This is a genomic window from Anaerostipes butyraticus (assembly GCF_016586355.1).
GTDB classification, from domain to species: Bacteria; Bacillota; Clostridia; order Lachnospirales; family Lachnospiraceae; genus Anaerostipes; species Anaerostipes butyraticus.
Genome location: NZ_BLYI01000043.1, coordinates 1 through 57671, shown reverse-complemented (window position 1 = coordinate 57671; position 57671 = coordinate 1). Strand labels below are relative to the sequence as shown.

The window sequence follows — 57671 nt, the reverse complement described above, 5'->3', positions numbered from 1 at the left end:
ATTTGAGAGGGATTGATTTTATTCAGATTCCAACGACTCTGCTGGCTCAGGTGGACAGCAGCATCGGAGGAAAAACCGGTGTGGATTTCCTTCAGTATAAGAATATGGTGGGGGCATTTCATCAGCCAAAACTGGTTTATATCAATACGGCGGCGCTTAAATCCCTGCCGGAGAGGGAATATTTTTCCGGCATGGGCGAGGTCATTAAACATGGACTGATCAAAGACAGCGGCTATTATCAGTGGATCAAAGACCACAAAAAGGAGATCAAAGACAGAGATGAACAGATCCTGCGGGAAATGATCTATCGAAGCTGTCTGATCAAAGGCGGTGTTGTGGAAAGAGATCCGAAAGAACAGGGAGAGAGAGCGCTTTTGAATTTTGGACATACTCTCGGACATGCGATTGAGAAGCTGAAAGAGTTTCAGTGGCTCCATGGAGAATGTGTCGGAGTCGGATGCCAGCTCGCGGCCATGATCTCTGCCGGCAGAGGAGAAATATCACAGGATGATGTAAAAGACATCAAAGATACATTTAAGGAATTTGATCTGTGGAAGCCGGTCGGCGAGATCGATCCGGAGGAAGTGGTGCAGACAACAAAATCCGATAAGAAAATGGAAGGAAATCATGTGAAATTTATTCTGCTTCATCAGATCGGAGAAGCTTTTATCGACCGGAGTGTAACGGAGGAAGAGATGCGGCATGCCTTGGAACAATGGAACTAGAAAGAAAAAAAGATATCTGACAGTGCTGATCTGGATTGTGATTTTAACGATTTTTGACCAGTTGTCCAAGATTGCGGCAGATCAGTTTCTGAAATTTCAGGAGCCGTTCGTGCTGATCAGAAATGTATTTCAGCTGGAATATCTGGAAAACAGGGGGGCGGCTTTTGGAATCCTTCAGAACCGGCAGGAAATCTTCTGCCTGATTACGATTCTTGCTTTGCTGGGGCTGACATTTCTCTTTGTCAGGATGCCGGCTTCTCCACGGTATCGTCCGATGAGCATATGTTATGTTTTATTTATGGCAGGAGCCCTGGGGAATTTTATTGACAGAACCCTGCAGGGATATGTGATTGATTTCTTTTATTTTAAGTGGATCAATTTTCCGATTTTTAATGTAGCGGATATTTATGTGACCACGGCAGTCATCCTGCTGCTGGTCCTGGTCCTGTTTTATTATAAAGAGGAGGAACTGGATTTCATTGGAAGAAAGAAATGAGATGGAACGAGAGATAGAGTTTTTAGTGCCGGAAGAAGAAGCAGGGAAACGTCTGGATCTTGTCCTGGCCGGAAAATGCCCGGATTATACGAGAAGTTATCTCCAGAAGCTGTGCAAAGAGCAGAGAGTCAGGGCGAATGAAAAGATTGTAAAAAGCAATTACAAATGCAGGGCAGGAGATCATATTGTTCTGATGGTGCCTGCTCCAAAAGAGCTGGAAGTAAAACCGGAAGAGATGGATCTGGATGTTGTCTATGAAGATCAGGATGTGATCTTAGTCAATAAACCGAAAGGGATGGTCGTTCATCCGGCGGCGGGACACGATACCGGAACACTGGTCAACGGCCTGCTTGCCCGGTGCAGAGGAGAATTGTCCGGTATTAACGGTGTGCTGAGACCAGGGATCGTTCACCGGATCGATAAAGATACGACCGGAATCCTGGTTGTCTGCAAGAATGATGCGGCGCATCAGAAAATCGCAGAGCAGCTTCAGGAGCACTCGATTACCAGAGTGTATCATGCGATTGTCTATGGCATTTTGAAAAAGGATGAGGGAACCATAGATGCTCCGATCGGACGCAGTCCAAAAGACAGGAAGAAGATGGCGGTCGTGCCGGGAGGACGCCGTGCGGTCACTCATTATAAAGTTATAAAACGTCTGAAAAAAGGATTTACTTATATTGAATGCAGACTGGAAACGGGACGGACCCACCAGATCCGGGTACATATGGCATCCATCGGACATCCATTGCTGGGGGATGATGTATACGGTCCTAAGAAACAGAAATATTCTCTGGAAGGACAGTGCCTTCATGCAAAGGTTTTGGGATTTGTCCATCCGGGAACTTCAGAATATATGGAATTTGAAACATCTTTGCCGCAGTATTTTAAGGAATTGCTGGTAAAACTGGATCATTGACAGGAGGAGAGAACGATATGGAATTAGGATTTATTGGATGTGGAAATATGGCACAGGCTATGATAGCAGGGATTTTGGATCACAATGTTATGCCAAAGGAGGCGCTGGCCGCTTCCGGACCGACGCCGTCAAAGATGGAAAAGGCAAAAGAAAAGTTTGGAATTATGACGACGACAAACAACCGGGAAGCTGCAAAGGCTGAGATTGTGGTTCTTTCTGTAAAACCGCAGATGTATCATGAAGTCATCCATGAGATTCGGGATGATATCAGCAAATCACAGCTGATCGTTACGATCGCTGCAGGGGTTACCATGGCACAGGTGGAACGGCAGTTTGGAAAAGAAGTCAAGATCATCCGGGTTATGCCGAATACTCCGGCGCTTGTAGGAGAAGGCATGTCCGGAATGTGCTGTAACGAATATGTGGAAGAAGAAGAACTGGAAAGGGTTCGGAGAATCTTTGAAAGTTTTGGAAAAGTGGAGATCGTGACAGAAGATCTGATTGATGCGGTCGTTGGTGTCAGCGGAAGTTCTCCGGCATATGTCTATATGTTTATTGAGGCCCTGGCAGATGCGGCGGTCATGCAGGGAATCCCGAGAAACAAAGCGTATACCTTTGCGGCTCAGTCTGTTCTGGGAAGCGCGAAAATGGTGCTTGAGACAGGTGAACATCCGGGGGCTTTAAAAGATGCGGTATGCTCTCCGGCCGGAACGACCATCGAAGCAGTCAGAGTCCTGGAGGAAAAAGGCATGCGCAGTGCTGTGATCGAAGCAGTTGCCGCTGCAAGTGAAAAAAGCAGGGATATGGGAAAATAATCCTTTACAAACAGGGGAATCCTGTGATAGAATACAACAGTTAGCTGACCGATACTCAGATTTGGGCACTCCAACCCTTTCCTGGTATCTGGCGTCAAGAAAGATTTAAGGAGGAAGAAAGATGATTTCATCAGAAAAGAAACAGGAAATTGTAGCAGAATTTGGAAAAGATGCGAAGGATACAGGTTCACCGGAAGTTCAGGTTGCGATCCTGACAGCAAGAATCCAGGAACTCCAGGAGCATTTTAACAAACATCCAAAAGACCATCATTCAAGAAGAGGACTTCTTAAGATGGTTGGTAAGAGACGTAATCTGCTTGCTTACTTAAAGAGCAAAGATGTTGAGAGATATCGTGTACTGATTGAAAAATTAGGTTTAAGAAAATAATAAATCAGAATCAGACACCTTTTGTCGTGAAAATACGGCAAAAGGTGTTTTATATTTTCCGTTTTATAGAAAACTGCGTTTTGCAGTTTGTCAGATTGGAAAAGTCTGAATGCTTGTTTTATGACAAAGGAGATGGTAATGTGGACAGCAGGAATATACTTTTTCATTTTTCCGGCGCGTACAGGCAGCAGGATTTTTACAAAGGAGAGGACATAGAGGAGATTGACTGTGAGCATCTGCAGGGGACCAGCTGCTGTCTGGATAGGAAAACCAGAGAATGGCTGGAAGAGAGGATCGAAGCCGAAGGAACCGGAGGAATCCATTTTCTGGATTCCGGAAATTATCACTATATGACGAGGCTTTGGATCGAACAGATCACACAGCCATTTGATCTTTTGGTTTTGGATCATCACACAGATATGGATGTTCCGATGCTGAAGGAACTTCTGACCTGCGGAAGCTGGCTCAGGGATGCCGTAGAAGGACAGGAAAACCTGAAGGAAGTTTATCTGATCGGGCCGGAGCAGAAAGATGTGGACAGGATCGAAGACTGTCATGAAGAAAGAATGCATATTATAACCCAGGAACAGATGCATCAGGAAAGCAGAAGAAAAAAGGCAGAGGGCGGACGTCCCATCTATATTTCCATTGACAAGGACGTTATGGGAGAACAATGGGCCAGGACAGCCTGGACACAGGGAGATATGACCCTTGAGGAAATGTGCGGTATTCTGGATGATTTCATAAAAAAAAGAGAGGTTTTAGGAGTTGATATCTGCGGAGAAGCTCCCAGGAGCGGAAATGTTGCAAAAGAGTCACTTTGGCGTAATATCAATGAAAAAACCAACGATCTTCTTTTTGAATTTCTGGAAGACTATAAAAAGGCTGGTTTTTTTGAAAAGAGTATGATACAATAACATGGTTATTGAGGCGTTTCCCGAGACTACTGAAAAGCCGGCTTGCCGGAAGAAGGAAGAACAGCCGGTTTTTCAGTTGTTTCGGCGCCTTATAATCAAAACAGGATAAAAGGAGACGAAATTATGACAAAACAGTTTAGTATGGAACTTGCGGGCCGTACGCTGATGGTAGAGATCGGACGCGTAGCAGCCCAGGCAAATGGAGCCGCGTTTATGCACTATGGAGATACCGTTGTGCTGTCAACAGCGACTGCATCTGAAAAACCAAGAGAAGGAATCGACTTTTTCCCTCTGAGTGTAGAATATGAAGAAAAGTTATATGCGGTAGGAAAGATTCCGGGAGGTTATTTAAAGAGAGAGGGGAAACCTTCTGAGAACGCGATTCTGACAGACAGGGTAATTGACCGTCCAATGAGACCGCTGTTCCCGAAAGATTACCGCAATGATGTAACTTTAGACAATCTGGTTATGTCAGTAGATCCGGACTGCAGCCCGGAATTGACTGCAATGCTGGGATCCGCGATCGCAACCGCAATTTCTGATATCCCATTTGACGGGCCTACCGCATCTACGATGGTTGGTCTGGTCGATGGTGAATTTGTGATCAACCCGACTGCGGAACAGAAAAAAGTATCCGATCTGGCGCTTACGGTTGCTTCCACAAGAGAAAAAGTCATCATGATCGAAGCCGGCGCCAATGAAGTGCCGGAAGACGTTATGCTGGAAGCTATTTTCAAGGCTCATGAAGTCAATCAGGAAATCATCCGATTTATTGATGGAATCGTAGCGGAATGTGGAAAAGAAAAGCACGAATATGAACATCACACGGTAGATCCGGAGATGTATGAAGATATGGTTTCCTTTATTACGCCGGAAGCTATGGAAGAGGCAGTCTTTACGGATGACAAGCAGACAAGAGAAGCGAATATCCGTGAGATTGAGGAAAAACTGGAAGAGCGTTATGCAGAAAACGAAGAATGGCTGGATCAGGTGTCAGAAGCTGTTTATAATTTCCAGAAAAAGACAGTCCGCAAGATGATCTTAAAAGACAAGAAACGTCCGGACGGCCGTGATGTGAAACAGATTCGTCCGCTTCACGCAGAAATTGACTGTCTGCCGCGTGTTCATGGTTCTGCCATGTTCCAGAGAGGACAGACTCAGGTTATGACCGTTACGACGCTGGGATCCCTGTCAGAAGCACAGAGACTGGATGGAATCGATGTAAATGAAACAGAAAAGAGATATATGCATCACTACAATTTCCCATCTTACTCTGTTGGAGAGACAAGACCGAGCAGAGGACCGGGACGCCGGGAGATCGGACACGGAGCTCTGGCAGAGCGTGCGCTTGTTCCGGTACTGCCTGCGGTAGAAGAATTCCCTTATGCGATCCGTACAGTATCCGAAATCATGGAATCCAATGGTTCCACATCTCAGGGAAGTATCTGTGCATCTTCTCTGTCATTGATGGCTTCTGGTGTGCCGATCAAGGCGCCGGTTGCCGGAATTTCTGTCGGACTGGTAACAGGCGAGACGGACGATGATTATATTATCCTGACAGATATCCAGGGATTAGAGGACTTCTTTGGCGACATGGACTTTAAGGTTGCAGGTACTGACAAAGGAATTACAGCGATCCAGATGGATATTAAGATTCACGGACTGACAGAGCAGATCATCCGGGAAGCGATCGCAAGAACGAAAGAAGCAAGAACTTATATCCTTCATGAGGTAATGAACCCTGTGATCGGTCAGGCAAGAGATCATGTTGGAAAATATGCTCCTAAGATTTCCCAGTATACGATCGATCCGGAGAAGATTTCAGAAGTTATTGGAAAACAGGGTAAGACGATCAATGGAATCATCGATGAGACCGGAGTTAAGATTGATATTGATGAGAGCGGAAGAGTGGATATCTTAAGCGAAGATCAGGCGATGATCGATAAAGCCATCAGCATTATCAAATCCATTGTGGAACCTTTGAATGTGGGTGACATTTACGAAGGAGAAGTTGTGCGCATTATGCCGTTTGGCGCTTTCGTTCAGCTTTCTCCAAATAAGGATGGAATGATCCATATTTCCAAACTGGCAAAAGAAAGAGTCAATAAGGTAGAGGATGTTGTCAATATTGGCGATAAAGTTGCTGTTAAGGTATTGGAAATCGATAAGATGGGAAGAATTAACCTGAAGCTGGAAGAGAAAATAGAAGATTAGACATAGAAAATAAAAACCGGACATATCCTCTGTGTCCGGTTTTTGCATAGGAGATAAAAATGAAGCATATGATACTGGCATCTGCCTCTCCAAGGCGGAAAGAAATTTTTGAACTGGCAGGACTGTCATTTGATGTGGTGCCAAGCCATGTTCAGGAAGTGATTACAAAAGAGCGTCCTGAGGAAGCGGTCATGGAATTATCCGGCCAGAAAGCGTGGGATATCTGGAAGAAAACGCAGGGAGACGAGATTGTCGTAGGAGCGGACACTGTGGTTGTGTCAGAAGGAAAAATTCTTGGAAAGCCGAAGAATGAAGATGATGCGGCAGAAATGCTTTCCATGTTAAGCGGCAGCGTCCATCAGGTATATACAGGGGTGACTGTGATCTGCGAAGGAAAAGAGACCTCTTTTTATGAAGAAACCAAGGTGCGCTTTTATGAAATGGAGGATCAGGAAATCCGGGATTATATCCGCACCGGTGAGCCGATGGATAAGGCAGGAGCCTATGGAATCCAGGGGAAGGCAGCGGTGTTTATCCGGTCCATTGAAGGAGACTATTATAATGTGGTGGGATTTCCGATTGCAAGATTTATGCATGAGATGAAAAAAATCTTATCGCAGACAAAGAAAGGGATTTGATATGGAAAAGATAGCGATTGTAACGGACAGCAACAGTGGAATCACCCAGCAGGAAGGAAAAGAGCTGGGGATTTTTGTGCTCCCTATGCCGTTTTACATTGATGAGACACTGTACTTTGAAGAGATTACACTGACTCAGGAAGAATTCTATGAGAAACTTAAAAATGATCAGGATATTAAAACATCACAGCCTGCGCCGGGAGATGTGACGGATCTCTGGGATAAACTTCTGAAAGATTACGATCAGATTGTTCATATTCCTATGTCCAGCGGTCTGAGCAGCTCCTGTGCCACAGCGGCAATGCTTGCAGAAGATTATGAAGGAAAGGTGCAGGTCGTGGATAACCAGAGAATTTCTGTTACCCAGCGGCAGTCTGTTCTTGATGCTCTGCGGCTTGGAAAAGAGGGCAGAAGCGCCGGGGAGATTAAAGAAATCCTGGAAAAAGAGAAATTTGACAGTGGGATCTATATTATGGTGGATACTTTAAAATATCTGAAAAAGGGCGGACGGGTAACGCCTGCTGCTGCGGCCATAGGAACAGTGCTGAATATTAAGCCGGTACTTCAGATCCATGGAGAAAAACTGGACGCATATGCAAAAACACGAGGAGTTAAGACTGCCAGGAAGAAAATGATCGCTGCGATCCAAAAAGAGATGGAAGAGAGGTTCCCGGATGGTGATTATAAGAAACATGCGTATCTGCAGGCTGCTTATACAGGAAACCGGGAAGATGCCGATGAATGGGCAAGGGAATTGAAAGAAGCGTTCCCGGGAATGGAATTTCATATGGATCCGCTTTCTCTGAGTGTTGCCTGCCATATCGGATATGGCGCGTTGGCTGCCGCATGGACCCGGAAACATTTTGAGTGTTAAATTTTAGTAAAATCCTTATACTTTCTATGGTATAAGGATTTTTTTATGCTAGAATAAATGCGATTACGCAGTTGAGGAGAATGCATATGGAAATGAAACAGGTATTAGTAACGGCAGTAGACATTGGAGCCTGCCTGCTCGTATCCGGAGGAGGGGTCTCCAGGGTGGAAGATACGATCAACAGAATCTGCAGGGCATATGGAGCAAAAGAAACCGATGTATTTTCGATTACTTCAAGCATCGTTGCTTCTGTCCGGGATGACAGCGGAGAAGTATACACAAGAACGAAACGAATCAAAGAATATCACACAGATTTTACAAAACTGGATCAGTTAAATCGGCTGTCCAGATATATCTGTGAGAATCAGCCGGATCTTCAGGAGGTCAGAAAACGCCTGAAGAAGATCGAACAGGGAGACGGGCAGAGTCTTGAGAAGCGGACCCTGGTATCAGCCGTGATCGCTGCGTCTTTTACGGTGTTTTTCGGCGGCGGATGGCAGGAATCTCTGGCGGCTTTTGTGATCGGCGGTCTGGTCATGCTGTTTCGGGAGTATATGAAGAAATTTCTGATCAATCGTATGTTTCTGGATTTTTTATCTGCCTTTCTTGTGGCATCGGCAGCCTACGGAATTTCAAAGACAGGATCAGCGCCGGGATACGGGGAGGTAATCATCGGAAATATCATGCTTTTAGTGCCGGGAGTTGCTTTTGTCAATGGTCTGAGAGATATGATCAGCGGAGATACGATGTCGGGAATCCTGACAGTATGTGAATCAGTGATTCTGGCAGTGTTTCTGGCAGGCGGTTCTTTTGCCGCAATTGTATTGTGGGGAGGTGTTATATAAAATGGAAGGAATCATACAGATTGCAGCAAGTTTTGCGGGAAGCACAGGGTTTGCGGCATTATATCATCTTCACGGAAAAAAGCTGTGGATTTCCGGACTGGGAGGAATGGTATGCTGGGCTTCCTATCTTGGATTTCAAAATGTGATAGAAAACGCGTTCCTGACCAATCTGTTTGCCACGATAGCCGCAACGGCGTATGCGGAACTGATGGCAAGAACACAGAAAACGCCGGTAACGGTTTATCTTATCAGCGCCATTATCCCCATGGTTCCGGGAGGTACGCTGTATTATACGATGAACTATGCCATTGCGAAGGAATGGAGTTTATTTTCAGAGTACGGACAAAGAACCGTTATGATTGCCGCGGCAATGGCAGGAGGGATTATGATCGCGTCTTCATTTTTCAAAATGTACAGCCAGATCCGCTGTTATTACACAAAGAAGAAATAAAAGAATTATTTTTGATCGTTTGATCCAAAAAGCTTCTCTCTGCTGCATAGGAGAGGAGTTTTTTGAATATATCAGATAAAAAGGAAAAAATTATGGCTGAAGATGAGAAGCTGGAAAATGAATTAAATCTGGCGCTGGAGATGACTCCTCAGGAGAGGGAAAAATCCCTGGATCTTGATGCAGGTTATGATAAGGAGGAAGACCGCTGGGAGATTTTGTTTCAATATGCGGGGGAGCTTCGGCCGGAAGAATTTCCGGAAGGAATCCAGGTAGAATTTTTAAGTCAGGGATATGGAATTGCTTATCTGCCGGAAAAGGACCTTTTAGCATTTGCTGACCTGCCACAGATCATTTACGTGGAAAAACCGAAAAATCTTCTTCTGGAACGGGAAGAAGGGATCGCGGCATCCTGTATGATATCAGTGAAAGCACCTCCGGATGATTTGTCTGGAGAAGGTGTTTATGTGGCTGTTCTGGATACCGGGATTGATATTTTTCATCCGGATTTTATCGATGAAGAGGGAAATACGCGGATCGCCGTGCTGTGGGATCAGACGATTCCCGGCAGTCCTCCGGCTCCTTTTCAACAGGGAAGCATATACACAAAAGAAGAAATCAACCAGGCTCTCCACGAGCCGGGCGGCAGATCGCTTGTTCCATCTACAGACGGGACAGGACATGGCACTCATGTGGCGTCTATTGCTGCCGGGAGAAGAGGGGTTGCGCCCAGGGCGGAACTCATCGTTGTCAAACTGGGAAATGCTGATGGAAGGGGTTTTCCAAGGACAACACAGCTGATGTCAGCTCTGGAATACGCAATAAAATTTGCCCAGGATCACGGGCGCCCGGTGGCAGTTAATATAAGCTATGGAAACAATTACGGGGACCACAGAGGAAATTCCCTGCTGGAGACATTTGTGACCAGTATTTCAGGAAGCTGGAAAAGTACGATCTGTATCGGAACAGGCAATGAAGGGGATACAGGACGGCATAAACATGGGCGGATAAGGCAGGATGCGGAACGAATTTTGTTTGATATTGCTCCATTTGAACCGAATATAAATCTGCAGCTTTGGAAACATTTTACAGATGATTTTCAAATGGAACTGACTGCTCCTTCCGGAGACAGACATCTGATCCGGCGGCAGCAGGGAAAGGCCGTATACCGCTATGGAGATACCGGGGTCTACGTGTATTACGGAGAACCGACCCCATACAATGAGCTTCAGGAAATTTATTTTGCTTTCCTTCCGGAAAAGGGGGACAGCATTGAAAGCGGACAGTGGGAACTGAGACTGATTCCAGAACGGATAATAAATGGAAGATATGACCTGTGGCTTCCGGTTTCATCCGGAAGCAACGCCCAGACCAGATTTCTGGAGCCATCGCTTACGTTAACACTTACAATTCCGTCCACAGCCCGTAAGATTATAGCAGCAGGTGCATACAATGTACGGCTGAATGCCTATGCGGGATTTTCCGGGCGGGGAGATGAAGAAGTATGTATGGAAAAACCAGATCTTGCAGCGCCGGGGACCGGGATTCTTGGGGCGGCGCCGGGAGGGGGAGAATCGGTCATGTCCGGAACCTCCATGGCAGCGCCCTTTGTTTCCGGTGCCTGTGCACTTATGATGGAATGGGGAATTGTAAAAGGAAATGATCCATATCTGTATGGAGAAAAAGTAAGAGCCTGTCTTCAGCGTGGTGCAAGAAAAATGAATGGATTTACAGAATATCCAAATTCTCAGGTAGGATATGGACGGCTTTGTGTGAGGGAAAGCCTGCCGGAGAAAGGGAGAGAATTGTGAAATTTGTATAGATTTAAATGAAATTCTCGACATTGTATAGAAAAAGTGATACAATAGTACAGTTATTTAAAGCACTAAAGTGAAAAAGAAGGAAAAAACACTATGAAGATTATTGTATGCATGAAACAGGTGCCGGCAGGAACAAATGTTGAGATCGATCCTGAAACCGGTGCAATGAAGCGTATGTCCGGAGAGACAAGGACGAATCCATATGATTTGTTTGCCCTGGAAACGGCGCTTCTGCTTAAGGAAAAGATGGGAGGAACAGTAACCGTGCTGACCATGGGTCCGGCACAGGCCGAAGAAATGATGAGAGATGCCTATACGATGGGTGCGGATGAAGCAGTCATCCTGTCAGACAGAAAGTTTGCCGGGGCAGATGTCCTGGCAACTTCGTATGCTCTGAAACAGGGGATTGAAGTCATCGGAGGAGCAGATCTCATTTTATGCGGCAGACAGACGACAGATGGAGATACGGCGCAGGTAGGACCTGCAATCGCAGAGCATATGGGGATCCCGCATGCCGCCTGGGTATCAGAAATTGTAAATGTCAGGGAAGACGCCATCTGTGTGAAGCAGGATCTTGCCAGCGTAACCCAGGTTTCAGAACTTCCATTTCCATGTCTGATCACAGTAGATAAGGATATCTGTGTTCCAAGACTTCCGTCCTACCGGCTGATGAGGGAGACGGAAGAACGGCCGGTCAGAATTTTAAGTTTCAAGGATATGCCGGATCAGGATCTGAGCCGGTATGGGCTGATCGGATCACCGACAGCCGTTGAGCGGATGTTTGCACCACCGGAGACACAAAAACAGGTGTATCTGGAAGGGAACGCAGACGAGAAAACAGAGCAGCTGTTTTCAGTTCTGACAGAAGAGAAAATTATCTAGAGGAGAATCAAATATGGATTTTTTAAAATTTAATGCGCAAAAATGCAGTTTATGTGGAATCTGCGTTGAAAAATGTCCGTTTGGCGCTTTGACAATGGAAGATGATGGGATCAAAGTGTCAGAAAACTGCCGCATGTGCGGGATTTGTGTACGGCAGTGTCCGGAAGAAGCAATCAAATTCGAACAAAGAGCGAAGGAATTTGATAAAAGCCAGTGGAAAGATTTCCTGATTTATGTGGAACAGGAACAGGGAGATATCCATCCGGTAACTTATGAACTGATCGGAGAGGCCAGAAAAATGGCGGAAAAAGCCGGATACAAGGTAAACTGTGTGATCGTTGGAGGAGAAGGAACCCGTAAAAATGCTCAAAAGCTTCTTCCTTACGGAACAGACAAGGTCTATGTCTATGAACATCCGGGATTTGAGGGATTAAAGGCAGACTGCTATACAGATGCTGTGGCAGACTGTATTGCGGCGACAAAACCAAGTTCCGTGCTGATCGGAGCAACGGCTTTTGGACGTTCCATGGCTCCGAGACTGGCAACCAGATTTCATACTGGCCTGACAGCAGACTGCACGACGCTTGATATTAAGCCAAATACGGATATGGTGCAGATTCGGCCTGCGTTTGGCGGCAATATCATGGCTCAGATCGGAATCACCAAATCAAGACCTCAGTTTGCAACGGTCAGGTACCGGGTTATGGACCGTGCCAAAAAGGTAGAACATCCTGCCGGAAAAATTATAGAATGTCCGGTGAGCGATGCCATGGCATATTCCAAGATTAAGATTCTGTCTTCTGAAGTTATCCAGAAGCAGAAGAGTCTGGAAGAGGAGGAGATTATTGTAGTTGCCGGAAGAGGTGCCCGCAATGAAAATGGAGTCAGACTCTGTCAGGAACTGGCAGATGTCCTGGGGGGACAGCTTGCGTTTACCCGGCCGATGGTAGAAGATGGATTTGGAGATACAGCACATCAGATCGGATTGTCCGGACGGACGGTACGGCCAAAACTGATCATTACCTGTGGTGTATCCGGCGCAATCCAGTTTACTTCCTGTATGAATGGATCTGAGTATATTGTGGCGGTCAATACGGACCCTGACGCTCAGATCTTTAAGACAGCCAATTACTGCCTGGTGGATGATCTGTTTCAGATCGTTCCAAAACTGACAGAAATGTTGAAAAAGCGAAAGGAGGATGACGAAGATGGCGTATCCTTATAAGAAAATGCAGGAAGAAGATTTTGACTATATACGTTCGGTTACCGCAGAAGACCGTGTCTGGACTGGTGACGAGATTGCCAGAGAATATTATCATGATGAAATGCCGGAATATGGAGAATATCCGCCGGAACTTTATGTAGAAGTGGAGAATACAGAGGAAATTTCCAAGATTATGGCATATGCTTATCAGGAAAATATCCCGGTAGTATGCAGAGGGGCAGGAACCGGTCTTGCCGGAGGAGCAACCTGCAAATACGGCGGTATTATGCTTTCTATTATGCGTATGAACCGGATTTTCCCGGTGGACCATAAAAACCAGACCATTACAGCTGAGCCGGGAGCCCTCCTGATTGATATCCAGGCGGCGGCAGCGGCAGAAGGATTGTTTTACCCTCCGGATCCGGGAGAAAAGACGGCATCCATAGGAGGAAATGTTATTACCAATGCCGGCGGAATGAAAGCGGTTCGTTACGGGCTTACGAGAGATTTTGTAAGGTGTATGGAAGTGGTGCTTCCGGATGGTTCGATTATGAACTTTTCATCAAACGTAGTAAAAAATACAACAGGATATGACTTAAAAGACTTGGTGATCGGTTCAGAGGGAACTCTCTGTATTCTGACACAGGTTACGTTAAAACTTCTGCCGGCTCCGACCTGCTCCTGCACTCTGGTCATGCCATTTGCCAGTCTGGAAGAGTGTGCGGATATGGTGCCGAAAGTACTGGAACTCCCATTTGTGCCGACGGCCATTGAGTTTCTGGAAAGAGAACTGATTGATATCGTAGAGCGGCGTCTTCATAAGTTCTTCCCGGTGAAAGAAGGAGAAGCAGTCCTGATCGTTATGTATGACGCATCCAGCAGGCAGGAATTAGACAGCGCGGTACGGGCAGCTTCAGAAGCAGCACTGGCCAATGGCGCTTTTGACTGCTGTATTGCGGCAACGCCGGAGAGAGCCGGCTCTGTTTGGGATGTACGAGGTGCGATTCTGGAAGGAATGAAGGCGGACTCTGTGTCTCAGGAAGAATGTGATGTGGTTGTTCCGAGATCAAGAATCGCGGAATATGTAAAGAAGGCCAAAAAAATCGCGCTTTCCCATGGAATACGGGTAGAACCCTGCGGTCATTGTGGAGACGGAAATATCCATACAGAGATGCTGCGGGGGCCGGAGATGAGCGATGAAGAATGGAAGAGCGCAACTCATGCAAGTCTGACAGAATTATATGCTTTGTCAAAAGAATTAGGAGGACAGCTGTCCGGAGAACATGGAATAGGAAACGGAAGATTAAAATTCCTGGAGGAATTTGTAGGGCCGAGAATGATCCAGCTCTATAAATCTGTAAAGCTGGCCTTTGACGATAAGCTGATACTGAATCCGGGCAAAGTGGTAGAGTTCCAGGAAGACCGGATGTAGGAACCATGAAAGGAAGAGGAAATGAGCGGAAAGAGCAAAATATTAATTGATAAGAGCAGAATGCCTCTGGCCATGGGAGTGGCCTTTGTGGCATTTACGACCCAGTTTGGAGGAGGATTCGCCTCAGGAGCACAGATTTATCAGTATTTTATTAATTATGGGATCTGGTGTCTGGTGCTTCCAATCGTAACACAGGGATTATACGCCCTGTTTTTCTGGTATGGCATGCGCTATGCTTATAAGCATAAAACATATGACTATCGAAGCTTTTCAGATAAGTTTTATGGAAAAACAAGATTTGTGATGTCGAATCTCTATGAAATCTGTTATCTGATCATGATTGGAACAGCTTCTGCAGCGGCTTTTGCCACTGGAGGATCTACGATCGCGGCATTGTTTGATATTCCATACTGGCTGTGTACGGTTATCATCGGAGCATTTATCTTTGTCATTGCCCTGTTTGGAACCAATGTGGTTCGAAAATGTGCGTCAACACTGAGTGTACTGATCATTATCGGTCTTGTCTTAGTGCTGGTTCCAAATATCATTGCCCAGTGGGGAACGATCGTTGAATCTGCTTCCCGTATGATGTCAGGAGAAATGGCGGTCATTTCCAAAGAAAGCGGAAATTTTGGACCGGCTCTCTGGTCTGCGGTTCTCTATTTCTTTTTCCAGCTGGCCTCTGTATCTGTTATGTATCAGCATATGGAAGATATCACAGACGTAAGGCAGATTAACCGGGCAGCAGTTGGAATGTTCATCTGCAACTTTCTGGCAATGGAGTTATCTATTATCGGACTGCTGGCAGTTAGTTTCGCTTCCCAGCTTGTGACGGCAGAGGTGCCGATGCTGGTTCTGGTACAGCAGGGCGTAGGATCTGGAATTCTGACTCCGATCATCTCCATCCTGATCATTCTTGGAGCAATTTCAACGGCCGTGAATATGATTTCAGGAATCGTCACCAGGTGTGTGAATGCGGTAGAAAAAAGAATCCGGGATTCAAGACGGAAAAGCCAGGGTCATCTTGCGAGAAATGCAGTTTTTACGCTGCTGTTTACATTTCTTGCCTTTGCCATTGCTCAGTTTGGACTGATGACAGTTGTCAGCAAAGGATACGCTTATCTTGGATATGCGGCGCTGATTACATTGTTTATCCCGTTTGTACTTCATGCGGCTGTCACAAGAGGAAGAGAGATCTGACGAAAAAAGGAAAAAGAAAGATTTTAAGCTGTTCTGTCACGCGTCCGTCAAAAAAAGAGGTGAAACCGGAAGGGTTTTGTGTTATACTCAACATCGTACCGAAACTTTTATAAGACAGGAGAATAACTATGGATCGTAAGATAAAAAGGATCGTTATCATTGTTCTGGCGGTGATCCTTGTCCTGCTTGTTTTTTCAGGATATGGTTATGTTGCACAGAAGATGACGGCGAATGACGGAATAGAATATCTCAATAACAAGGAGTACCAGAAGGCCTATGAGAAATTTCATAAGGCAGCCGGCAAATTTACATTATTTTGGACAAAACAGAAAACAGATGTGCTGCTGTATGAAGGAGAGGCTCTGTATCAGCTGGAACGATATGATGACGCAATTGAGGTCTATGACCGGCTGATCGATAAGGGAGAGAGCCGGGGATATTCTTTTAAAGCATTCTGTTATGCAGGAAAGGGAAATGAATCCAAGGCAATCGAGGTCTGCAATGAGGGCATAAAAGAGATGCCGGAAGCAGGAAACATTTACTGTACCAAATATGGAATTCTTGCGAAACAGGAAAAGTATGAGGAAGGAATCAAAGTACTGGAAACCGCTCTGGATCAGGATAATTTAGAAGACAGAAAAGAAGTCCTGTTTACACGGATCGGAGCTTACGAGTCAACTTTTGATTTTGACAAGGCGTATGAATATGCCAAGGAGGTTGTCAAAGAATATCCAAACGATAAAGACGGGAAGAAAGAACTGACATTTTTGGAAACAAGATAATCGGAATTTGATCTATTTGAGGAAATCGAAAGATTTCCTCTTTTTTTTATGCAGCGAAATATAATTACGGCAAAAAGAAAAATAAAATTTCGCAAAATAGATATTGACAAAATTATATTTCGTAAATATAATGTAATTACAAAATAAAATTTCGCGCGAAACAAATATACAAAATATTATTTTTCAAAGAAGGAGAATCATAATGCACTTGATTTTAGCGGGGCATGGGAAGCTGGCACAGGAGATTGTGAATTCCGCCAATATGGTGTTTGGACAGATGGATCAGCTGGATGTGGTAACTTTTCTGCCTGGTGAAAACACAGAAACATTAAAAAGGAAATATCAGGAAATCATAGATCAATGTCCGGAAGACGAGGAAATTCTCTTTCTGGTGGATTTGTTCGGCGGAAGTCCTTATAATGCGGCTTTTGAGATCGTCATGGGTCAAAAAAGGATGGATGTGATCACCGGACTGAGCCTTCCGATGCTGATTGATGCGGCAGGTATTCGTATGATGAAAGAAGGAATCAAAGCATCTGAAGTGTATGATGAACTTGGAACAGATTCCTATGTCCGTTCCTGTCAGGCAATGCTGGAAAAAACGTCAGAAGAAAAAAATGAGGAGGATGACGAACTATGAAAATTAATTTAGTAAGAATCGATGACCGTCTGATCCATGGACAGGTTGCAACGGTGTGGGCCAAAGAAGCAAATGCAGAAAGAATCATTATCTGCAGCGATGAAGTAGCAAAAGATGAAATCCGTAAAACTCTTCTGCTTCAGGTCGGACCTCCGGGAGTTAAGGTAAGCGTGGTAAGTGTGGCAAAAGCGGTTCGTGTATATAACAATCCAAAATATGAAAATGATACAGTATTCTTCCTCTACACCTGTCCGCAGGATGTGCTGCGCATGGCAGAGGCAGGAGTGCCGATCAAGAGTGTAAATGTTGGAGGAATGGCATTTAAGACCGGAAAACGCCAGATTACAAAAGCTGTATCTGTGGATGATGACGATGTGGCAGCGTTTAAAAAACTTCATGAGATGGGAATTGAACTGGAAATTCGTCCGGTTGCAACGGATAAGAAAATCGATCTGATGAGTAAGATCGAAGAATAAGAACAGACAGGAGGATTGAAGAAATGGGATTATCAACGATACAGATTATATTGTTAGTTATCTTTGGATGTATTGCCGGAATGGGAAGTGTCCTGGATTCTTTCCAGACCCACCGGCCGCTGATTGCGTGTACGATCGTAGGCGCAATCCTGGGAGATCTTCAGACAGGAATCATCCTGGGAGGAACTTTGGAAATGATCGCCCTTGGATGGATGAACATTGGAGCGGCTCAGTCACCGGATTCCGCATTGGCCAGTATTATTTCCACGATTCTTGTAATCGTAGGAAAGCAGTCTATTTCCGCAGGAATCGCGATTGCTCTTCCTGTGGCAGTGGCAGGTCAGGTATTAACAGTATTTGCGAGAACCGTAACCATTTTCTTCCAGCATGCGGCAGATAAATATGCGGAAGATGCGAACTTCCGTATGATTGATGTCTGTCACGTAACTGCGCTGGTGGTACAGGCTCTGCGTGTGGCTGTACCAACCTTCCTGGTTGCTGCGGTAGTCAGCCCAAGCGGTGTTCAGTCTCTGTTAAACAGCATTCCGGAAGTGATCACAGGCGGTCTGACAGTGGCAGGCGGAATGATCGTAGTTGTTGGTTATGCGATGGTACTTAACATGATGGGTGCCCAGTATCTGATGCCGTTTTTCTTCCTTGGCTTCGTGATTGCGGCCTTTACGGATTTCAATCTGGTTGCCTTCGGAATTATGGGTGCTGTTTTCGCTATCATTTATGTACAGCTGAATCCGAAATTCGCAGATCTTAAGGTAGTCGCTGCACCGGCAGGAACCAGCTCAGGAGCGGCGGATGACGATTTGGATGATGAACTGGATGATGAACTGTAATATGGGAGGAGAACAATGAGTGAGAAGAAATTAACGAAAAAAGATCGAATCAATATGTTTTTAAGGACCAATCTGCAGCAGGCATCCTTTAACTATGAGCGTATGCATGGACTGGGCATGGCGTTTGATATGGTGCCGGCAATCAAGAGGCTTTATGATACAAAGGAAGAAAGAGTTGCGGCGCTTAAGAGGCATCTGACATTTTTCAATGTCACGCCGGGAGCGGTAGGCCCGGTCCTCGGAGTGACCGCAGCCCTGGAAGAATCTAAGGCAAACGGAGCCGATATCGATGAAGGAACCATTGGAAGTATCAAAATCGGACTGATGGGTCCGTTCTGCGGAGTCGGAGATCCTATTTTCTGGGGAACTCTTCGCCCGATCACTGCGGCAATTGGCGCATCTCTTGCCTTAAATGGAAGTCTTTTAGGGCCGGTATTGTTTTTCGTGGCATTTAATCTGGTACGTCTTGCCGCACTGTATTTCGGACTGGAGTTCGGATATAAAAAGGGACTGGATTTCGTACAGCATCTGGCAGGCAATATGCTGCAGAAAGTAACCGAAGGAGCATCCATTCTCGGATTGTTTGTCATGGGTGCGCTGGTATCTGCCTGGACAACGATCAACGTGCCTCTTGTTGTCTCAAAAGTAACGGCAAACGGTAAAACGACAGTTACAACAGTACAGGATATTTTGGATCAGCTGCTTCCAGGTCTCCTTGCTTTAGTCCTGACTCTGATTGTATCAAAGATGCTGAAGAAAAATATCAGTCCGATCGCGATTATCTTTATCTTGTTTATTGTAGGAATCGTTGGATACGGTTTAGGAATTTTAGCATAGCCAGGAGGGAAAAATATGGTAACAAAGGCAGTCAGACTGTATGGAGAGATGGATGTACGACTGGAAGAGTTTCAGCTGCCGGAAATGAAAGAAGATGAAATTCTGGCAGAGGTTGTGACAGACAGCCTGTGTATGTCAAGCTATAAAGCAGTCACTCAGGCGCAGCGGCATAAAAAAGTGCCGGAAGATATTGAAGAAAATCCGGTTATTCTGGGACATGAATTTTGCGGAAGAATTCTTCAGGTCGGAGAAAAATGGAAAGATCAGTATCAGCCAGGTGATAAGTTTGTCATACAGCCGAATATCGGAGATAAGCGGGGATATGCCCCGGGATATTCCTTCCGCTGGATGGGGGGAGATGCAACAAAGATCATATTTTCCAATCAGGTCATGGAGAATGGCTCGCTTTTAAAATATCAGGGAGACACCTTCTTTGAGGGCTCCCTGGTGGAGCCGCTTTCCTGTGTAGTTGGAGCTTTTAATGCCCAGTATCATATGAAAGAAATGTATAGTCATGAGCATGTGATGGGAATTCGGGAAGGCGGAGCCATGGCACTTCTTGGAGCCACTGGCCCTATGGGATTTTTAGCCATTGACTTTGCCATTCACGGACCGAAAAAACCGTCTGTTCTTGTGGTGACCGGGCGGACGCAGTCTAAGATTGATATGGCAGAAAAGCTGTATCCGGTGAAAGAGGCTGCTCAAAACGGTGTAAAGCTGGTTTATGTAAATACAAGAAACATGGAAGATACTGCGCAGACACTCTGTCAGTATACTGAAGACCAGGCAGGATTTGATGATGTAATGATTTTTGCGCCAGACCGGGAGATGGTTTCCTATGGAGCCGATATGCTTAAGTATGACGGGTGCCTGAATTTCTTTTCAGGTCCCGCAGACACAGCATTCAGCGCTGATGTGAATTTTTATGATATTCATTATAATTCGACTCATTTTGTAGGGACCAGCGGCGGCAATACAGCAGATATGAAACAGTCCATTGAATTGATTGAGAATAAGACTGTCAATGCGGCAAAGATCGTGACCCATGTCCTTGGGCTGGATCAGGCAGCGGAGACGACAAAACATCTGCCGGAAATCGGCGGAGGGAAAAAAATAGTATATACCCATCATAAATATCCGGTGATCGAAGTTGACAAAATCGGGGAAATAAGTGAAAATAATTTTATTAAAGGATTAAAAACGATTTTGGCAAAACACGGATATTTATGGAGCGGTGAGGCGGAAAGGTATTTCATGAACAATGCTCCTGATATCTGACAGAAAGGGGTATTATGAGCAGCGAAATATCAGTTCGGGATCAAATATTTTCAACATACGGTAGTTTATATGATGCAGAAAAGAAAGTAGCAGATTATTTGATCAGCCACCCGGCAGAAGCAATCGAGATGTCTGTATCAGAGCTTGCGAAGCACTGTGAGGCAAGTCAGGCGACCATTGTCAGATTTTGTAAGAAGATCGGATGCAAAGGATTTCATCAGCTGAAAATCAAGATGGCCGGAGAGCAAAGACAGCAGGAAGAACAGGTGATTTCCAACGAGATCAACCTGGACCATATGGAGCAGTCGCTGAACAACATTTTGGGAAGCAAGCTGGAAGAATTAAAGGCGACATACTCCAATTTTGATCCGAAAGAATTAAGGGAGATTATTGACCTGATCCTGCAGGCGGATATGATCGAATTTGCCGCCATGGGCAATACAATTCCTATTGCGCTGGATGGAACTTATAAGTTCAATCAGCTGGGACTTAAGGCGGTCAGTTCGACTATCTGGGAGAGTCAGGAGGCGTTTTCCCGCCTTCTCAGGGAAAAAGATATTATGTTCGCCATATCAGCGTCCGGAGCATCCAAACATCTGCTCAATATGGTTGAGATTGCAAAAGAAAACAAAGCGGTAACGGTGGCTGTCACCAATCAGGCAAAGTCTCCGCTGGCGGAGGCATGTGACTATGTTCTGCTGACAGCAACGAGGGAACATATTTTCCACGATCAGGTGAGTTTTACAAGAATGGCGGCAATGTCAGTGATTGACTGTCTGTTCCTGTTCTTGTTTTCTACCAAATGGGATTCCTTCAAAAATGTGGCGGAACACGAACAGTCTGTTGCGGAAGAAAAAATGTGATATTTCAGGAAGAATCGGAAACAGATCTGGAGGCATCATAAAACGATGCCTCCTTTTTTGTGTGATAAACAGAGACAGGGGAAATTTTCCTGTCCAATGATAGAAAAGGAGAAAAAAATGAAAGATAGCTGGTTGGATTTAGAAGGAAAAACAGTAATCGTAACCGGAGGCGCATCCGGGATCGGAAAGGCAGTGGCACAGGAATTTTTAAATGTAGGAGCCAATGTGGCAGTTTCAGATATGGCGGAAAAGGCTCCGGATCTGGAAGCCGGACAAGGTCAGTTTGCTTATATAAGAACAGATGTCACAAAACCACAGGAAGTAGAAGAAATGGTACGAAAGGTAACCGAAATCTTCGGAACCATCGATGTGCTGGTGAATAATGCGGGCATCAATATTCCAAGACTCCTGGTGGATCCGAAAGATCCGAAAGGACAGTATGAACTGGATGAGGCTGTATGGGATAAAGTATGCAATGTCAATCTGAAAGGAGTTTTCTTCTGCGCTCAGGCGGCTGCCCGGGTCTTGACAGAAAAAGGAAAAGGAGTCATCATCAATATGTCATCTGAGAGCGGCCTGGAAGGATCTGAGGGACAGAGCGTGTATGCGGCGACAAAAAACGCAGTGAACTCTCTGACCAGATCCTGGGCGAAGGAACTGGGAAAACAGGGCGTCCGTGTGGTCGGCGTTGCGCCTGGCATTATGGAAGCGACCGGGCTTCGTACTTTGGCTTATGAGTCAGCTCTTGCGTATACCAGAGGCATCACAGTGGATGATCTGAGAGCGGGATACGCAAGTACTTCCACAACGCCTCTGAGCCGTTCCGGAAAATTAAGTGAAGTAGCGGATATGTGTGTATATCTGGCAAGCGAAAGAGCCTCCTATGTCCATGGAGTGACGATCAATGTGGCGGGAGGAAAAACCAGAGGATAAGAACACGGAGGTGTAAGATGAATCTACAATCAACATTTCAGATGAACAACGGAAACCGGATTCCGGTGGTGGCCATGGGAAGCTGGGACAGCAGAGGCGATGAAGGATATCAGGCCTGCCTGGATGCCCTGGAGGCGGGATACCGCCATCTGGATACGGCAAGCTATTATGAAAATGAAGCTCAGGTGGGAGCAGCCGTCAGAGACAGCGGCATTCCGAGAGAAGAGATTTTTGTCACCAGCAAAATCTGGTATACGGACATGGTGGAAGGGAAGCAGGAAGCGGCTTTCGAAAAAACATTAAAAGAGCTGGGTCTGGAGTATCTGGATCTGTATCTTCTCCACTGGCCGATCAACGATGTGGCAGGATCATGGAAGATTCTGGAAAAATATTACGATCAGGGGCTGATAAAGAATATCGGCGTCAGCAACTTTAATGAAAACCATCTGAAACGGCTGGAGAAAACTGCAAATGTTGCTCCGGCGGTGGATCAGATTGAGATTTGTCCGTTCCTCGTGCAGAAAGATACGGTGGATTACTGTAAAGGACAGGGAATTATCGTGGAAGCATGGGGACCGCTGGGGAAAGGAAAGCAGCTGGGAGAGCCGGAAATCATGAAACTGGCGGAAAAATACAAAAAGACGCCGGCGCAGATCATTCTCCGGTGGCACCTGCAGAGAGGCATCGTAAGTCTCCCGAAATCTGTCCATAAAGAACGCATCATTTCCAACAGAGACATTTTTGACTTTGAATTATCAGAAGAAGATATGAAACTGATGATGACCATGGACCACAGGGCAGAGACCGGCAGAGGATACCCGGCGGAATATAAAGAAGCATAAAACTGTGCAGGATCAGAGGATCGGGCCGCAGAACATCGGAAAGGAATCGGATGTTCTGCGGCCTGATTTTTAAGATAGTTTACCGGACTTACTGCATGTAAGAGTAACGGAGCGGGTTACAGTCTGTAAAACAATACCAGAAACTTTTCGTTGAGCAGTAGCTTTTGCAGTTGCGGAATTTTTGCTTTTTGAAGCAGAAGATTTGCTGATATACCAAGTTTTTCCAGGAGATGTTGTAGAGACAGAAGAACTGGTACATTTTGAAGAAGAACCATTGTAAGAAAAAGAGCCTTTGACTTTTAGTGTCCAAAGGGTGGTGTTGCCAGATTTATAGCGTACTGTCTTACTACCAGAGATTGTTTTTGAAGATGAAGATAATGTGATAGCAGGGGTGGAATCATACTCTAAGAGTATTTCGATATAATCACCATTTTCAAGATGTTCAACTTCTGTGAGTAATTGTTCAGAAGCATTTACAGAAGTAGAAATTGACAGGACAAAAATAAAATATGCAATAGATAAAAAGATAAAATATTTTTTCTTAGATTGTCTCATAGCTTTACTCCTCATATTCTATAATAATTTCTTCTTTTTCAATATGTTCATTTTTTGTTATTTGAAAATCTTTATATACTAGAACTGCATAAAATCCGATGAACATTAAAAGACAAGAGACAACGATAAGAACAATACGTTTTATAAAAGTATTCTTTTTCATTTTCTTGCTAAGATAATTGGAATCTGCCTGATTGATATAAGAATCAACAACTTCTTGAGGTGTTCCAAATTCTCTGATCAAATCTTGAATAGATAGAATTGAATGGTCATCGGCATAATCCTGGACAGTATTTTCAAAACCCTTAAGATATTGACGTTCTTGTTTCCCCAGAATTGGAAATAAGTTTTTTATTTTATGCAAATAAATTGCAGTAAAAGATTTTCTTTTCATAAATAAAATTTCACTCCCTTCTATAAATTATTCTTGATTAAGACGACAGAGAATTGCATGAACGCCTTGGACTACTTGCTGGTAATTATCACGAATAGATACCAGATACTGTTTTCCTTCTGGCTCTAATTTGTAATAAATTCGAGTTCGTTTTTTTCCGACTTTTTTTGAATATTCACTGATATATCCTTCATTTTCTAATTTATAAGTAGCAGAATATAATGTATTTTGTGAAATAGAAAGAGAATTGTCGGATAAATCTTTGATAGATTTTGATATTTGGTATACATAGCTGTCTCCCTTTTCAAGAAGAGATAGAATCAACATTTCTGTAATTCCAGTGATAAAGTTGTTGCGATTTGCCATGTTGATCAAACCTTTCTGTTTCTTGATAATTGTTCTGTATATATTCTAACAGACAAGATTTATTTAATCAATATTTTGCTGTTCAAAATATTGATTGACGGAAACAATAAAAAGATATACAATAAATATAGATTCACAAGTGTAATATAAAATTGGCGCAGGCTGCATCAGGAAAGATAAGAAACGGAGGAGGTGAATAACAATATAGGATTGAAAAAGAGAACTTAAATATTAAAAAGAAAGGGGAATGGTTATGAAGAAGATAATAATCTTGGCAGGTCCTGTAATAGCTTATTTAATCTGTTATATTATCTGTGGTTTCAGGGAGAGTATATTAAGTCAGGCAGATGTTCCGGTTACCGCTTTCTTTCTGCTGGAATGTTTCGGCTATTGTGTGATTGGAGTGTTGATTCTAGCTGTGGCAGAAACGATCCACAAGGAAAAACAAGATCAGAAGACAAAGATATTATGTGGTGTTGATATTCTTGTCCCTTTGATGATCTGGATTTTTGGAATAAAAACAGGATACTTTCTCTTAATGACCAATGGATTTGTTTATATATATTTTATTTTTCTGGGCGGGATTTTGTATTCTCTTATAAGAAGAAGTTAAACATATATTGTTTCTCGATAAATAAAAAGCCCTGTCTGAGTGAAAGTTACCGTTAAACGGCAGACGAGATCTCAGACAGGCTTTTTTACTTCGTAGGAAATTGTGTTCTTTGCTTTTATTTTATGCTGACAAGAAGGGGAGATTCGTTGTATAATATCTGTAGTTTTGTGAGAGAAAGGATGAAAATGGAAATGACCACGATCATAGCAGGAGTGTTTCTGCTGATTTTTGCTCTGCTTATTTTTCTGTGTTTTACCTATATGCAGAATCAGCGGTCCAAATATACTGCTTCCATGTATAAAGAATTTAAGAAAGAATATCAGGGCAGAGCCAGGGTTGCCATGGGATTTTCCCAGACGAATATATTCGCAAAGCCTGTGACTCTGATGCTGGCGGTGGGAGATGATCAGAGAGTCATGGATGCCTGGAGTGTGACCGATCAGGATATGGAACTGGAAGGACGCACCTGTGAGGAATATATTGGAATCGATGTGAAAAAATATGCAGAGATGGATCGGGAAAAAAGAAAGAATGAACTGCTGATGCGAAAAGTTTCGGATCCGAAAAATTCCAAGGAACAGGCATTTGATATGGCAGTACGGCAGATTTTAGAACAAACAACAGGGAATTAAGAATATGGAAGAAATCAGACAGGAACAAAAAGAAAGAGTAATATTAATTGCCGTGGCAGAACGGCAGGAGGAAGCGGAAGAATCATTGGACGAACTGGAGGAACTGGCGAAGACCGCCGGCGCGGAAACTGCGGCAAGGGTGATTCAGATCCGGGAGACTCCTCACCCGGCAACTTATATTGGAAAAGGAAAAATTGATGAGGTTAACGCCCTTTTATATGGAACAGACGCTACGGGGGTTATTTGTGACGATGAATTGTCCCCGGCGCAGATTGGAAATCTGGAGCGTATGCTGGATACAAAAGTCATGGACCGCACCCTTTTGATTCTGGATATCTTTGCCGGAAGAGCCTATACAAAGGAAGGAAATATCCAGGTAGAACTTGCCCAGCTTAAGTACCGGGCATCTAAACTGACCGGACAGGGGACTGCCCTGTCCAGACTGGGAGGAGGAATCGGAACAAGAGGACCGGGAGAGAAAAAGCTGGAGATGGACAGGCGGCTGATCCGCCGGAGGATTTCCCATTTAAAAGCAGAGTTAAGGGATGTAATCCGGCACCGGGAAGTACAGAGAAAGCAGCGGCAGAGAAACCATGTGCCGGTGATCTGCATTGTCGGTTATACCAACGCCGGGAAATCTACCCTGTTAAATTACCTGACCAACGCAGGTGTTCTGGAGGAGAATCAGCTGTTTGCCACCCTGGATCCGACGACCAAGAGCCTGGAACTCGGCAGCGGACAGACGGTGCTTCTGACAGATACCGTAGGGTTTATCCGGAAACTGCCTCATCATCTGGTGGACGCTTTCCGGAGTACTCTGGAAGAGGCAAAATACAGCGATCTGATTTTCCATGTAGTGGATGCTTCCAATCCTCAGAAAGAAAAGCATATGGAAGTGGTTTATGAGACTTTAAAACAGCTGGGAGCTGTGGGATCTGATGTGATCACAGTGTTTAACAAGATGGATCTGGTGGAACATGATATGGTGTTAAAAGATCCGAAGGCACAGATGACGGTAAAGATATCAGCCAGGACAGGAGAGGGAGTGGATGAACTCCTTTCTGAGGCAGAGGAACTCCTGCAGAGGAAGAAACTGTATATTGAAAAATTATATTCCTACAGTGAGGCGGGAAAGATACAGATGATCCGCAGTTACGGCCAGCTTGTGAAAGAAGAATACAGGGAAGATGGAATCTACGTGGAAGCATATATTCCAAAAGAAATTTTAGGCAGTGTTTAGGAGGGAGATAAATGATCATTCAAAAGGTGATTAATAATAATGTAGTCAGTACTTTTGATACCAATAACAGGGAGGTCATCCTGATGGGGAAAGGAATCGGATTTCGAAAGAAGGCAGGAGACGAGCTGGATAAAAACAAAATTGAAAAGATCTTTACCCTGGATCAAAGGGCAACGTCTCCTTTCGTTCAGGAAATCATGGCGATCATACAGGAATTTTATGAAGTTTCCCTGGATTCGGAAACACCGGCGTATCAGCGGTTTGCCACCCATCTGGAATATATGGAATCTGAAATTCTTTCCGGTCACCGGAAAGATGAAGAGGATGAAGAAGACGATGTGGAATTTTACGAAAGAAATCAGAAAAAATATCCGGAAGCTTATATCTGCAGTCAGAAAATCGTAGAACATATTGAGGAACACTATCACTGCAGACTGTCTGCCGATGAAAAGATGTATCTGATCATTTACGTCAAACGTCTGATGATGGAAAGAGAGATTTAATCAGGGAAAATTTGTTGACTTAAGAGAAGGTATTTGGTATTATATATGTATTGAATATGGATTGTTACTGGTAAGGCAGGCAAGACCTTTTTCAATGAGTGTGGACTGCATTTATTGGAGGGGGTCTTTTTTTCTTTTTGCGGGTATGAGGCTGCCCGGAATTCCTGCGGCCGCCAACAGCAGTCCGGACGCATATTTTAATAATTCTAAACAAGAGAAGGAGATTTAATTATGGTATCAAAGAAATTTGTCATTGAGAACGAACAGGGATTACACATGAGACCGGCAGGTGTTCTTGCAAAGGCGGTTACAAAATTTGAATCTGATGTAACAATTATTTTTGAAGATAAGAAAATCAACGCAAAGAGCCTGTTAAATATCATTGGTGCCTGCATCAAATGTGGTTCTGAAATCGAATTAGTATGTGAAGGTCCTGATGAAGAAGCAGCACTTGCACATGCAACAGAATTAATCGAATCTGGATTAGGGGAATAAGAACAAATATTTGATAAAAGGACGGGTGTTAGTATGTATAAAGGTATAGGAGCATCTGCAGGAATCGGTATCGGAAAGGTTGTTGTAATTAAGGAACAGGAACTTAATTACACAAAGACAACGATCGAAGATACAGAAGCAGAAAAGAAACGTTTAAGCGATGCCATTGAAGTTTTCATTGAGAAAACCACCCAGATGGTAGAAGCAATGAAAGTAACGGCTGGAGAGCAGGAATCTGAGATTCTGGAAGGACATATTCTTATGATCCAGGATCCGGCGATCACAGAGCAGATTGAAGCGAAGATCGATGGAGAGAAGATCAACGCGGAAGCAGCGGTTGAAGAGGCGTGTGATTTCTTCGCGCAGATCTTTTCAATGGCAGAAGACGAATTAACCCAGCAAAGAGCTTCTGACTTAGGTGATATCAAAACTCGTTTGATTAAAATTTTACTTGGCATTGAAGATGTTGATATCAGTGCAGTACCGGCAGGTACGGTTTTGGTCGCAGAAGATCTGACACCATCCATGACGGCTGGCATCAATCCGGATAATGTTGAAGGTGTATTGACTGAGATTGGAGGAAAGACTTCCCATTCTGCAATTATCTGCAGATCTATGGAAATCCCTGCAGTCTTAAGTATTGAAAATATCACATCCATTGTCCAGGATGGAGATGAAGTTGTATTAGACGGTGCAACAGGGGAAGCTTATGTAAAACCAGAAGCTTCTATTGTTGAAGAATATAAAGAAAAGAAAGCAAAATTCCTGGAAGAAAAAGCGGCACTGGCTAAGTTCGTAGGAAAACCATCTCAGACAGCAGATGGACATGTTGTAGAACTGGTTGCCAATATCGGAGGACCGGATGAAGCAGCAGGCGTATTAGAGAAAGATGGAGAGGGTGTTGGCTTATTCAGGACAGAATTCCTGTTCATGGAAAGCAATGACGTTCCATCAGAAGAATCTCAGTTCGAGGCTTATAAGAAAGTAGCAGAAACTCTGGAAGGAAAACCGGTTATCATCCGTACACTGGATATTGGAGGAGATAAAGCGCTTCCATATCTTGGACTTCCAACAGAAGAAAATCCATTCTTAGGATTCCGTGCGGTACGTTTCTGTCTCCAGCGTCCGGAGATTTATAAACCTCAGTTAAGAGCACTGCTTCGCGCAAGTGCTTTCGGAAAGATTCGTATCATGGTTCCGCTTGTTACCTGCGTAGATGAACTTCGCGCAGTGAAAGCCCTGATCGAAGAGATCAAGGGTGAATTAGACGCGGAAGGAATCGCGTACGATAAAGACATCGAAGTCGGTGTTATGATGGAAACAGCTGCAGCCAGCTTGATTGCAGACATTCTTGCAAAAGAAGCAGATTTCTTCAGTATCGGTACAAATGACCTGACTGGATATACAATGGCGGCAGACAGAGGAAATCCAGATGTTGCTTATCTGTACTCTGCATATAATCCGGCAGTTCTTCGTTCTATCAAGAATATCATCGGAGCTGCAAACAAAGAAGGCATTATGGCAGGTATGTGCGGAGAAGCGGCAAGCGATCCGCTGTTAGTTCCAGTACTTCTGGCATTTGGATTAAATGAGTTTTCAGTAAGCGCAACAGCAATCCTTGCAACAAGAAAAGTTATGTCTCTGTGGACAATGGACGAATGCAAGGCACTGGCTGATGAAGTGATGCAGCTGGAGACAGAGAAGGAAGTAAAAGAATTATTGCAGGAGAGAGCGAGAAGCTAAGACAAGCTTTCGAACATAGGAAAAGGTTCCGTACAGACGGGACCTTTTCTGTTTTTTAAAGATAAAGTGTATACAGTATTATACTGGACAGGAGGTGAGATGAAGAAGTGAGTATGACGGAAGAAGGAAAAAAGGTGCTGGCAGTTTTGGATGAAAAAAAGATTCCATATGAATGTATGGAACATGAACCTGTTTATACGGTGGAAGAGATACAGGAAAGGAATTTATGGCACCATAAAGATGGCATTGGCGCCAAAAATCTGTTTTTAAGAGACGGCAGCGGGAAGAGACATTTTCTCGTTGTGGTCCGGGATGACAAACAGGCAGACTTGAAACAGGTACGGGCAGAGATAAAAAGCTCCCGGCTGAGTTTTGCGTCAGAGGAACGTCTGGAACGGTATCTTCACGTATCGCCAGGATCGGTATCTCCTCTTGGAATTCTGAATGATACAGAATGTATGGTTGAGGTCTTTTTTGACCAGGATCTGAAACAATATTCTTATATGGCAGTTCATCCCAATGATAACCGGGCAACTCTGTGGATGAAAACGGAGGATCTGGTGAAGATCATCAAAGAACATGGAAACTCTTTTGCCTGGATTCGTATTTAAGATAGAAACTTACTAGGATTTTTTCTCGGAATGTTATATACTAAGAAAAGGAAACCAAACAAACATTCTGATAAAACTCTGAAAGGATTGGAAAATTGTTCATTTTAATTTGTCTGGATGATAAAAACGGAATGATGTTTCATAACAGAAGACAGAGCCAGGATCGGGGACTGAGAGCATATATCCGTCAGCTGATAGGAGATGCCAGGATTTATATGAATCAGTATACAAGAAAACTGTACCGGGAATTTCCGCAGGCAGTTGTCTGTGAGGATTTTCTGTTCCGGGCCCGGGCTGGTGATTATTGTCTTGTGGAGGATCAGAAACTTTGTCCAGTGGAAGACCGGATTGAAAAAATTTATGTCTTTCGATGGAATAAAGTTTATCCAGCAGATCAGACGCTGGATCTTTCCCTGGATGACTGGACCTTGGAGAGCAGCCGGGAATTTGATGGATCCACCCACAGAATTCTCCAGGAAACGTACATCAGATGACGTGTTCATGTCAAAAGACATGAAATCAGATCCATTCAGAGAATATAAATTGGGGGAAGAAAAGGCATGAAGAGATTGATGAAGAAAGTCACCGTCCTTTTTATGGCGGTAATTTTTGCCGCGGCGCTGTGGGGGTGCGGGACAGAAGGAACAGGAAAGAAAGACAGCACCAGTCAGGAAACGGCGCAGAGCAGCAGCATCCCGGACTATTCCGGCAGGATGACCATCGTGCTGGATGATAATCGGCCGGATTTTGATGAGGATGATCTGACGGAAAAGTCATATGAATCCTACAGCGACCTGGATGATGAAGGAAGATGTCAGACGGCGCAGGCCTGTATCGGCAAAGATATTATGCCGACAAAAGAGAGAGGCGCTATCGGAATGGTAAAACCAACCGGCTGGCATACGGTCAAATATGATAACGTGGATGGAAAATATCTGTATAACAGGTGTCATCTGATCGCTTATCAGCTGACCGGTGAAAATGCCAATAAGAAGAACCTGATCACAGGAACCCGGTCTTTTAATGTGGATGGAATGCTTCCATATGAAGAAATGGTAGGAGATTATGTCCGTGAGACAGGAAATCATGTTCTTTACCGGGTAACTCCTGTTTTTGAGGGAGATGACCTTGTGGCGAAAGGGGTCCAGATGGAGGCAATGTCAGTAGAGGACAAAGGAGAGGACATAGAGTTTAATGTCTTTGTCTATAATGTGCAGGATGGAATTGATATTGATTACAAAACCGGAGACAGCCATAAGGCGTCAGAAGATTCAGACAGTACAGCGGAGGCATCCAGCTCACAGCAGGAAATCCGGGGCAACAAAAGATCGAAAGTCTACCACTGCCCTGGGCAGAGAGATTATAATAAGATGGCGGATTCAAAGAATCTGATCATTTTCCACAGCGAAAAAGAGGCGCAAGCAGCAGGTTATCGAAAAGCACAGCGATAACAGAAAGGACAAAAATATGAGTTTAAATGAGACACCAAGAAGTGACAGAATCCATATCGCATTGTTTGGAAAGAGAAATGCCGGAAAATCAAGCGTGATCAACGCACTGACCAATCAGGAACTGGCAATCGTATCTGAAGTTAAAGGAACGACTACGGATCCTGTATATAAATCCATGGAACTGCTTCCTTTGGGACCGGTCGTAATGATTGACACGCCTGGCCTGGATGATGAGGGTGAATTGGGCGAAAAACGTGTGAAGAAGGCAAAAGAGGTACTGAGCAAAGCAGATATTGCTCTTGTGATTATGGATGCCGCACAGGGAGTAACGAGTTTTGAGCAGGATATGATGGAACTGATGGAGAAGAGAAAGATTCCATATTTGAAAGTGTATAACAAGATTGATCTGTCTGAAAGAGAAGAAACAGATGAGGATGCCTGCTATGTCAGTGCGGTAACAGGAGAAGGAATCCAGGAATTAAAAGAAGCCATTGGCAGGATCGTGCCTTCAGAAAAGGAGACACAGAAGATCGCAGGAGATCTGGTGGATCCGCTGGATCTGGTCGTTCTTGTGGTTCCGATTGATTCTGCGGCGCCGAAAGGCCGTCTGATTCTGCCGCAGCAGCAGACGATCCGGGATCTTCTGGAATCCGGCGCGGCATCTGTGGTTGTCCGGGATTTCGAACTTGCAGGAGTTCTTGAGAAATTAGGAACCAGGCCGGCTCTTGTGATTACGGATTCTCAGGCTTTTGAACAGGTGGCGGAGGATGTGCCGGATGATATTATGCTGACATCCTTTTCTATTTTATTTGCCAGATATAAAGGAGATCTGGAAGAAGAAATCCGCGGTATCCGAGCGCTGAAATCTTTAAAAGATGGTGACAGGATCCTGATTGCAGAGGGATGCACCCACCACAGACAGTGTGACGACATTGGAACCGTGAAGATTCCAAGATGGCTTCGTCAGTACACAGGAAAAGAGTTTCAGATTGAGACAAGCAGCGGAAACGGTTTTCCGGATGATCTGGAGGACTATCAGATGATCATCCACTGCGGCGGATGTATGTTAAACCGCAGAGAAATGAAAAGCCGGATCCAGAGAGCGGTGGAAGCAGGCGTCCCGATCGTCAATTATGGCGTTTTGATTGCCTGCATCAAAGGAATTCTGGAAAGATCTCTGGAGCCTTTTCCGGAAGCGCTTAAAATTTTAAATGAGTTATAAGAGGAATTCTTTACAAAAAGATGGAAGTTTTGTAGAATGGAAAAGCAATGAAAAAAATTCCTGAAACAGGATTTAAGAATAGGAGAAAACCATGAGCAAAGTAAGAACCAGATTTGCACCAAGCCCGACAGGGAAGATGCATGTAGGAAACTTAAGAACTGCCCTGTACGCGTATCTGATCGCGCGCCATGCAGGCGGTGATTTTATTTTGAGAATCGAAGATACTGATCAGGTAAGAAAACTGGAAGGTGCAGAAGAGATCATTTACAAGACACTGGAAAAAGCAGGTTTAAGCCATGATGAAGGTCCGGATAAGGATGGAGGCGTCGGTCCGTATGTCCAGAGTGAGCGTCAGGCTCAGGGTATTTATATGAAATACGCAAAAGAACTGATCGATAAGGGAGAGGCATATTACTGCTTCTGTGATCAGGAACGTCTGGACAGCCTGAAGGTAAAATCAGGGGACGTCATGATCAGCCATTATGACAAGCACTGCCTGTCTCTGAGCAAAGAGGAAGTGCAGGAGAAGCTGGATGCAGGGGTGCCGTATGTGATTCGTCAGAACAATCCGACGGAAGGGACAACATCATTTACGGATGAGATTTACGGAGAGATCACAGTAGATAATATTGAACTGGATGATATGATCCTGATCAAATCCGATGGATATCCGACCTATAATTTTGCCAATGTGGTCGATGATCATCTGATGGGAATCACTCATGTGGTAAGAGGAAATGAATACCTGTCTTCCACACCAAAGTACAATCGTCTTTATGATGCTTTTGGATGGGAAAAGCCTGTCTATATCCATTGCCCGCTGATTACAGATGAGGATCATCAGAAACTGAGCAAGAGAAAGGGCCATTCTTCGTTTGAAGATCTTCTGGAGCAGGGATTCCTGCCGGAGGCAATCGTCAATTTTGTGGCGCTTCTTGGATGGAGCCCGGGAGGAGAACAGGAAATCTTTTCTTTAAAAGAACTGGAGGAAATTTTTGACTATCATCACATGTCAAAGACACCGGCTGTTTTTGATATGAAAAAAATCTCCTGGATGAACGGAGAGTATATTAAGGCAATGGATTTCGACCGTTTTAAGGAAATGGCGCTGCCGATCGTTAAGGACGTAATCCATCGGGAGATGGATTTTGATAAGATTCTTTCCATGGTGAAGACGAGAATCGAGAGACTGACAGAAATTCCGGAACATATTGACTTTTTTGAGCAGGTGCCGGATTACGATATTTCCATGTACAAACATAAAAAGATGAAGACAACACCGGAATCTTCTCTGGATGTATTAAAGGAAGTGCTTCCGGTTATTGAAGCGCAGGAAGATTTTTCCAATGATGCTCTTTATGAAATGCTTCTTGCTTTTGCCAAAGAGCATGGATATAAAAACGGATATGTAATGTGGCCGGTGCGTACAGCACTTTCCGGAAAACAGATGACGCCGGGCGGGGCGACAGAACTTATGGAGCTTCTTGGAAAAGAAGAATCCATCCGAAGGATTAACGCGGCAGTTGGCAGGCTGGAGGCTGAAATTTCGTGAGCAGATTAAGTCAGGCTCAGAAAAAGGCGGTTACGCACAAAGATGGACCGATGATGGTGCTTGCCGGTCCTGGATCGGGAAAGACACTGGTGATCACAAAGCGGGTCCAGTATCTGATCGGTCATTATAAAGTGCAGCCGGAGCATATTCTTGTGATTACATTTACAAGAGCAGCCGCGGCGGAGATGAGAGAGAGGTTTCAAAGGCTGGCAGGGAAGACTCTGCCGGTTTCCTTTGGAACCTTTCATTCTGTTTTCTTTATGATGCTCCGGCATGCCTACGGGTACCGGGCAGAAAATATTCTGCCGGAATCCAGGAAATATGACATGATCCGGGAAATTCTCTATGACCGCCGCCTTGATGCAGAGGATGACGGAGACTTGATCCGGTCGGTGATTCAGGAAATCAGTCTGGTCAAAGGACAGATGATTTCTCTGGATTATTATCACAGCAGCAGCTGCGGGGATGAAGTGTTCCGGGAAATTTATGAAGCTTATGAGAAAAAACTGCATCAGAACCGATGGATTGATTTCGATGATATACTGATCTATACGTATGAACTTCTGAAGGAGAGAGAAGATATCCGGGCGGCATGGCAGCAGAGATTCCCATATATCCTGATCGACGAATTTCAGGATATTAATAAAATACAGTATGAGATTGTCAGACTGCTGGCAGAGCCAAAAAGAAATTTGTTTATTGTCGGAGATGATGATCAGTCTATTTACAAATTCCGGGGCGCCCGTCCGGAACTGATGCTGGGATTTCCAAAGGATTATCCGGAGACTCAGCAGGTTATATTAAATACGAATTTTCGGTCGGGAGAAGAAATTGTTACCTTTGGCGAGAAGATCATCTGCCATAATACAAAACGATTTCCAAAAAAAATGGAGGCGTTTCAGGGTCCGAAGCATCCGGTGGAAATCAGAAGATTTAAAGACCAGAGGGAAGAAAATAAACATATTGTATATACGATTCGGGAGGAGATGGCGAAGAAACGGCCTCTGTCTCAGATCGCAGTGCTGACAAGAACCAATCAGGGGCCGAGGCAGCTGATCGGGGCATTGATGGCATATAACATTCCGTTTTGCATGAGAGATGCGGTGCCGAATCTTTTTGATCACTGGATCGCGAAAAATCTGATTGACTACATGCGGCTTGCCATGGGAGACAGAAGGAGAAGTACGTTTCTCAGAGTGATGAACCGGCCGAAACGTTATATCAGCCGGGAATACCTGACAGAGCCGCAGGTCTCTTTTGAAGATCTGCTGGAAAAGACAAAAGAAAAACCATGGCTGTATGACAATATAGAGGAAATGAAAGAGGACATCCGAATCCTTGCTAAGATGACGCCGGCAGCGGCGATCACTTATATCCGAAAATCTGTCGGATACAATGCGTATCTTTCTGAATATGCAGGATTCCAGAGAATGCAGGAAGAAGAACTGACGCAGGTTCTGGAAGAGGTGCAGGACAGTGCAAAAGGATTTGAGACCTATGAAGAATGGTTTGATTATATACAGGAATATACGGAAGAATTAAACCGGCAGTCAAAGGAAAACCAGACAGAAAAAAATGGTGTTGTCATAAGTACAATGCACAGTTCCAAAGGACTGGAATTTGACCGGGTGTTTTTGCCGGATATCAATGAAGATGTGATACCTCATAAAAAATCCATAAAAGAGGAAGATATTGAAGAAGAACGAAGAATGTTCTATGTAGCGGCAACCCGCGCCAGGAAATATCTGCATGTATTTTCGGTAGAAAAGCTGTATAATAAAGACAGCCGGGAATCCAGATTCCTGAAAGAGATAGAAACAACAACGAAAACCGGGGAGGGACACGTATGAGTGATAAGAGAATGACACCGAGAGCCGGAGAAATTTACCGCCATTTTAAGAATAATCTGTATCAGATCATTACGGTGGCAGAACATTCGGAAACAGGGGAAAAGCTGGTAGTTTATCAGGCGCTGTATGGGGACTTTAAAGTCTTTGCAAGGCCTCTTTCCATGTTTATGAGCGAGGTGGACCGGGGGAAATATCCGGAGGCGGAGCAGGAATATCGTTTTGAAAAAGTAGAACCGGAAGATATCAGAAAACAGGAAGATTCCATAATATCAAAGAAACAGGAGGAAGAACCGGAACAGGAAACCCTGAGTTTTGAGGAAAATAATCCGCTTCTTGAGTTCCTGGATGCGCCGGATCATCAGAGCAGGCTGGATGTGCTGATGCGGTATAAAGATACGGTATCCGAGATTATGCTGGATTCCATGAGCCTGTCCATGGACTGTGTTTTGAATGGACAGAGCAGGGAAGAAAAATACAATGAACTGGAAAAAATATTAAAAACAAAAGTACATTACGAAAAAAAGCCCCGCTGATCTCTGGTTCCGGACAGAACCGAAGATCAGGCAGAACTTTTTAGTGAAAGATCAGAAGCTGTCTCCGTCTTCAATAGATTCTTCTAAAATTTCATCAAGAGTATCTGTGACCAGTTTGTATTCCTCATCATCTTCAATGTTTTCAAGATCAAAGGATTCCTCATCCTCTGGGGATACAACGTAACGATACAGCAGCAGCGCGGTTTCTTCTTCTTCGCTGTCCAGTTCCTCGACAGGAATCAGTGCGATATAAGTCTGAGGGCCAGCTTCAAAGATGGCGACAACGGCGCAGTCCATAACAGTTCCGTCTTCCAGTTCCAGATGAAGGACAGGGTTATCTTCTTCGATAATGTTATCTTCAAATTCGCTCATGATCATACCTCATTTCTATTGTTTTTTTCACTATACTAAACCTTTCGGAAAAAAGCAAGGAAAGTACGGCAAAAAGCATGAAACCGCAGCTGATTGACAACCCATTTCTTCTATGATACGATACGGAAAAGCAGAGATAAGAATGTCTGTCCTGTGGAACAGACGGAGAGACAACAGCACAGAAAAGAGGCGTGAAGATGATAGAGACAGTAGCATCGGTAAAACTGCCCGTTGGTGAGCAGTTAAAGATCAAAAAGAACTCATTGACGCCGGATCATATGAAAGGGAATGAGAGAAGGATATGCCTCGTCTCAGGAATCTATGGAGATGAACTGGGAGGACAGTATATCTGCAGTGAGATCATCAAAAGGATCAAGGAAGATTATTCCCTGCTGTCAGGAATCGTAGATGTGTATCCGGCCATTAATCCATTGGGGCTGGAGGCCAGGACGCGGTCAGTGCCGATCACGAATATTGACTACAGCACGGTGTTTCCGGGAGATATCAACGGGGGAATGGAAGATTATACAGCGGCAAAACTCGTGGAAGATATGAAGGGCGCGTCCTGCTGTATCGATATCCATTCCAGCAATATTTTCCTCCAGGAGGTGCCGCAGGTACGTCTGAATGACGATTACAGTGAGGAACTGCTTTATTTATCCAAGCAGATGAATACGGATCTGGTATGGATTCATCCGTCTGCTTCCGTGAATCAGGGGAGTCTGGCTTATACGATGAATCAGATGGGGATTCCGGCTCTGGTTACGGAATCAGGGGCGGCTTTCCGGATCAAATATGATTTCTGCGAACAGATCATAGAAGGAATTTTTGCGGTCATGAAAGAACTTGGCATTTGGAACGGACCGGTCAGTCCACGAGAAAAAGTTCCGGTCATCAGGGAAGATGAGATTTTTTATATGAACTGTGAGTCAAGCGGACTGTTTGTCTCACATAAGAGGCTGAAAGATCATGTACGCAAAGGAGAAGTCATCGGGACGATCACGAATCCTCTGCTGGGGGCGGTGGAAGAAGAAATCATTGCGCCGACGGATGGAATTATCATGACACTCAGGGAACATCCGGGAGCAGCGGAAGGTTCTCTGGTGGCAAGAATCATAGGAGGAAATCATCTATGAAAAAAGAAATACTTTATTCGTTTTCCTCTTATCTGAGAAATGAATTTAAGATAGAAGGATACCGGTTTGGAAAACAGGGAGATCTGGCAGAGCCTGCCGCGTGTATCGTAGGGGCCATGCGGGGAAATGAATATCAGCAGCTGTTTATCTGCTCGCTGCTGGTAAAACGGCTGAAAGAACTGGAAGCAGAGGGAGCGATTGTCGGAGAAAATCAGATTCTCGTCGTTCCATGCGTCAATAATTTTTCCATGAATGTCAGGATGAAATACTGGGTATCTGACAACAGTGATATTAACCGTCAGTTTCCGGGAAATTTTGATGGGGATACAACCAGCCGTCTGGCAGCGCATCTGTTAGACAAGACGAAAGGATTCCGGTATGGAATTCATTTTCCATCCTTTTACCGGAAAGGAGATTTTATTCCTCATGTGCGGATGCCTTCTACAGGAAAAGAGAGTGTGAGCCTCGCAAACCTGTTCGGTCTTCCGTATGTGGTAACAAGCAAACACCGCAATTATGATAAAACAACTTTAAATTATAACTGGCAGATCAATGGAACCGATGCTTTTTCCATTTATTCCGGCGCAACGGGAAATCTGGATGAGCCGCTGGCAAAACAGGCAGTGTCATCTGTCCTGCGGTTTCTGACCAGGATGGGAATTTTAAAATATAATTGCCATAATGGGTATATTGCTAGTATTATAGAAGAAGAGGATATGGTTCAGGTAAGAACGAAAGCCGCAGGATTCTTCCGACGGTTTGCCGGAGTCAATGAAGAAGTGCAGAGAGGGCAGATGCTGGGTGAGATTCTGGATCCTTATGAAGGGAACCGCCTGGCGGAAGTCCGGTCAAATGTCAACGGAATCGTATTTTACGCTGCAAACCAGCCGACAATATTGGAAAATGCAACCGCATTTCAGATTATAAAAAAACTACATGAGTAAATGGGAGGAAGCTATGGGAAATGTTAGAAGAGTGTATGTCGAGAAGAAAAAAGACTACGCTGTAAAAGCAAAGGAATTACTGGAAGAATTGAGGCAGTATCTTGGGCTTTCAATCGATGATCTTCGTATCCTGATCCGCTATGATATAGAAGATCTCTCTGATGAAAGCTATCAGAAAGCACTGGGAACGGTTTTCAGTGAACCTCCGGTTGATGAAGTCTATGAGGAGGAATTTCCAAAAGCAGAAGATGAAGTATCCTTCAGTGTAGAATATCTTCCGGGACAGTTTGATCAGAGAGCAGATTCCGCAGAGCAGTGTGTGAAATTGCTGAATGAAGAGGAGAACGCCATCATTCGGAGCGCGACTACTTATGTGGTAAAAGGAAGCTTGTCTGAAGATCAGATGAAGGACATCAAAGAATACTGCATCAATCCGGTAGACTCCAGAGAAACAGACGAGGAAAAACCGGAGACTCTGGCAATGGATTTTGAAGAACCGGAAGACGTTAAGATCGTAGAAGGTTTCCAGGCCATGGGGGACAAAGAACTGAAAGAATTGTATGATTCCCTGAATCTGGCTATGACATTTAAGGATTTCAAACATATCCAGAACTATTTTACAGGGGAAGAGAAAAGAGATCCGTCCATGACAGAGATCCGCGTGCTGGATACTTACTGGTCAGATCACTGCCGTCATACGACTTTCTCAACAGAACTTACGAAAATTGAATTCCAGGAAGGATACTTCCAGGCGCCGCTTAAGATGGCATATGATCAGTATATGGCAGATCACGAAAGTATTTTTGCCGGAAGAGAAGATAAATTTGTCTGTCTGATGGACATGGCATTGATGGCAATGCGCCGTCTGAAGAAAGACGGGAAGCTGGACAACATGGAGGAGAGCGATGAGATCAACGCCTGCAGCATTGTAGTTCCGGTTTCCGTTGATGGAGGAGAAGATGAGGAATGGCTGATCAGCTTTAAGAATGAGACACATAACCATCCGACAGAGATTGAGCCGTTTGGTGGAGCTGCCACATGTCTGGGAGGAGCTATCCGTGATCCGCTTTCCGGCCGTTCTTATGTTTATCAGGCAATGAGAGTGACTGGAGCCGCAGATCCTACAGTACCTTTGAAAGATACGCTGAAAGGAAAACTTCCGCAGAGGAAGATCGTAACCGGAGCCGCACAGGGATATAGTTCTTATGGAAACCAGATCGGACTTGCAACCGGCATGGTCAATGAGATCTATCATCCGGATTATGTTGCAAAACGTATGGAAATCGGTGCTGTTATGGGAGCCGCTCCAAGAAAGAATGTTGTCAGAGAAAGCTCTGATCCTGGAGATATCATTATCCTTCTGGGAGGAAGGACCGGACGCGATGGATGCGGCGGAGCGACAGGATCATCCAAAGTTCATACAGAAGAATCCATTGAGACATGCGGAGCAGAAGTCCAGAAAGGTAATCCGCCGACAGAACGTAAGATTCAGAGACTGTTCCGAAGAGAAGAAGTCAGCCGTCTGATCAAGAAATGCAATGACTTTGGCGCAGGCGGAGTATCTGTTGCCATTGGTGAGCTGGCAGACGGACTGATTGTGGACCTTGACAAAGTGCCGAAGAAGTATGCAGGTCTGGATGGAACGGAACTGGCAATTTCCGAATCTCAGGAGAGAATGGCAGTTGTTGTAGATCCGAAAGATGTGGATCAGTTCCTGGCTTATGCAGCTGAGGAAAATCTGGAAGCAGTGGCAGTCGCTACGGTAACAGAAGATCCAAGATTGATTCTTTCCTGGAGAGGAAAAGAAATCGTTAATATCTCAAGGGCATTCCTTGATACCAATGGAGCTCATCAGGAGACAGAAGTTTATGTTGAGATCCCTCACAGAGTAGAATCTTATTTCAAAGAGAAAGAACAGGATATTCCGGAATCCTTCAAAGAATTGTGCATGAACACATTATCAGATCTGAATGTCTGCTCTCAGAAAGGTCTGGTAGAGATGTTTGACAGCTCTATTGGAGCAGCAACCGTTACCATGCCGTATGGAGGAAAATACCAGATGACTCCGATCCAGACGATGATCGCGAAACTGCCGATCCTGGAAGGAGAATCTAATACCGTAACAATGATGAGTTATGGATTTGATCCATATCTTTCAAAATGGAGTCCGTTCCATGGAGCTGTTTACGCGATTACAGAATCCATTTCAAAGATTGTCGCATCTGGAGGAAATTATAAAAAGATCCGTCTTACGTTCCAGGAATATTTCAAACGTCTGGGAGAGGACAAGACACGCTGGGGACAGCCGGTAGCAGCCCTGCTTGGTGCTTATCAGGCACAGATCGGATTTGGCCTTGCGTCTATTGGCGGAAAAGACAGTATGTCCGGTACGTTTAATGATATCGATGTGCCTCCGACTCTGGTATCTTTTGCTGTTGATGTGGCGAATGTAAAGAATGTAATTACACCGGAACTGAAGAAACCAGGAAATCGTCTGATTCGTCTGTGTCTTCCGACAGATGCTTATGATCTTCCGGTTTACGTAGAAGTGAAGAAGATCTACAAACAGATCCATAAACTGATTAAGAAAGGACAGATTAAGTCCGCTTATGCCATTGGAGCCGGCGGAACGATGGAAGCAGTGGCTAAGATGGCCTTTGGAAACGGATATGGCGTAAAATTTGATGAAGAGGTAACGCTTTCCGATCTGACAGATCCACGCTTTGGTTCTTTCGTAGTCGAGATGGATTCCAGAGATATCCATAAGCTGGGAATTCCGGGACTGCTGTTAGGAGAGATCATTGAAGAACCTGAATTTGTATTCGGTGATGAGAAAGTGACTCTTGAAGAGGCAGAGGAAACATGGAAAGAGCCTTTGGAGAGCGTATTCCCTACAAAATCAGAAGGAAGTCAGGATACATTGAATATTTCCCGCCTGTATCAGAAAGGAAATGTATATGTATGCAGGAATAAGATCGCAAAACCAAAGGTATTTATTCCTGTATTCCCGGGAACCAACTGTGAATATGACTCTGCAAAAGCGTTTGAGACAGCAGGGGCAGAGGTTATCACAAAAGTATTTAAGAACCTGGATGCTCAGGGAATCCGTGATTCTGTGGAAGTATTTGAAAAAGCAATCAAAGAATCCCAGATGATCATGTTCCCAGGCGGATTCAGCGCAGGAGATGAACCGGAAGGTTCCGCAAAATTCATTGCCGCTGCATTCAGAAATGAGAAATTAAAAGAAGCGGTTATGGATCTTTTAGAGAACAGAGACGGTCTGGTGCTCGGTATCTGTAATGGATTCCAGGCATTGATCAAACTCGGACTGGTTCCGGAAGGAAAGATTGCAGAGCAGACGGCAGGATCTCCAACGCTGACAACAAACCGAATCGGTCGTCACGTATCCAAGATTGCGTATACGAAAGTCGTATCCGATCTGTCACCATGGTTTAACAAAGTAAGTGTAGGAGATACTTTCAGTATCCCGGTTTCCCATGGAGAAGGACGTTTTGTGGCAGACAATGATGTGATCGAGAAGCTGTTTGTCAACGGACAGGTTGCTACTCAGTACGTTGATCTGGGAGAAGATCCGACAATGGATGAAGATTACAATCCAAATGGATCCTATTTCGCAATCGAAGGAATCACAAGTCCGGACGGAAGAGTTCTTGGCAAGATGGGACACTCTGAGAGAAAGGGAATCCATGTAAGTGAGAATATTTACGGAAACAAAGATCAGAAGATCTTCGAATCCGGAGTGGAATATTTTAAATAGAATATAAACTTGGGAGATGACCGGTTTCGATTGGAACCGGTCATCTCTTTTTATTGAGCTGTTTGAATGGAGTGATTTTGATTTTCCGGATGCGGTTTCCGGCGGCAGAAATTACCTGAAAAACCGCCTGATGATCTTGGGCCTGTTCTCCTTCCTTTGGAAGATGTCCAAGAAGCTGGATCATATACCCGCCGATGGACTCATAATCCCGGGAATGCAGATCCAGATGAAGAAGGCTGTTAATATCGTCCAGTTTCATAGAGGCAGATACAAGGCAGGCTCCTTCTTTCGTTTTCTGAAACGGAGCCTTCTTTTTGCTGTCATATTCATCCCGGATATCACCGAAAATCTCTTCGACGATATCTTCCAGCGTAATGAGACCGGCAGCTTCTCCATATTCATCCAGTACGATGGCAAAGCTTAACGACTGCTCTTTCATCTGGAGCAGAAGATCAGAAACTTTCTGTGTTTCGTAAGTAAAAAAGGCAGGACGCATGATCTCTTTTGGGCAGAAGCCGGCCGTTTCATGCCGGATACAGTAAAAATACAAATCTTTCAGATAGAGAATTCCTGCCACGGTATCTTTTGTGTCTCTGAACACCGGGAGACGGGAACGGCCGCTTTGAAGAAAAGTATTTACCACTTCATCATAAGATGCATCCAGAGAAACGAAAGAAATGTCAACCTTCGGAAGCATAATATCCCTGGCAGTCAGATTTTTAAAATCAAAAACATTATCCAGCATCTGCTTTTCCTCTTCCTCAATGGCACCGTTTTCGTAACCGGCATGGACGATCGTTCGGATTTCTCTTTCTGTCATGACCTGATTTGTATAGTCTGGATCCATCTTCATAAGGCGGAGCAGGGCTCTGGATATCTTATGGATCAAAACAATCAGCGGAGAAAGGATGCGAAGCATAAGGGAAATAGCAGGCGCGTATGCCAGAGCGAGACGAAGATTATAGACGGATGCAAAAGTTTTCGGGGTAATTTCACCGAAAAGAAGGATCAGGAGTGTAAGAATCCCGGCGGCAATTCCGGCACCGATATTTCCGAATATTTCAATGGCAATGGACGTGGAAAGGGATGTCAGGGAGATATTGACCAGATTATTTCCAATCAGGATTCCGGACAGCATCTGCCCGGGATTTTCAATTAACCGGCAGAGGGTGCGTGCCCGCTTGTCTCCTTCTTCTGCCAGGACAGAGACGCTGTGTGGATTTACAGTTGTAAGAGCCGTTTCAGCGGATGAAAAGAAACCGGAAAGAGCCAGCAAAGAAAGAATAGCAGCAATCTGAAAGACCAGACTCGTATTCAAAATAAATTCCTCCTGTCATGTGTTAAGATTACTGTACGATACGTTGCAGAAAAAACATACAGTCTGAGAATAGTCTTTGCAAAAAAGCGGGAAAACATAAGTCAGATCAGCAGAGATCCTTTCTCTTGTAAGTTTTTTTCTCTGTGATAAAATAGAAGAGTAACCAGATACAGGAGACATCAGTCTGACGGATAGGAGAGAGACATATGGCAAATGAAACATTAGAAGTATTAAAAACAAGAAGAAGCATTCGAAAATATAAAAGTACGCAGATACCAGAGGAGCTTTTGGATGAAATCCTGGAAGCGGGAACCTATGCTGCCTGCGGAATGGGAAAGCAGGGTTCCATGATGGCAGTTGTTCAGGATCCGGAGCTGGTTGCAAAACTTTCAAAAATGAATGCGGAAATCATGGGAACAGATACGGATCCTTTTTACGGAGCTCCGACCGTTGTTGTTGTATTTTCTGATACAAAACGCCCGACGCATGTGGAGGATGGAAGCCTTGTCATGGGCAACCTGCTGAATGCGGCTCATGCAGTGGGAATTGATTCCTGCTGGATTCATCGTGCCAGGGAAGTATTTGAGACAGAAGAAGGAAAGAAAATGAAGAAAGAGTGGGGAATTCCAGACGATTATATCGGCGTGGGAAACTGCATCCTTGGATATCGTGACTGTGAATATCCGGAGGCAGCTCCGCGGAAAGAGGACTATATTATAAGAGTCGGCAGATAAGAGCCGCAAATCTTTTATTTTCTGCATTGACAACGATTCTCAATTAGGATATGATACAGATAATCTATGAGGGAGTAGCTGGCAGAGATACTGCAGCAGCATCAACATAATGATTGGAAAGAATCTGGTGCTGTTTTAATTAGCGAGACTCATGGGCGTTATCCGGCGCCTGTGAGTTATTTTTTTGCGCCGTAAAATGAACTCCCGGTTTGTAATAAAAGTACGGCCAGACGTGGAAAAGAGATTGAGGAACATTAGGAGGAAAAACATGGATATTATGTCACTTTTTATTTTGGCAGCAGGACTGGCCATGGATGCTTTCGCTGTCTCCATCTGCAAAGGACTTGCCATGAAGAAAGCAACGGTGGGAAAAGCGGCCGTTGCAGGATTGTGGTTTGGAGGATTTCAGGCGTTAATGCCGGTGCTGGGCTTTTTGCTGGGAACACAGTTTCGCCGGCAGATCACAGCAGTCGATCACTGGATCGCTTTCGTTTTACTGACGGCCATTGGTGCAAATATGATCAAAGAAGCCTGTTCCGATGAGGAAGAGATTGATGATGGTTCTTTAAATTTTAAAGAAATGTTTATGCTGGCGGTGGCAACGAGTATTGACGCTCTGGCAGTAGGAATTACGTTTGCGTTTTTAAAGGTAAATATTATCACTGCGGCATCCATAATAGGAATCATCACCTTTGTGATCGCTGCTGCGGGAGTAAAAATCGGAAATATTTTTGGGACCCGGTACAAATCCGGAGCAGAGCTTGCAGGCGGCGTAATTCTGATACTTTTGGGGGCGAGGATCCTTCTGGAGCATTTGGGGATTTTGTAAAAAAAAAGAAATTTCGAAAAGTCAACCCTTTCTTTTTTTTTTCGGATAGTGTAATATAGAAGAGCACCACAAGATGTAGTGCTTTATGAAAGAAAAAACAACTATATTTAGTGTTAAGTATGTAATGTTAAAGGTGGGGAATTATGAGTTCTAAAGTCAAAACAAAGATTATCAAGAGGAACGGGGAAGAAGTTGATTTCGATCTGTCTAAGATCGTGAATGCGATAAAGAAGGCAAACCACGAAGTTCCGGCTATTCACAAGATGAATCAGCACCAGATCAGGGCGGTTGCGGACAACGTGGCAGCACAGGTAAAGAATTCTTCCCATGCTGTGAATGTAGAAGATATCCAGAACATGGTTGAGACCGGTATTATGGAGATGAGAGGATATGAGGTTGCTCAGAAATATGTAAGATATCGTTTTAAACGGGAATTATCAAGAAAATCCAATACAACCGATGATGGAATTTTATCTTTGATTGAGAATATCAATGAGGAAGTTACACAGGAAAATTCCAATAAAAATCCGGTGATCAACTCAACTCAGAGAGATTATATGGCCGGAGAAGTCAGCAAAGACCTGACCAGAAGAGTGCTTCTGCCGGAAGAGATCATCCGCGCTCATGAAGAAGGAATCATTCATTTCCATGATTCCGATTATTTTGCGCAGAAAGAACATAACTGCGATCTGATCAATCTGGAAGATATGCTTCAGAATGGTACGGTGATCAGTGAAACGATGATTGAAAAGCCACATTCTTTTTTCACTGCATGTAATGTTACGACACAGATTGTTGCCCAGGTAGCCAGCAATCAATATGGCGGACAGTCTTTCACTCTGGCGCACCTGGCTCCGTTTGTTGATGTGAGCAGAAAAAAACTTCGCAGAAATGTTATTAAGGAAAGAGAAGCGTGCCATGAGACAATGGATGAAGCTGTTATTGATCAGATTACAGAGATGCGTCTTCGTGATGAGATCAAACAGGGAATCCAGACGATCCAGTATCAGCTGGTAACATTAATGACATGCAATGGGCAGGCGCCGTTTGTTACAGTTTTTATGTATCTGGATGAAGTGCCGGAAGGCAGAACAAGAGATGACCTTGCCATGGTTATTGAAGAAGTATTAAAACAGAGAATTCAGGGCGTGAAGAATGAAAAGGGAGTGTGGATCACACCGGCGTTCCCGAAACTGATCTATGCACTGGATGAAGATAATATCACGCCGGATTCAAAATACTGGTATTTGACGGAATTAGCGGCCAAATGTACCGCAAAACGTATGGTTCCGGATTATATTTCTGCCAAAGTCATGCGTTCGCTGAAACAGGGAGAAGTATATACCTGTATGGGATGCAGATCTTTCCTGACAGTGGAAGATTCCCAGAGAAATCCGGACGGAAGCCATAAGTTCTATGGAAGATTCAATCAGGGAGTTGTGACCATCAATCTGGTTGACGTGGCATGTTCTTCTGAAGGCGACATGGATGAATTCTGGAAGATTCTGGATGAAAGACTGGAACTTTGCCACAGGGCTCTCCGCTGCCGTCATGAGAGACTTCTCGGCACGGTATCCGATGTGGCGCCGATCTTATGGCAGCATGGTGCTCTGGCAAGGCTGAAGAAAGGAGAAACCATTGACAAACTGCTGTACAATGGATATTCTACCATCTCTCTCGGATATGCGGGATTATACGAAATGTGCGTAAGGATGACAGGAAAATCCCATACAGATCCTGAAGCAAAAGAATTTGCACTGAAAGTTATGCAGAAGCTGAATGATAAGTGTAAGGAATGGAAAGAAGCGGAAAACATCAGTTATTCTGTTTATGGAACTCCGATGGAATCCACAACATACAAATTTGCAAAATGTCTGCAGAAACGTTTTGGAATTATTCCAGGAGTTACAGATAAGAACTATATCACAAACAGCTATCATGTACATGTAACAGAAGAAATTGACGCTTTCAGCAAGCTGGCATTTGAAGCGGAATTCCAGAAATTATCACCGGGCGGCGCGATCAGCTATATTGAAGTGCCGAACATGCAGGACAATATTCCGGCTGTTTTATCCGTTATGCAGTTTATTTATGATAATATCATGTATGCGGAGCTGAATACCAAGAGTGATTACTGTGAAGTATGCGGATATGACGGTGAGATTCAGATCAAAGAAGATGAATCAGGAAAACTGATCTGGGAATGCCCGAATTGTGGAAACACAGATCAGGATCAGATGTTTGTGGCACGCCGAACCTGCGGATATATCGGAACACAGTTCTGGAATCAGGGACGAACGCAGGAAATCAAAGACCGAGTGCTTCATCTGTAAGGAAAGGAACAGGATATGTATTACGGAGAGATCAAGAAATGTGATATTGCCAACGGAACCGGCGTGCGCGTCAGCCTGTTTGTATCCGGATGCAGGAACTGCTGTCCGGGCTGTTTTAATAAAGAAACGTGGGATTTTCAATATGGGAATCCATATACGCCGGAGACGGAACAGGAGATTCTTGATCTTCTGAAACCGGATTATATCGAAGGATTCTCCCTGCTGGGCGGGGAGCCCTTCGAGCCGGAAAACCAGGCAGTGCTGGAAGGTCTTCTCAAACGGATCAAAGAATTATATCCAGAGAAAAATGTATGGTGTTATACCGGATATCAATATGACAAGGATTTAAAACCAGGGGGAAAGGTTTACACAAAGCATACAGAAGAGATGCTTTCCTGCATTGATATTCTGGTAGATGGAAGATTTCTGGAAGAGGAGAAGGATATTACGCTGAAATTCCGGGGAAGCAGGAACCAGCGGATCCTGGAATTGGGAAAAGAAAGAGAATAATATCAGGCAGATAAAAAGAGCAGGGGAGATATATGAATCATAAGGAAAAACGGGTGATCATGCTTTTAAATGCAGCGATCGCCATTGCAGCCGCCGCGCTGGCTCTGAATTTGTTCTGGTCTTTAAAGGATGAGAGCAGCGGTTTGGCAGACAGGATGGCAGCTGTAGAAGAAACAGAGAAGTCTGAGAAAACAGAAACCAAATCAGATTCTGCTTCTGATCAGAAGGGTACGGGAGAAACATCGACAGAGAACGACAGCAGGGTAAAGACACAGGAAGAGATAAAAGAGTTGATGGAAAGCCGTTCTTCAAAACTGTTTCCGGATATCAATCAGCGGTATCTGGAAAATGAGGAAGCAAAGATGCTGAAAACGTATGAACAGGCGCAGTACGCAATTGATGAGTTATATGCGCTGAATGGCCGGACTTTTGTGGAGAATCATTCTGTGATCAAAAAGTATTTTACAAAGCAGAGTGATGGAAAATATTATAAGACCTGGTATGACGGAGGAACCTCCGCAACGATAGATCGGGAAGATTTTAATCGGTATGGACAGAAAAATCTCGATCTGCTGGTATCCAGAAGAGAAGAGTTATCTAAGTAAGGTTACTTTGCCATGTATTTATATAGGACGCTGTGCTGAGATCAACGGGTTTGATTTCGGCACAGCGTCATTTTGATATAAAAAGAATATGATCACTTGGTCAGCGTACACATTTCTTCGCAAAGGAATTATCGATCAGTTTCTTAAATGGAACAGGTTCCTTCAATTCTCCGGCTTCTTTCAGAATGTCCTGGAGAAGATCAAAGCCTTCTCTGGAAAATTCAGGAGTTTCCTTAAAAGTATCCTGCTTTTTATAGCGGTGTGTGATCTGAATCAGATCTTTTTTCGAAATATCAGGGAATTGTTTTTCAATAACAGCGGCAATCTCTTCTGCAGAGTGTTCGGCAACATATTTCTGCCCTTTGGCAACCGCGTTGGTAAAGCCCTGGATGATTTCAGGGTTTTCTTTGATATAACTTTTCTTTGCACAGTATGCGGTATAAGGAACAAAACCGCTTTCTACGCCGAGGGAGGCAGCCACATATCCGGCGCCCTGACTTTCGAGCATAGTGGCGTTCGGTTCAAATTCCACGGTGAAGTCGCCGGTTCCGCCGGAGAAAGCACCGGAAGTATTGGCAAAATCAATATTCTGGATCAGATTTACATCCTTCTTCGGATCAAGACCGTGCTTTTTCAGAATATATTCCAGGATCATCTGCGGCATTCCGCCTTTCCGGCCTCCGATCAGATCTTTTCCTTTCAGGTCCTCCCATTGAAAATTGTTTGTTTTTTCTCTTGAGACGAGGAAGTTTCCGGCTCTCTGGGTCAGCTGGGCAAAACATACAGCATAATCGCTGTTCCCCTCGTTATACTGATAAATGGCTGCTTCAGGCCCCATAAACCCAATGTCTGCGTTTCCGGAAATGACAGCAGTCATGGTTTTGTCAGCGCCAAAACCAGTGTCCACCGACAGGGAGATTCCTTCATCTTCAAAATATCCTTTTTCTATGGCAACATACTGTGGAGCATAAAAAATAGAATGGGTGACTTCATTTAAGGTAACTTTTGTAAGTTTTTGGTCTTTTTCTTTACCAAAACTGCATCCGGTAAGGCAGAAACAGACAGCCGCAGCAAGCAGCAGACAAGGACGGATAAATTTCATAAAACCTCCTGGGAAGTGATTGTACTATAAAATATTCTAAAAAAATGAAAAAGTGCCCGCGCCTTGACAAGGAACGGCAATATGTGCAGAATAGAAGAATAATAAGAAGGAGGACGGTATGCGAAAGAAAACAGGAAAAGTCATAGCAGTTATGCTGATCACAGCGGTGCTGGTGCTTGCAGGCTGTCAAAGCAAAGGCCAAAGCACAGCACAGTCAGAAAACACAGATACGGATGCGGCAGAGACAGCCAGTGAACTGGTGATTGAGATCGATCCGGGACATGGAGGAGATCAGCCGGGGGCATGTGCCGAATATTCAGGAACAGAGATCATGGAAAAGGATCTGAATCTTAAGATTGCGCAGTATATGAAAGAAGCGCTGGAAAGGTATCCTGGAACAAAAGTGTATCTTACAAGAGAAGGTGATCAGGATGTGGATCTGGAAGACCGGGTTGCGAAAGCAAAGGAAGACAAAGCAGATCTTCTGGTGAGCATCCATAACAACGCAGACGGAAAGCTTGCAGGGTATGATAATGGGTGTACGGTTTTGACGGCGAAAGGAGATTATAAGCCTTCTTACGCTCAGACCGAGCAGGAGCTTGCCTGCTGCATCCTGGCGGAGCTGGAAGATCTTGGAATTGAAAACCAGGGAATCCTGCTAAGAACCTCAGAAAATAATTCCAGATATGAAAATGGGAGTCTGTCTGATTACTACAGTATCGTAAAGAACAGTCTTTTATCAGAAATACCGGGAATTATTGTGGAACATGCCTTTATCGATGATCCTGAAGACTATCAGAAATTTCTTTCTTCTGATGAAAAGTTAAAACAGCTTGGAGAGGCAGATGCAAAAGCTGTTGCCAAATATTACCGGCTGGGAAATGAGAAAAATGAGCTGAAAAATGTAGAAGAAAAGATTCTTCTTATTTCAGATCCGGAAGGAAAAAATAACAAGCATTACAGCCAGACATATTTCTGATTTTTGGGAAAAATCCATAAAATGAGAGGAACCGGGAACGTCAAGTTCCCGGCATTATGAAAAAGTATGAAAAAAAGTTTTAGCAAAGATAGCATTGGGTATCAGCTACTTGCTATGTTTATAGTATAGACAGAAAATGTGAACAAAATGTGATGATTTATTGAGAAAAATATGACCGAATGCTGATTTTTCAGTAAATTAGACGGCCGGCAGAGGGAAACCGAATGCTTTTCTTTGTACAAAAAAAAATAATAGAGTGAAACTACTTGAAAAAATGAAGCATGTAGTATAGAGTAAAAACTGCGAATTTCATAAAGATAAAATAGTTTTCAACCAAAACAAAATCTCTGGAGAGTCTCATATATGAGCGCCGAAGGTGTACGGCTGCGCTGCGCAGTTAATCTCTCAGGCAAAAGGACAGAGCTTAATAGCAATGTGTTAAATATTCTTTAGAGCGGATGTTGATATCGGCTCTTTTTTGTTTTGTGAAAATGTAATTTAGCAGAACAAAATCTCTGGCGGAGTTGAAGAAGTTGAAAAAGGTTCGCACATAAAAAATATTGGAGGGAAAACTATGTTAGCAACAGTAAATCAGGCATTGGAGAACATCGATAATTTTATCTGGGGGCTTCCGCTGATCATTTTAATCCTGGCAACGGGTATTTTACTGACAGTCAGGTTAAGAGGACTGCAGATCAGACATTTGGGGAAAGCGCTCCACTATGTGTTTCACAATGAAGAAGACGGAGATGGAGAAGTTACCAGTTTTGGAGCTTTGTGTACGGCACTATCCGCAACGATTGGAACGGGAAATATCGTCGGCTGTGCGACAGCCATTGTTGCCGGAGGACCGGGAGCCATGTTCTGGATGTGGATGGCAGCGCTTTTTGGAATGGCGACAAAATATACAGAGGGTATGCTTGCGGTAAAATACCGTGAAATCGATGAGGAAGGTCATGCGCTCGGAGGACCATTCTACTATATCGAAAAAGGAATGGGGAAAAACTGGAAATGGCTGGCGAAAGTCTTCTGTGTCTTTGGGGTTATGGTTGGTCTGTTTGGAATCGGAACTTTTACCCAGGTCAATGGAATTACCTCTGCGGTCAATAACTTCTTTGATCCAAACAATGCCAATACCATTGCTTTGTTTGGAAGGGAATATTCCTGGAGTGTGGTAATTGCCGGAATCATTCTGACGGTTTGTGTCGGGCTGGTTGTCATTGGAGGCATTCAGAGAATTTCCAAAGTATCTGAGATTATCGTTCCGTTTATGGCAGTTACTTACGTAGCAGTATGTCTGATCATTGTATTTACCCATCTTTCTGAGCTTCCATCCGCTCTGGCTGAAATCGTTCAGTCTGCCTTTGGACTTCGTGCGGCAGCAGGAGGAGCCCTGGGCGCAATGATGGTAGCGATGCAGAAAGGAATTGCAAGAGGAATCTTTTCCAATGAAGCCGGACTTGGATCTGCTCCGATCGCGGCAGCAGCGGCTCAGACTAAGGAGCCGGTCCGCCAGGGACTTGTTTCCATGACAGGAACTTTTATTGATACAATTGTTATCTGTTCCATGACAGGTTTTGCCATTGTAATGACCGGCGCCTGGGATATGGGATTAGACGGTGTGGAAGTGACAACAAAAGCGTTTGCCATGGGACTTCCATTCCCGGAAAGAGTATCAGCATTCCTGCTTATGATCTGCCTGGTATTTTTCGCGTTTACAACTATTCTGGGATGGGATTATTACAGCGAGCGCTGTCTGGAATATCTGACCAATGGGAAACAGATGGCAGTAACGGTATTTAAATGGCTGTATATTTTAGCTGTATTTATCGGACCATTTATGACGGTAAGCGCAGTATGGACCATTGCAGATATCTGCAACGGTTTGATGGCATTTCCAAACCTGGTGGCGCTGTTAGCATTAAATGGAGATGTCGTAGCAGAGACAAAAGATTATTTTATGCGTTTAAAAGCCGTAAGGGCGCAGGAAAGAGCGGTTACTTTAAGAAGCGAATAGGAAAATACTTCTTTACTTTAGTGTGCTAATCATGTATAGTGGAAAGAGAAGTTCAGAAAGGAAGTACACGCCAATGAGTAAGAAGATTAGAACAGAAGCTGTGAAGAATTTATTTCAGGCTGTTTTAACATTGGAGACAGAAGAAGAATGTTTTACGTTTTTTGAGGATTTATGTACCGTGAACGAATTGGAATCGCTGGCTCAGAGGTTTGAGGTGGCGACGATGCTCCGTGATAAGCACACATATCTGGAAGTTGCGGAAAAGACCGGAGCTTCTACGGCAACCATCAGCAGAGTGAATCGTTCCCTGAATTATGGAAGTGATGGTTATGATATGGTATTTCGTAAAATGAAGAAGAAATAGGTCTGGCCTATTTCTTCTTTTTTTTGTGGGAATCTTCTTCCGGATCATGATACATCTGATCAATCATCCGCTCCATTACCTGTTTGCGCAGGTAGATGTCATATCCCAGCAGGGTAATAAATGAAAATTGTGACAGCAGTTCTTTTTCTTCTCCGCCGGGAAGATCTTCGAAAGTTTTTTCTGCTCTTTGAAAGGTTTCAAAGATGGATTCCTGGATGTGTTCGGTGTAATTATGTTCAGATTCAAAAATCTTTTGATATATCTGATAAAAAGAAAGCTCCTGCTTATCATCATACGCCAGATCTGTCAGCGGAGACAGGATATGCTGGATATCCGAGATAGACAGGAAACTCTTCAGATAATAAATATAGATCAAAAGAATCATATGATTCCGGGTATATTTCTTTTTAACCGAAGGCGGCAGAAGATGATTTTTTGAATAATTGTTGATCATGGTTTTGGTAAAGATCTTATCATCTTCATGACGTTTTGTGTTTTTCAGCTGTTCTTCCAGGAAAGTTGTAATCTGATCCATGTAAAGATCGATCTTTGGAATATCTTCCGGTGCGACACAGTCTAACTGCATCCATTCTTTTAGTTTCTCATGAAATTCCATAACATCCTCCTTCTTTGGATATATTATAAGGTTATTTAAACAAGATGACAAGTGCCCGGTGCATTTTGCCAGGTAATGTAGTATAATGAAATTCTATGATAAAAGAAGGAAAGGAAAACAGCATGGGAATTTATGATACATTAAATGAACAACAAAAAGAAGCGGTTTTCTGCACAGAAGGACCACTTCTTCTGCTGGCGGGGGCCGGATCTGGAAAGACAAGAGTCCTGACTCACAGGATTGCCTATCTGATCGATCAGGGGGTAAATCCGTATCATATCATGGCAATTACGTTTACCAACAAGGCGGCAAAAGAGATGAGAGAGAGGGTGGATCAGCTGGTAGGATATGGAGCAGAACATATCTGGGTCAGTACCTTCCATTCTACCTGTGTCAGGATTTTAAGACGGCATATTGATAAGCTGGGATATGGAAACAGCTTTACGATTTACGATGCGGATGATCAGAAATCTTTGATCAAAGGAATCTGCAAACAGTTTAAGATCGATACCAAAATGATGCCGGAGCGAAGCATTATCCGGGAAATTTCTTCTGCCAAAGATGAGTTTATGACGCCGGCTGAGTATGAAACCAGACATCAGTATGATTTTAATAAGAAGAAAATCGCAGAAATTTACAGGGAATATCAAAAGCAGTTAAAAGCCAACAATGCACTGGATTTTGATGATCTGCTGTTTAAGACGGTGGAACTGTTTCAGTTTCATCCGGAAGTGCTGGACTATTATCAGGAAAGATTCCAGTATATTATGGTGGATGAATATCAGGATACGAATACCATACAGTTTCAGCTGATCAGCATGCTGGCAAGAAAATACAGGAACCTATGCGTGGTAGGCGACGATGATCAGTCTATTTACAAATTCCGGGGAGCCAATATTAAAAACATCCTGAATTTTGAAAATGTCTTTTCGGATGCTCAGGTTATTAAGCTGGAACAGAATTATCGCTCCACAAAGAATATTCTGAATGCGGCAAATGAGGTCATTTCCAATAACGCAGGGAGAAAGGAGAAGAAGCTTTGGACGGAGAATGAAGCAGGTGATCTGATTGAATTTCATCAGTATGGGACAGAATATGAAGAGGCAGGACGAATTGCCGATGAGATTGAAAAGCTGGCAAAGGAAGGCTATGAGTATAAAAATATGGCAGTCCTTTACAGGACCAACGCGCAGTCCCGTGTTTTTGAGGAAAGATTTATGATCAAAAATATACCATACCGGATCGTAGGAGGAACTAATTTCTATCAGCGAAAAGAAGTAAAAGATATGATATGTTACCTGAAAGCGGTTGGGAACGGTATGGACGATCTGGCAGTCCGCCGTATCATCAATGTTCCGCGAAGAGGAATCGGGGCGGCTACCATTGATAAAATTAATGCATATGCGATTGAAAATGACATCAGTTTTCTGGATGCCTGTTTCCAGGCAGAAGAGATCACATCCCTGGGAAATGCAAAAAAGAAGATCCAGGGATTTGCAGATATGATTCAGGAATTTCGGGATCAGGAAAAGCAGGGATCCCTGGAAGAGCTCTTTGATTATATTCTAGAAAAGACAGGATATGTAGAGCAGCTGGAAGCAGAAAAGACAGAAGAAGCAGAAGGAAGGATTGAGAACATCAATGAACTTCTGAATAAGGTTGTTACATATGAGCAGGAAGCGGAGGAACCGAGTCTGGGAGAACTTCTGGAAGAGATCGCTCTGGTTGCGGATATTGATGATCTGGATGAATCAGACAACAGAGTCGTTTTGATGACGCTGCACAGCGCAAAAGGTCTGGAGTTTCCATATGTATTTATCTGCGGCATGGAAGATGGTATTTTCCCAAGTTATATGACAATCATTTCCGAGAATGATGAGGATATGGAAGAAGAACGCCGATTATGTTATGTGGGGATTACGAGAGCTAAGAAGAAGCTGTATTTAAGTGCGGCAAAACGAAGAATGATGCAGGGAAGAACTCAGTTTAACAAAGTTTCCAGATTTATTGATGAGATTCCGGAGGAACTTCTGGAGACGGGACAGGATTTTTCCAAAAAGGAGAACAGGATAGAAAAGGATATGTTTTCCGCTAACCGCAGAAATCGGTTTAGAAAGCCGTATCAGGCAAAATCATTTGCTCCGCCGAAGATCGACCAGCTATCCTATGATGTGGGAGATCAGGTGACGCATATTAAATTCGGCAAAGGAACGGTGACGGAGATTGTTTCCGGAGGCCGCGATTTTGAAGTGACCGTAGATTTCGAAAAATGCGGGGTAAAAAAGATGTTTGCCTCATTTGCGAAATTGAAAAAAGTCGAAGGAAATCAATAAAAAAAGTTAGTATTGGGCAGAAATAAGTGATATAATAAAGAAAACACATAAGAAAGGATGAGCGGCATGAAAAATTTCAGTGATTTGTTAGAAATGGCAAAGGTATCAGACATCATCAGCAATAAGGATAAGGACGATAACAAGATTGTATGGGTGCTTGCGATCATTGGTGCGATTGCAGCAGTAGCCGGAATCGCTTATGCAGTGTACAAATATCTGACTCCGGATTATATGGATGATTTTGATGATGACTTCGACGATGATTTTGATGATGATTTCTTTGATGATGATGATCTGGATTCAGAGGAAGACAAGATTGAAGAAGTAGAATAGCATGATTTGAACGTGTCAGCTGTCGTAATTTAGTTACGGCAGCTTTTTCTTGCAAAAAAATGAAAAAAATTGTTGACAATTGCATAATGCTTCTGTATAATAAATTCTGTTGCTGAGGAAAAGCAGAAAAACAAAATAGCAGTCCGGGGTGTGGCTCAGCTTGGCTAGAGCGCTTGATTTGGGATCAAGAGGTCGCAGGTTCGAATCCTGTCACCCCGATTTAAGCGGGTGTAGTTCAATGGTAGAACTCCAGCCTTCCAAGCTGATCACGTGGGTTCGATTCCCATCACCC

Annotated in this window: 58 protein-coding genes, 1 tRNA gene and 1 riboswitch (1 of these 60 running past the window's edge); of the genes, 52 read left to right on the top strand and 7 right to left on the bottom strand. The window is 44.0% G+C overall.

All coding sequences use genetic code 11. The annotated features are described in order from the left end of the window. The 25 genes from aroB to JMF81_RS09525 form a co-directional block, all read left to right on the top strand. On the top strand, nt 1-725 hold the 3' portion of the coding sequence (aroB, locus tag JMF81_RS09645) for a 3-dehydroquinate synthase (RefSeq protein ID WP_201311246.1). The gene continues 376 nt to the left of window position 1, outside the view; the window shows 725 of its 1101 coding nt (coding positions 377-1101); its start codon lies off the left edge, out of view; its stop codon occupies nt 723-725. Further along, nucleotides 703-1221 carry a signal peptidase II gene (lspA, locus tag JMF81_RS09640; protein ID WP_201311245.1) on the top strand — a complete coding sequence of 173 codons (519 nt, stop codon included), beginning with the start codon at nt 703-705 and terminating at the stop codon, nt 1219-1221. The genes aroB and lspA overlap by 23 nt, the downstream gene beginning before the upstream one ends. 1 nt (nt 1222) lies before the next feature. Next, the gene (locus tag JMF81_RS09635) at nt 1223-2140 is read left to right on the top strand and encodes an RluA family pseudouridine synthase (protein ID WP_201311414.1); all 918 of its coding nucleotides are present in this window, start codon (nt 1223-1225) and stop codon (nt 2138-2140) included. A gap of 17 nt (nt 2141-2157) precedes the next feature. Continuing rightward, on the top strand, nt 2158-2955 hold the full coding sequence (proC, locus tag JMF81_RS09630; RefSeq protein WP_201311244.1) for a pyrroline-5-carboxylate reductase: 798 nt from the start codon (nt 2158-2160) through the stop codon (nt 2953-2955). A gap of 121 nt (nt 2956-3076) precedes the next feature. Further along, complete coding sequence (gene rpsO / locus JMF81_RS09625; protein ID WP_201311243.1) at nt 3077-3343, top strand: 30S ribosomal protein S15; 267 nt, start codon at nt 3077-3079, stop codon at nt 3341-3343. Between the two features lie 140 nt (nt 3344-3483). Then, nucleotides 3484-4260, top strand: a complete 777-nt coding sequence (locus tag JMF81_RS09620) for an arginase family protein (protein WP_201311242.1) — start codon at nt 3484-3486, stop codon at nt 4258-4260. A gap of 123 nt (nt 4261-4383) precedes the next feature. Further along, nucleotides 4384-6474 carry a polyribonucleotide nucleotidyltransferase gene (locus tag JMF81_RS09615; protein ID WP_201311241.1) on the top strand — a complete coding sequence of 697 codons (2091 nt, stop codon included), beginning with the start codon at nt 4384-4386 and terminating at the stop codon, nt 6472-6474. Nucleotides 6475-6533: 59 nt separating this feature from the next. Then, nucleotides 6534-7112 (top strand): Maf family protein, encoded by a 579-nt coding sequence (locus JMF81_RS09610; protein WP_201311240.1) that lies wholly within the window; start codon nt 6534-6536, stop codon nt 7110-7112. A 1-nt stretch (nt 7113) separates the two neighbouring features. Then, complete coding sequence (locus JMF81_RS09605; RefSeq protein ID WP_201311239.1) at nt 7114-7986, top strand: DegV family protein; 873 nt, start codon at nt 7114-7116, stop codon at nt 7984-7986. Between the two features lie 86 nt (nt 7987-8072). Beyond that, nucleotides 8073-8831, top strand: a complete 759-nt coding sequence (locus JMF81_RS09600; RefSeq protein WP_201311238.1) for a threonine/serine exporter family protein — start codon at nt 8073-8075, stop codon at nt 8829-8831. Nucleotide 8832: 1 nt separating this feature from the next. Continuing rightward, nucleotides 8833-9282 carry a threonine/serine exporter family protein gene (locus tag JMF81_RS09595; protein WP_201311237.1) on the top strand — a complete coding sequence of 150 codons (450 nt, stop codon included), beginning with the start codon at nt 8833-8835 and terminating at the stop codon, nt 9280-9282. 92 nt (nt 9283-9374) lie between these two features. After that, nucleotides 9375-11090 (top strand): S8 family peptidase, encoded by a 1716-nt coding sequence (locus tag JMF81_RS09590; RefSeq protein WP_201311236.1) that lies wholly within the window; start codon nt 9375-9377, stop codon nt 11088-11090. Between the two features lie 102 nt (nt 11091-11192). Further along, complete coding sequence (locus tag JMF81_RS09585) at nt 11193-11981, top strand: electron transfer flavoprotein subunit beta/FixA family protein (protein ID WP_201311235.1); 789 nt, start codon at nt 11193-11195, stop codon at nt 11979-11981. Between the two features lie 13 nt (nt 11982-11994). Then, a complete protein-coding gene (locus JMF81_RS09580) occupies nt 11995-13206 on the top strand; it encodes an electron transfer flavoprotein subunit alpha (RefSeq protein ID WP_201311234.1) in 1212 nt (403 codons plus the stop codon). Beyond that, nucleotides 13190-14617, top strand: a complete 1428-nt coding sequence (locus JMF81_RS09575) for an FAD-binding oxidoreductase (protein ID WP_201311233.1) — start codon at nt 13190-13192, stop codon at nt 14615-14617. The genes JMF81_RS09580 and JMF81_RS09575 overlap by 17 nt, the downstream gene beginning before the upstream one ends. Nucleotides 14618-14638: 21 nt before the next feature. Then, entirely contained in the window at nt 14639-15817 is a 1179-nt protein-coding gene (locus JMF81_RS09570) for a YkvI family membrane protein (protein ID WP_201311232.1), read from the top strand. Between the two features lie 128 nt (nt 15818-15945). After that, complete coding sequence (locus tag JMF81_RS09565; RefSeq protein WP_201311231.1) at nt 15946-16599, top strand: tetratricopeptide repeat protein; 654 nt, start codon at nt 15946-15948, stop codon at nt 16597-16599. 202 nt (nt 16600-16801) lie between these two features. Continuing rightward, entirely contained in the window at nt 16802-17239 is a 438-nt protein-coding gene (locus JMF81_RS09560; protein ID WP_201311230.1) for a PTS sugar transporter subunit IIA, read from the top strand. Then, a complete protein-coding gene (locus JMF81_RS09555; RefSeq protein WP_201311229.1) occupies nt 17236-17715 on the top strand; it encodes a mannose/fructose/sorbose PTS transporter subunit IIB in 480 nt (159 codons plus the stop codon). Before JMF81_RS09560 ends, JMF81_RS09555 begins: the two co-directional genes overlap by 4 nt. A 23-nt stretch (nt 17716-17738) precedes the next feature. Beyond that, nucleotides 17739-18563, top strand: a complete 825-nt coding sequence (locus tag JMF81_RS09550; protein ID WP_201311228.1) for a PTS mannose/fructose/sorbose transporter subunit IIC — start codon at nt 17739-17741, stop codon at nt 18561-18563. A gap of 15 nt (nt 18564-18578) precedes the next feature. Further along, a complete protein-coding gene (locus JMF81_RS09545) occupies nt 18579-19400 on the top strand; it encodes a PTS system mannose/fructose/sorbose family transporter subunit IID (protein WP_201311227.1) in 822 nt (273 codons plus the stop codon). A gap of 15 nt (nt 19401-19415) precedes the next feature. Continuing rightward, complete coding sequence (locus JMF81_RS09540; protein ID WP_201311226.1) at nt 19416-20678, top strand: alcohol dehydrogenase catalytic domain-containing protein; 1263 nt, start codon at nt 19416-19418, stop codon at nt 20676-20678. Nucleotides 20679-20692: 14 nt separating this feature from the next. Next, the gene (locus JMF81_RS09535) at nt 20693-21541 is read left to right on the top strand and encodes a MurR/RpiR family transcriptional regulator (RefSeq protein ID WP_201311225.1); all 849 of its coding nucleotides are present in this window, start codon (nt 20693-20695) and stop codon (nt 21539-21541) included. A gap of 117 nt (nt 21542-21658) precedes the next feature. Further along, entirely contained in the window at nt 21659-22474 is an 816-nt protein-coding gene (locus JMF81_RS09530) for an SDR family oxidoreductase (RefSeq protein WP_201311224.1), read from the top strand. Nucleotides 22475-22491: 17 nt separating this feature from the next. After that, nucleotides 22492-23316 (top strand): aldo/keto reductase, encoded by an 825-nt coding sequence (locus JMF81_RS09525; RefSeq protein WP_201311223.1) that lies wholly within the window; start codon nt 22492-22494, stop codon nt 23314-23316. A 69-nt stretch (nt 23317-23385) separates the two neighbouring features. On the opposite strand, the gene JMF81_RS09520 is transcribed toward JMF81_RS09525, so the two are convergent. From JMF81_RS09520 to JMF81_RS09510, 3 genes are read right to left on the bottom strand one after another with little or no spacing between them, the layout of a single operon-like run. Next, entirely contained in the window at nt 23386-23871 is a 486-nt protein-coding gene (locus tag JMF81_RS09520) for a hypothetical protein (protein WP_201311222.1), read from the bottom strand. 4 nt (nt 23872-23875) lie between these two features. Further along, entirely contained in the window at nt 23876-24265 is a 390-nt protein-coding gene (locus JMF81_RS09515) for a DUF6120 family protein (protein ID WP_201311221.1), read from the bottom strand. Nucleotides 24266-24292: 27 nt separating this feature from the next. Further along, complete coding sequence (locus JMF81_RS09510; protein ID WP_201311220.1) at nt 24293-24631, bottom strand: PadR family transcriptional regulator; 339 nt, start codon at nt 24629-24631, stop codon at nt 24293-24295. A gap of 253 nt (nt 24632-24884) precedes the next feature. Here JMF81_RS09510 and JMF81_RS09505 point away from each other — a divergent pair, with 253 nt between their 5' ends. The 13 genes from JMF81_RS09505 to JMF81_RS09445 all read left to right on the top strand — a co-directional run bounded on the left by JMF81_RS09505 (nt 24885) and on the right by JMF81_RS09445 (nt 37076). Continuing rightward, a complete protein-coding gene (locus tag JMF81_RS09505; protein WP_201311219.1) occupies nt 24885-25244 on the top strand; it encodes a hypothetical protein in 360 nt (119 codons plus the stop codon). Between the two features lie 179 nt (nt 25245-25423). Then, entirely contained in the window at nt 25424-25876 is a 453-nt protein-coding gene (locus JMF81_RS09500) for a hypothetical protein (protein ID WP_201311218.1), read from the top strand. A 4-nt stretch (nt 25877-25880) separates the two neighbouring features. After that, nucleotides 25881-27116 carry a GTPase HflX gene (gene hflX / locus JMF81_RS09495; RefSeq protein ID WP_201311217.1) on the top strand — a complete coding sequence of 412 codons (1236 nt, stop codon included), beginning with the start codon at nt 25881-25883 and terminating at the stop codon, nt 27114-27116. 11 nt (nt 27117-27127) lie between these two features. Further along, a complete protein-coding gene (locus tag JMF81_RS09490; protein WP_201311216.1) occupies nt 27128-27619 on the top strand; it encodes a CAT RNA binding domain-containing protein in 492 nt (163 codons plus the stop codon). Between the two features lie 231 nt (nt 27620-27850). Next, a complete protein-coding gene (locus tag JMF81_RS09485) occupies nt 27851-28114 on the top strand; it encodes an HPr family phosphocarrier protein (RefSeq protein ID WP_201311215.1) in 264 nt (87 codons plus the stop codon). A gap of 33 nt (nt 28115-28147) precedes the next feature. Next, complete coding sequence (ptsP, locus tag JMF81_RS09480; RefSeq protein WP_201311214.1) at nt 28148-29857, top strand: phosphoenolpyruvate--protein phosphotransferase; 1710 nt, start codon at nt 28148-28150, stop codon at nt 29855-29857. A gap of 113 nt (nt 29858-29970) precedes the next feature. Beyond that, nucleotides 29971-30468 (top strand): prolyl-tRNA synthetase associated domain-containing protein, encoded by a 498-nt coding sequence (locus JMF81_RS09475; RefSeq protein WP_201311413.1) that lies wholly within the window; start codon nt 29971-29973, stop codon nt 30466-30468. Between the two features lie 95 nt (nt 30469-30563). Then, nucleotides 30564-30962 carry a hypothetical protein gene (locus tag JMF81_RS09470; protein WP_201311213.1) on the top strand — a complete coding sequence of 133 codons (399 nt, stop codon included), beginning with the start codon at nt 30564-30566 and terminating at the stop codon, nt 30960-30962. 66 nt (nt 30963-31028) lie between these two features. Then, the gene (locus JMF81_RS09465) at nt 31029-31919 is read left to right on the top strand and encodes a DNA/RNA non-specific endonuclease (RefSeq protein ID WP_201311212.1); all 891 of its coding nucleotides are present in this window, start codon (nt 31029-31031) and stop codon (nt 31917-31919) included. 16 nt (nt 31920-31935) lie between these two features. Continuing rightward, nucleotides 31936-33141, top strand: a complete 1206-nt coding sequence (hydF, locus tag JMF81_RS09460) for a [FeFe] hydrogenase H-cluster maturation GTPase HydF (protein ID WP_201311211.1) — start codon at nt 31936-31938, stop codon at nt 33139-33141. 91 nt (nt 33142-33232) lie between these two features. Further along, the gene (gene gltX, locus JMF81_RS09455; RefSeq protein WP_201311210.1) at nt 33233-34693 is read left to right on the top strand and encodes a glutamate--tRNA ligase; all 1461 of its coding nucleotides are present in this window, start codon (nt 33233-33235) and stop codon (nt 34691-34693) included. Further along, complete coding sequence (locus JMF81_RS09450) at nt 34690-36543, top strand: ATP-dependent helicase (protein ID WP_201311209.1); 1854 nt, start codon at nt 34690-34692, stop codon at nt 36541-36543. The genes gltX and JMF81_RS09450 overlap by 4 nt, the downstream gene beginning before the upstream one ends. Next, complete coding sequence (locus JMF81_RS09445) at nt 36540-37076, top strand: DUF1653 domain-containing protein (protein ID WP_243282599.1); 537 nt, start codon at nt 36540-36542, stop codon at nt 37074-37076. The genes JMF81_RS09450 and JMF81_RS09445 overlap by 4 nt, the downstream gene beginning before the upstream one ends. Before the next feature lie 51 nt (nt 37077-37127). Here JMF81_RS09445 and JMF81_RS09440 read toward each other — a convergent pair whose 3' ends face one another. After that, nucleotides 37128-37448, bottom strand: a complete 321-nt coding sequence (locus JMF81_RS09440) for a DUF1292 domain-containing protein (RefSeq protein WP_201311208.1) — start codon at nt 37446-37448, stop codon at nt 37128-37130. A 197-nt stretch (nt 37449-37645) separates the two neighbouring features. Between JMF81_RS09440 and JMF81_RS09435 the strand changes: the two genes are divergently transcribed. From JMF81_RS09435 to JMF81_RS09425, 3 genes are read left to right on the top strand one after another with little or no spacing between them, the layout of a single operon-like run. Next, entirely contained in the window at nt 37646-38584 is a 939-nt protein-coding gene (locus tag JMF81_RS09435) for a M14 family metallopeptidase (RefSeq protein ID WP_201311207.1), read from the top strand. After that, nucleotides 38581-39528, top strand: a complete 948-nt coding sequence (locus JMF81_RS09430) for a M14 family metallopeptidase (protein ID WP_201311206.1) — start codon at nt 38581-38583, stop codon at nt 39526-39528. Before JMF81_RS09435 ends, JMF81_RS09430 begins: the two co-directional genes overlap by 4 nt. A 13-nt stretch (nt 39529-39541) precedes the next feature. After that, nucleotides 39542-43306, top strand: coding sequence for a phosphoribosylformylglycinamidine synthase (locus JMF81_RS09425; RefSeq protein WP_201311205.1), 3765 nt, complete (start codon nt 39542-39544; stop codon nt 43304-43306). Nucleotides 43307-43346: 40 nt separating this feature from the next. Here the strand turns inward: JMF81_RS09425 and JMF81_RS09420 are convergent, their stop codons facing one another. Further along, complete coding sequence (locus JMF81_RS09420) at nt 43347-44624, bottom strand: hemolysin family protein (protein WP_243282598.1); 1278 nt, start codon at nt 44622-44624, stop codon at nt 43347-43349. A gap of 206 nt (nt 44625-44830) precedes the next feature. On the opposite strand from JMF81_RS09420, the gene JMF81_RS09415 reads away from it, so the two are divergent. The 5 genes from JMF81_RS09415 (at nt 44831) to JMF81_RS09395 (ending at nt 49635) form a co-directional block, all read left to right on the top strand. Beyond that, nucleotides 44831-45358, top strand: coding sequence for a nitroreductase (locus JMF81_RS09415; protein WP_201311204.1), 528 nt, complete (start codon nt 44831-44833; stop codon nt 45356-45358). 268 nt (nt 45359-45626) lie between these two features. Beyond that, nucleotides 45627-46187 (top strand): manganese efflux pump MntP, encoded by a 561-nt coding sequence (locus JMF81_RS09410; protein ID WP_201311203.1) that lies wholly within the window; start codon nt 45627-45629, stop codon nt 46185-46187. Between the two features lie 143 nt (nt 46188-46330). Further along, nucleotides 46331-48520: an anaerobic ribonucleoside-triphosphate reductase gene (gene nrdD / locus JMF81_RS09405; protein ID WP_201311202.1), complete on the top strand. Its 2190-nt coding sequence runs from the start codon at nt 46331-46333 to the stop codon at nt 48518-48520. 15 nt (nt 48521-48535) lie between these two features. Then, nucleotides 48536-49030, top strand: coding sequence for an anaerobic ribonucleoside-triphosphate reductase activating protein (nrdG, locus tag JMF81_RS09400; RefSeq protein ID WP_201311201.1), 495 nt, complete (start codon nt 48536-48538; stop codon nt 49028-49030). 32 nt (nt 49031-49062) lie between these two features. Beyond that, nucleotides 49063-49635 (top strand): YARHG domain-containing protein, encoded by a 573-nt coding sequence (locus JMF81_RS09395; protein WP_201311200.1) that lies wholly within the window; start codon nt 49063-49065, stop codon nt 49633-49635. A gap of 100 nt (nt 49636-49735) precedes the next feature. Here JMF81_RS09395 and JMF81_RS09390 read toward each other — a convergent pair whose 3' ends face one another. Further along, entirely contained in the window at nt 49736-50737 is a 1002-nt protein-coding gene (locus JMF81_RS09390) for an ABC transporter substrate-binding protein (RefSeq protein ID WP_201311199.1), read from the bottom strand. A gap of 118 nt (nt 50738-50855) precedes the next feature. Between JMF81_RS09390 and JMF81_RS09385 the strand changes: the two genes are divergently transcribed. The 3 genes from JMF81_RS09385 (at nt 50856) to JMF81_RS09375 (ending at nt 54097) form a co-directional block, all read left to right on the top strand. Beyond that, nucleotides 50856-51716: an N-acetylmuramoyl-L-alanine amidase family protein gene (locus JMF81_RS09385; protein ID WP_201311198.1), complete on the top strand. Its 861-nt coding sequence runs from the start codon at nt 50856-50858 to the stop codon at nt 51714-51716. Between the two features lie 337 nt (nt 51717-52053). Continuing rightward, nucleotides 52054-52147, top strand: a riboswitch (glycine riboswitch). A 143-nt stretch (nt 52148-52290) separates the two neighbouring features. Beyond that, on the top strand, nt 52291-53733 hold the full coding sequence (locus JMF81_RS09380; RefSeq protein ID WP_201311197.1) for an alanine/glycine:cation symporter family protein: 1443 nt from the start codon (nt 52291-52293) through the stop codon (nt 53731-53733). Nucleotides 53734-53806: 73 nt separating this feature from the next. Continuing rightward, nucleotides 53807-54097: a YerC/YecD family TrpR-related protein gene (locus JMF81_RS09375; RefSeq protein ID WP_201311196.1), complete on the top strand. Its 291-nt coding sequence runs from the start codon at nt 53807-53809 to the stop codon at nt 54095-54097. A gap of 7 nt (nt 54098-54104) precedes the next feature. Here JMF81_RS09375 and JMF81_RS09370 read toward each other — a convergent pair whose 3' ends face one another. Beyond that, on the bottom strand, nt 54105-54713 hold the full coding sequence (locus tag JMF81_RS09370) for a DUF1836 domain-containing protein (RefSeq protein WP_201311195.1): 609 nt from the start codon (nt 54711-54713) through the stop codon (nt 54105-54107). A gap of 122 nt (nt 54714-54835) precedes the next feature. On the opposite strand from JMF81_RS09370, the gene pcrA reads away from it, so the two are divergent. From pcrA to JMF81_RS09355, 3 genes are all read left to right on the top strand, one after another. Next, nucleotides 54836-57046: a DNA helicase PcrA gene (pcrA, locus tag JMF81_RS09365; protein WP_201311194.1), complete on the top strand. Its 2211-nt coding sequence runs from the start codon at nt 54836-54838 to the stop codon at nt 57044-57046. 57 nt (nt 57047-57103) lie between these two features. Next, complete coding sequence (locus JMF81_RS09360; protein ID WP_201311193.1) at nt 57104-57379, top strand: DUF4366 domain-containing protein; 276 nt, start codon at nt 57104-57106, stop codon at nt 57377-57379. Between the two features lie 144 nt (nt 57380-57523). Further along, a tRNA-Pro gene (locus JMF81_RS09355) sits at nt 57524-57598 on the top strand. Nucleotides 57599-57671: the final 73 nt, after the last annotated feature.

What these genes read in the sequence shown, in the direction of transcription:
- lspA (WP_201311245.1), top strand. Translation starts at nt 703, where the DNA reads ATGCCTTGGAACAATGGAACTAGAAAGAAAAAAAGATATCTGACAGTG.
- JMF81_RS09635 (WP_201311414.1), top strand. Translation starts at nt 1,223, where the DNA reads ATGGAACGAGAGATAGAGTTTTTAGTGCCGGAAGAAGAAGCAGGGAAA.
- proC (WP_201311244.1), top strand. Translation starts at nt 2,158, where the DNA reads ATGGAATTAGGATTTATTGGATGTGGAAATATGGCACAGGCTATGATA.
- rpsO (WP_201311243.1), top strand. Translation starts at nt 3,077, where the DNA reads ATGATTTCATCAGAAAAGAAACAGGAAATTGTAGCAGAATTTGGAAAA.
- JMF81_RS09615 (WP_201311241.1), top strand. Translation starts at nt 4,384, where the DNA reads ATGACAAAACAGTTTAGTATGGAACTTGCGGGCCGTACGCTGATGGTA.
- JMF81_RS09610 (WP_201311240.1), top strand. Translation starts at nt 6,534, where the DNA reads ATGAAGCATATGATACTGGCATCTGCCTCTCCAAGGCGGAAAGAAATT.
- JMF81_RS09605 (WP_201311239.1), top strand. Translation starts at nt 7,114, where the DNA reads ATGGAAAAGATAGCGATTGTAACGGACAGCAACAGTGGAATCACCCAG.
- JMF81_RS09600 (WP_201311238.1), top strand. Translation starts at nt 8,073, where the DNA reads ATGGAAATGAAACAGGTATTAGTAACGGCAGTAGACATTGGAGCCTGC.
- JMF81_RS09595 (WP_201311237.1), top strand. Translation starts at nt 8,833, where the DNA reads ATGGAAGGAATCATACAGATTGCAGCAAGTTTTGCGGGAAGCACAGGG.
- JMF81_RS09590 (WP_201311236.1), top strand. Translation starts at nt 9,375, where the DNA reads ATGGCTGAAGATGAGAAGCTGGAAAATGAATTAAATCTGGCGCTGGAG.
- JMF81_RS09585 (WP_201311235.1), top strand. Translation starts at nt 11,193, where the DNA reads ATGAAGATTATTGTATGCATGAAACAGGTGCCGGCAGGAACAAATGTT.
- JMF81_RS09580 (WP_201311234.1), top strand. Translation starts at nt 11,995, where the DNA reads ATGGATTTTTTAAAATTTAATGCGCAAAAATGCAGTTTATGTGGAATC.
- JMF81_RS09575 (WP_201311233.1), top strand. Translation starts at nt 13,190, where the DNA reads ATGGCGTATCCTTATAAGAAAATGCAGGAAGAAGATTTTGACTATATA.
- JMF81_RS09570 (WP_201311232.1), top strand. Translation starts at nt 14,639, where the DNA reads ATGAGCGGAAAGAGCAAAATATTAATTGATAAGAGCAGAATGCCTCTG.
- JMF81_RS09565 (WP_201311231.1), top strand. Translation starts at nt 15,946, where the DNA reads ATGGATCGTAAGATAAAAAGGATCGTTATCATTGTTCTGGCGGTGATC.
- JMF81_RS09560 (WP_201311230.1), top strand. Translation starts at nt 16,802, where the DNA reads ATGCACTTGATTTTAGCGGGGCATGGGAAGCTGGCACAGGAGATTGTG.
- JMF81_RS09555 (WP_201311229.1), top strand. Translation starts at nt 17,236, where the DNA reads ATGAAAATTAATTTAGTAAGAATCGATGACCGTCTGATCCATGGACAG.
- JMF81_RS09550 (WP_201311228.1), top strand. Translation starts at nt 17,739, where the DNA reads ATGGGATTATCAACGATACAGATTATATTGTTAGTTATCTTTGGATGT.
- JMF81_RS09545 (WP_201311227.1), top strand. Translation starts at nt 18,579, where the DNA reads ATGAGTGAGAAGAAATTAACGAAAAAAGATCGAATCAATATGTTTTTA.
- JMF81_RS09540 (WP_201311226.1), top strand. Translation starts at nt 19,416, where the DNA reads ATGGTAACAAAGGCAGTCAGACTGTATGGAGAGATGGATGTACGACTG.
- JMF81_RS09535 (WP_201311225.1), top strand. Translation starts at nt 20,693, where the DNA reads ATGAGCAGCGAAATATCAGTTCGGGATCAAATATTTTCAACATACGGT.
- JMF81_RS09530 (WP_201311224.1), top strand. Translation starts at nt 21,659, where the DNA reads ATGAAAGATAGCTGGTTGGATTTAGAAGGAAAAACAGTAATCGTAACC.
- JMF81_RS09525 (WP_201311223.1), top strand. Translation starts at nt 22,492, where the DNA reads ATGAATCTACAATCAACATTTCAGATGAACAACGGAAACCGGATTCCG.
- JMF81_RS09520 (WP_201311222.1), bottom strand. Translation starts at nt 23,871, where the DNA reads ATGAGACAATCTAAGAAAAAATATTTTATCTTTTTATCTATTGCATAT.
- JMF81_RS09515 (WP_201311221.1), bottom strand. Translation starts at nt 24,265, where the DNA reads ATGAAAAGAAAATCTTTTACTGCAATTTATTTGCATAAAATAAAAAAC.
- JMF81_RS09510 (WP_201311220.1), bottom strand. Translation starts at nt 24,631, where the DNA reads ATGGCAAATCGCAACAACTTTATCACTGGAATTACAGAAATGTTGATT.
- JMF81_RS09505 (WP_201311219.1), top strand. Translation starts at nt 24,885, where the DNA reads ATGAAGAAGATAATAATCTTGGCAGGTCCTGTAATAGCTTATTTAATC.
- JMF81_RS09500 (WP_201311218.1), top strand. Translation starts at nt 25,424, where the DNA reads ATGAAAATGGAAATGACCACGATCATAGCAGGAGTGTTTCTGCTGATT.
- hflX (WP_201311217.1), top strand. Translation starts at nt 25,881, where the DNA reads ATGGAAGAAATCAGACAGGAACAAAAAGAAAGAGTAATATTAATTGCC.
- JMF81_RS09490 (WP_201311216.1), top strand. Translation starts at nt 27,128, where the DNA reads ATGATCATTCAAAAGGTGATTAATAATAATGTAGTCAGTACTTTTGAT.
- JMF81_RS09485 (WP_201311215.1), top strand. Translation starts at nt 27,851, where the DNA reads ATGGTATCAAAGAAATTTGTCATTGAGAACGAACAGGGATTACACATG.
- ptsP (WP_201311214.1), top strand. Translation starts at nt 28,148, where the DNA reads ATGTATAAAGGTATAGGAGCATCTGCAGGAATCGGTATCGGAAAGGTT.
- JMF81_RS09475 (WP_201311413.1), top strand. Translation starts at nt 29,971, where the DNA reads ATGACGGAAGAAGGAAAAAAGGTGCTGGCAGTTTTGGATGAAAAAAAG.
- JMF81_RS09465 (WP_201311212.1), top strand. Translation starts at nt 31,029, where the DNA reads ATGAAGAGATTGATGAAGAAAGTCACCGTCCTTTTTATGGCGGTAATT.
- hydF (WP_201311211.1), top strand. Translation starts at nt 31,936, where the DNA reads ATGAGTTTAAATGAGACACCAAGAAGTGACAGAATCCATATCGCATTG.
- gltX (WP_201311210.1), top strand. Translation starts at nt 33,233, where the DNA reads ATGAGCAAAGTAAGAACCAGATTTGCACCAAGCCCGACAGGGAAGATG.
- JMF81_RS09445 (WP_243282599.1), top strand. Translation starts at nt 36,540, where the DNA reads ATGAGTGATAAGAGAATGACACCGAGAGCCGGAGAAATTTACCGCCAT.
- JMF81_RS09440 (WP_201311208.1), bottom strand. Translation starts at nt 37,448, where the DNA reads ATGAGCGAATTTGAAGATAACATTATCGAAGAAGATAACCCTGTCCTT.
- JMF81_RS09435 (WP_201311207.1), top strand. Translation starts at nt 37,646, where the DNA reads ATGATAGAGACAGTAGCATCGGTAAAACTGCCCGTTGGTGAGCAGTTA.
- JMF81_RS09430 (WP_201311206.1), top strand. Translation starts at nt 38,581, where the DNA reads ATGAAAAAAGAAATACTTTATTCGTTTTCCTCTTATCTGAGAAATGAA.
- JMF81_RS09425 (WP_201311205.1), top strand. Translation starts at nt 39,542, where the DNA reads ATGGGAAATGTTAGAAGAGTGTATGTCGAGAAGAAAAAAGACTACGCT.
- JMF81_RS09415 (WP_201311204.1), top strand. Translation starts at nt 44,831, where the DNA reads ATGGCAAATGAAACATTAGAAGTATTAAAAACAAGAAGAAGCATTCGA.
- JMF81_RS09410 (WP_201311203.1), top strand. Translation starts at nt 45,627, where the DNA reads ATGGATATTATGTCACTTTTTATTTTGGCAGCAGGACTGGCCATGGAT.
- nrdD (WP_201311202.1), top strand. Translation starts at nt 46,331, where the DNA reads ATGAGTTCTAAAGTCAAAACAAAGATTATCAAGAGGAACGGGGAAGAA.
- nrdG (WP_201311201.1), top strand. Translation starts at nt 48,536, where the DNA reads ATGTATTACGGAGAGATCAAGAAATGTGATATTGCCAACGGAACCGGC.
- JMF81_RS09395 (WP_201311200.1), top strand. Translation starts at nt 49,063, where the DNA reads ATGAATCATAAGGAAAAACGGGTGATCATGCTTTTAAATGCAGCGATC.
- JMF81_RS09390 (WP_201311199.1), bottom strand. Translation starts at nt 50,737, where the DNA reads ATGAAATTTATCCGTCCTTGTCTGCTGCTTGCTGCGGCTGTCTGTTTC.
- JMF81_RS09385 (WP_201311198.1), top strand. Translation starts at nt 50,856, where the DNA reads ATGCGAAAGAAAACAGGAAAAGTCATAGCAGTTATGCTGATCACAGCG.
- JMF81_RS09380 (WP_201311197.1), top strand. Translation starts at nt 52,291, where the DNA reads ATGTTAGCAACAGTAAATCAGGCATTGGAGAACATCGATAATTTTATC.
- JMF81_RS09375 (WP_201311196.1), top strand. Translation starts at nt 53,807, where the DNA reads ATGAGTAAGAAGATTAGAACAGAAGCTGTGAAGAATTTATTTCAGGCT.
- JMF81_RS09370 (WP_201311195.1), bottom strand. Translation starts at nt 54,713, where the DNA reads ATGGAATTTCATGAGAAACTAAAAGAATGGATGCAGTTAGACTGTGTC.
- pcrA (WP_201311194.1), top strand. Translation starts at nt 54,836, where the DNA reads ATGGGAATTTATGATACATTAAATGAACAACAAAAAGAAGCGGTTTTC.
- JMF81_RS09360 (WP_201311193.1), top strand. Translation starts at nt 57,104, where the DNA reads ATGAGCGGCATGAAAAATTTCAGTGATTTGTTAGAAATGGCAAAGGTA.